At 70.6% G+C, this 57,671-nt stretch carries 38 protein-coding genes and 3 pseudogenes (1 of these 41 running past the window's edge); 8 read left to right on the plus strand and 33 right to left on the minus strand.

What is annotated here, in order from left to right:
• The first annotated feature begins 197 nt into the window (after positions 1-197).
• From ACTWP8_RS08140 to ACTWP8_RS08165, 6 genes and pseudogenes are all read left to right on the plus strand, one after another.
• Positions 198-1,277: an RNA polymerase sigma factor gene (locus tag ACTWP8_RS08140; RefSeq protein WP_443321471.1), complete on the plus strand. Its 1,080-nt coding sequence runs from the start codon at positions 198-200 to the stop codon at positions 1,275-1,277.
• A 137-nt stretch (positions 1,278-1,414) separates the two neighbouring features.
• Complete coding sequence (locus ACTWP8_RS08145; RefSeq protein ID WP_443321472.1) at positions 1,415-2,899, plus strand: PepSY domain-containing protein; 1,485 nt, start codon at positions 1,415-1,417, stop codon at positions 2,897-2,899.
• A gap of 64 nt (positions 2,900-2,963) precedes the next feature.
• Positions 2,964-3,467, plus strand: a complete 504-nt coding sequence (locus ACTWP8_RS08150; protein WP_443321474.1) for a hypothetical protein — start codon at positions 2,964-2,966, stop codon at positions 3,465-3,467.
• 44 nt (positions 3,468-3,511) lie between these two features.
• Complete coding sequence (locus tag ACTWP8_RS08155) at positions 3,512-4,525, plus strand: hypothetical protein (protein ID WP_443321475.1); 1,014 nt, start codon at positions 3,512-3,514, stop codon at positions 4,523-4,525.
• A gap of 504 nt (positions 4,526-5,029) precedes the next feature.
• Positions 5,030-6,313, plus strand: a complete 1,284-nt coding sequence (locus tag ACTWP8_RS08160) for a phytase (RefSeq protein WP_443321476.1) — start codon at positions 5,030-5,032, stop codon at positions 6,311-6,313.
• A gap of 12 nt (positions 6,314-6,325) precedes the next feature.
• A pseudogene (locus ACTWP8_RS08165) lies at positions 6,326-6,710 on the plus strand (alkaline phosphatase PhoX); the annotation flags it as partial.
• A 165-nt stretch (positions 6,711-6,875) separates the two neighbouring features.
• On the opposite strand, the gene ACTWP8_RS08170 reads toward ACTWP8_RS08165, so the two are convergent.
• Together ACTWP8_RS08170 and ACTWP8_RS08175 are read right to left on the minus strand one after the other, a co-directional pair.
• Positions 6,876-7,532 (minus strand): DUF305 domain-containing protein, encoded by a 657-nt coding sequence (locus ACTWP8_RS08170; protein WP_443321477.1) that lies wholly within the window; start codon positions 7,530-7,532, stop codon positions 6,876-6,878.
• Positions 7,529-8,224, minus strand: a complete 696-nt coding sequence (locus ACTWP8_RS08175; RefSeq protein WP_443321478.1) for a DUF3105 domain-containing protein — start codon at positions 8,222-8,224, stop codon at positions 7,529-7,531. Before ACTWP8_RS08175 ends, ACTWP8_RS08170 begins: the two co-directional genes overlap by 4 nt.
• Positions 8,225-8,448: 224 nt before the next feature.
• Here ACTWP8_RS08175 and ACTWP8_RS08180 point away from each other — a divergent pair, with 224 nt between their 5' ends.
• Positions 8,449-9,237: an AfsR/SARP family transcriptional regulator gene (locus tag ACTWP8_RS08180; protein ID WP_443321479.1), complete on the plus strand. Its 789-nt coding sequence runs from the start codon at positions 8,449-8,451 to the stop codon at positions 9,235-9,237.
• Here ACTWP8_RS08180 and ACTWP8_RS08185 read toward each other — a convergent pair.
• The 31 genes and pseudogenes from ACTWP8_RS08185 to ACTWP8_RS08335 form a co-directional block, all read right to left on the minus strand.
• Positions 9,164-10,514: pseudogene (locus ACTWP8_RS08185) on the minus strand (nucleotide pyrophosphatase/phosphodiesterase family protein). The gene ACTWP8_RS08180 and the pseudogene ACTWP8_RS08185 sit on opposite strands and share 74 nt — an antisense overlap.
• Before the next feature lie 62 nt (positions 10,515-10,576).
• Positions 10,577-11,758 (minus strand): metabolite traffic protein EboE, encoded by a 1,182-nt coding sequence (eboE, locus tag ACTWP8_RS08190; RefSeq protein WP_443321480.1) that lies wholly within the window; start codon positions 11,756-11,758, stop codon positions 10,577-10,579.
• A gap of 14 nt (positions 11,759-11,772) precedes the next feature.
• Positions 11,773-12,648 carry a TatD family hydrolase gene (locus tag ACTWP8_RS08195; RefSeq protein WP_443321481.1) on the minus strand — a complete coding sequence of 292 codons (876 nt, stop codon included), beginning with the start codon at positions 12,646-12,648 and terminating at the stop codon, positions 11,773-11,775.
• Positions 12,618-14,153 (minus strand): EboA domain-containing protein, encoded by a 1,536-nt coding sequence (locus tag ACTWP8_RS08200; RefSeq protein WP_443321482.1) that lies wholly within the window; start codon positions 14,151-14,153, stop codon positions 12,618-12,620. Before ACTWP8_RS08200 ends, ACTWP8_RS08195 begins: the two co-directional genes overlap by 31 nt.
• The gene (locus ACTWP8_RS08205; protein WP_443321483.1) at positions 14,150-15,061 is read right to left on the minus strand and encodes an SCO3242 family prenyltransferase; all 912 of its coding nucleotides are present in this window, start codon (positions 15,059-15,061) and stop codon (positions 14,150-14,152) included. The genes ACTWP8_RS08200 and ACTWP8_RS08205 overlap by 4 nt, the downstream gene beginning before the upstream one ends.
• Entirely contained in the window at positions 15,058-16,227 is a 1,170-nt protein-coding gene (locus ACTWP8_RS08210) for an inositol-3-phosphate synthase (protein ID WP_443321484.1), read from the minus strand. The genes ACTWP8_RS08205 and ACTWP8_RS08210 overlap by 4 nt, the downstream gene beginning before the upstream one ends.
• A 51-nt stretch (positions 16,228-16,278) precedes the next feature.
• Entirely contained in the window at positions 16,279-17,040 is a 762-nt protein-coding gene (locus ACTWP8_RS08215; RefSeq protein WP_443321485.1) for a hypothetical protein, read from the minus strand.
• Complete coding sequence (locus ACTWP8_RS08220) at positions 17,040-17,828, minus strand: hypothetical protein (RefSeq protein ID WP_443321486.1); 789 nt, start codon at positions 17,826-17,828, stop codon at positions 17,040-17,042. Before ACTWP8_RS08220 ends, ACTWP8_RS08215 begins: the two co-directional genes overlap by 1 nt.
• An 80-nt stretch (positions 17,829-17,908) precedes the next feature.
• Positions 17,909-19,081 (minus strand): FAD-dependent monooxygenase, encoded by a 1,173-nt coding sequence (locus ACTWP8_RS08225; protein ID WP_443321487.1) that lies wholly within the window; start codon positions 19,079-19,081, stop codon positions 17,909-17,911.
• 34 nt (positions 19,082-19,115) lie between these two features.
• Positions 19,116-19,799 (minus strand): response regulator, encoded by a 684-nt coding sequence (locus tag ACTWP8_RS08230; protein ID WP_443321488.1) that lies wholly within the window; start codon positions 19,797-19,799, stop codon positions 19,116-19,118.
• Positions 19,796-21,016 carry a sensor histidine kinase gene (locus tag ACTWP8_RS08235; protein ID WP_443321489.1) on the minus strand — a complete coding sequence of 407 codons (1,221 nt, stop codon included), beginning with the start codon at positions 21,014-21,016 and terminating at the stop codon, positions 19,796-19,798. Before ACTWP8_RS08235 ends, ACTWP8_RS08230 begins: the two co-directional genes overlap by 4 nt.
• Positions 21,017-21,108: 92 nt before the next feature.
• Positions 21,109-22,005 (minus strand): ABC transporter permease, encoded by an 897-nt coding sequence (locus ACTWP8_RS08240; protein WP_443321490.1) that lies wholly within the window; start codon positions 22,003-22,005, stop codon positions 21,109-21,111.
• A 2-nt stretch (positions 22,006-22,007) separates the two neighbouring features.
• Positions 22,008-22,979: an ABC transporter ATP-binding protein gene (locus ACTWP8_RS08245; RefSeq protein ID WP_443321491.1), complete on the minus strand. Its 972-nt coding sequence runs from the start codon at positions 22,977-22,979 to the stop codon at positions 22,008-22,010.
• A complete protein-coding gene (locus ACTWP8_RS08250; RefSeq protein ID WP_443321492.1) occupies positions 22,976-23,407 on the minus strand; it encodes a lasso peptide biosynthesis B2 protein in 432 nt (143 codons plus the stop codon). The genes ACTWP8_RS08245 and ACTWP8_RS08250 overlap by 4 nt, the downstream gene beginning before the upstream one ends.
• Positions 23,404-23,664 (minus strand): lasso peptide biosynthesis PqqD family chaperone, encoded by a 261-nt coding sequence (locus ACTWP8_RS08255; RefSeq protein WP_443321493.1) that lies wholly within the window; start codon positions 23,662-23,664, stop codon positions 23,404-23,406. The genes ACTWP8_RS08250 and ACTWP8_RS08255 overlap by 4 nt, the downstream gene beginning before the upstream one ends.
• Positions 23,661-25,496 (minus strand): asparagine synthase-related protein, encoded by a 1,836-nt coding sequence (locus ACTWP8_RS08260; protein ID WP_443321494.1) that lies wholly within the window; start codon positions 25,494-25,496, stop codon positions 23,661-23,663. Before ACTWP8_RS08260 ends, ACTWP8_RS08255 begins: the two co-directional genes overlap by 4 nt.
• Positions 25,497-25,603: 107 nt before the next feature.
• Positions 25,604-25,732, minus strand: coding sequence for a lasso RiPP family leader peptide-containing protein (locus tag ACTWP8_RS08265; RefSeq protein WP_443321495.1), 129 nt, complete (start codon positions 25,730-25,732; stop codon positions 25,604-25,606).
• A 156-nt stretch (positions 25,733-25,888) separates the two neighbouring features.
• The gene (locus ACTWP8_RS08270) at positions 25,889-26,659 is read right to left on the minus strand and encodes an ABC transporter permease subunit (RefSeq protein ID WP_443321496.1); all 771 of its coding nucleotides are present in this window, start codon (positions 26,657-26,659) and stop codon (positions 25,889-25,891) included.
• Positions 26,660-26,661: 2 nt separating this feature from the next.
• Positions 26,662-27,576 (minus strand): ATP-binding cassette domain-containing protein, encoded by a 915-nt coding sequence (locus ACTWP8_RS08275; RefSeq protein WP_443321497.1) that lies wholly within the window; start codon positions 27,574-27,576, stop codon positions 26,662-26,664.
• A gap of 168 nt (positions 27,577-27,744) precedes the next feature.
• Positions 27,745-27,867, minus strand: a complete 123-nt coding sequence (locus ACTWP8_RS08280) for a lasso RiPP family leader peptide-containing protein (RefSeq protein ID WP_443321498.1) — start codon at positions 27,865-27,867, stop codon at positions 27,745-27,747.
• A 146-nt stretch (positions 27,868-28,013) separates the two neighbouring features.
• Positions 28,014-28,676 carry a response regulator gene (locus ACTWP8_RS08285; protein WP_443321499.1) on the minus strand — a complete coding sequence of 221 codons (663 nt, stop codon included), beginning with the start codon at positions 28,674-28,676 and terminating at the stop codon, positions 28,014-28,016.
• A complete protein-coding gene (locus ACTWP8_RS08290) occupies positions 28,673-29,461 on the minus strand; it encodes a sensor histidine kinase (RefSeq protein ID WP_443321500.1) in 789 nt (262 codons plus the stop codon). Before ACTWP8_RS08290 ends, ACTWP8_RS08285 begins: the two co-directional genes overlap by 4 nt.
• A gap of 405 nt (positions 29,462-29,866) precedes the next feature.
• Entirely contained in the window at positions 29,867-30,196 is a 330-nt protein-coding gene (locus tag ACTWP8_RS08295; RefSeq protein ID WP_443321501.1) for a hypothetical protein, read from the minus strand.
• 60 nt (positions 30,197-30,256) lie between these two features.
• Positions 30,257-30,916: a hypothetical protein gene (locus ACTWP8_RS08300; protein WP_443321502.1), complete on the minus strand. Its 660-nt coding sequence runs from the start codon at positions 30,914-30,916 to the stop codon at positions 30,257-30,259.
• A complete protein-coding gene (locus ACTWP8_RS08305) occupies positions 30,913-31,800 on the minus strand; it encodes an ATP-binding cassette domain-containing protein (protein ID WP_443321503.1) in 888 nt (295 codons plus the stop codon). Before ACTWP8_RS08305 ends, ACTWP8_RS08300 begins: the two co-directional genes overlap by 4 nt.
• 43 nt (positions 31,801-31,843) lie before the next feature.
• The gene (locus ACTWP8_RS08310; protein ID WP_443321504.1) at positions 31,844-33,187 is read right to left on the minus strand and encodes an aminotransferase-like domain-containing protein; all 1,344 of its coding nucleotides are present in this window, start codon (positions 33,185-33,187) and stop codon (positions 31,844-31,846) included.
• Entirely contained in the window at positions 33,180-34,295 is a 1,116-nt protein-coding gene (locus ACTWP8_RS08315; protein ID WP_443321505.1) for an alpha-hydroxy acid oxidase, read from the minus strand. The genes ACTWP8_RS08310 and ACTWP8_RS08315 overlap by 8 nt, the downstream gene beginning before the upstream one ends.
• Complete coding sequence (hppD, locus tag ACTWP8_RS08320) at positions 34,292-35,356, minus strand: 4-hydroxyphenylpyruvate dioxygenase (RefSeq protein WP_443321506.1); 1,065 nt, start codon at positions 35,354-35,356, stop codon at positions 34,292-34,294. The genes ACTWP8_RS08315 and hppD overlap by 4 nt, the downstream gene beginning before the upstream one ends.
• A gap of 43 nt (positions 35,357-35,399) precedes the next feature.
• Complete coding sequence (locus ACTWP8_RS08325) at positions 35,400-35,621, minus strand: MbtH family protein (RefSeq protein ID WP_443321507.1); 222 nt, start codon at positions 35,619-35,621, stop codon at positions 35,400-35,402.
• 23 nt (positions 35,622-35,644) lie between these two features.
• Positions 35,645-48,481, minus strand: a pseudogene (locus tag ACTWP8_RS08330) (amino acid adenylation domain-containing protein); the annotation flags it as partial.
• Between the two features lie 58 nt (positions 48,482-48,539).
• A complete protein-coding gene (locus ACTWP8_RS08335; RefSeq protein ID WP_443321508.1) occupies positions 48,540-49,844 on the minus strand; it encodes a cytochrome P450 in 1,305 nt (434 codons plus the stop codon).
• 456 nt (positions 49,845-50,300) lie between these two features.
• On the opposite strand from ACTWP8_RS08335, the gene ACTWP8_RS08340 reads away from it, so the two are divergent.
• A protein-coding gene (locus ACTWP8_RS08340; protein ID WP_443321509.1) for an amino acid adenylation domain-containing protein crosses the window boundary here: on the plus strand, positions 50,301-57,671 show its 5' portion. 3,096 nt of this gene lie beyond the right edge of the window; the window shows 7,371 of its 10,467 coding nt (coding positions 1-7,371); its start codon is at positions 50,301-50,303; the stop codon falls past the right edge of the window.

Consider the following 57,671-nt stretch of genomic DNA (forward strand, 5'->3'; position numbering starts at 1 on the left):
CTGAACGAACCGCTTGGCCGCCTCCAACCGCAACCGCTCACGAAACGCCCGGCGTTCGGCGGTCAGCCCGCCGCCCTGCGCATACCTCATGGAGACGGCATACCGCAGGGATCACCAGCCGTCAGCCCCGAACGACACCACGCATTCAAGGTCAGTAGTCGGCATCGATTCCTAACTCTGGTGGGGAGTCTGTGGTCGTGGATGATGAGCCTCCGAACTTCGCCGGATCAGGTGGGTGCCCGGCTGATCGGTGGCAGCGGGTGTGGAGCCATCGCGAACATTTGCTGAGGGTGGCTCGGCGGCGGTCCATGAGCATGGAAGACGCCGAGGATGCGGTGCATGAAGCCATGGTGCGGGCGGCGGAACGCCCTCATGTGGACGGAGATCGGCTGGGCGCATGGCTGACGACGGTGACGGTGCGCCTGTGCGTCGATCGGTTCCGGCAGCTCGCTCGCGAGGGGGAGGTACATGCCCGTTCGGTGCTGGCCGCCCCAGGCCAGGTGACCGTAGAGGAAGCGGTGTGCGATCGGGCGGAGGCACGGTGGCTTGCCGATCGGAGGAGGGATCTTCCCGCACGTCAGGCGGAGGCTCTGGGCCTGAGGGCCCAGGGCTTTGATCTGCCGCAGATCGCGCAGCGGATGGGGCTCAGCTACCGGGCGGTCCAATCACTGCTGGCCAGGGCGCGAAAGGCACTGCACGCCACACTGGCGGGGACGCTTGGCATCGCCGTGTGGTTGTGGCGCGGGCGACCGCGGGCGATCTGGGGCGCCCAGACAGTCACCCTGGTGTCCGCAGCGGTGACGCTGACGATCGCGGGGCTGAACCTCCCCGCCCTCTCCGGGACACAGCAGGCACCGGCCACACGGCTCGATCCGTACGAGGCACCGTTCCCGACCGTGTCGGACCGCCTTTCAAAGCGCCCTGCAACGGCGTACGAGCCGACCGCTTCCAGCACGGCCGCCGAGCCCGGCGCCGGCGGACTCGCCCTCTCCGCCGAACAGAACGCCAGTGGTCAGCCCCCGGGTGCCGGTCCCGAGCTCGCGGATCCGGGATCCGGGGGCCCACCCGGCCTGCCGGAAGCCTCCCTCCCGAGTGCCCCGGCGCTTCCGGACATCCCACCGCCCGGCCTTCCCGCGCCGCCGGATGTGCCCGCCCCTGCCTTGCCCACTCCCTCGGGCGACATGCCCACCCTCATTGAGCCAGTCGAGCTCGACGGCGCTCCGGCCGACACGCTGGGCACCCTTCCGCCGCAGGACGCTCCACTGCTACAGCACTGAAACCCGATCACCCGCACCTCCCCCGGAAAAAATCCTCCTTCCCGCGCGACGCAAACACCTCTCGCCGCCGTAGAGCAGGTGTCAGAGCTACGCCGCAGGCGCTACGCAGCGGCGCGACAGGGGAGGGGAGTCACCGAGTGACTCGATACAGGAGCGGAACGAGCGGACCGGTCCGCCGCACAGCGGCACGCGGGGCCCGGTCACTGATCGCCGTGTCGCTGGCGGCCGTGGTATCGGCAACGCTGGCCGCGACCCCGGCGAACGCCGCCAGTGATGTGAACGTCGGGCGCCGGTTCAATGACGGTCTTGACACCCGGTACAGCGTGAACAGTTTCACCAGCGCCGCGCGGTCGATGGGGTACAGCGCCACTGGCTACACCAATGGGCGCCATGTCGACGACGTGTTCAACGATGGCGCTGGTGCGGCGGTACTCGGCCTGTTCGGCCATGCCAACGCCGGGATCTTCCAGACCAACGAGGGCGCCACCGACGCACAGGATTCGATCCTGGCCGCCGGTACCACGACCGACGTGGTCAGTCCTTACGCCAACGTGCGGTTCATGACCGAGTATCTGCCCTTCGTCGAGGTCGACGACATGCGGCTGCTGATCCTGGCGGGCTGCGACACCGCCCTGTCCAGTCCCTGGGGTGATTTCAACAAGGCGGCGGTCTCCCGGGGCGTCGACTCGGTGATCAGTTTCAGTGACCTCGTGTACTACCCCGGGACCGCCTCGGGAACAGCGGTCAGCACCACCAACTACTCCGGCAACTACTTCTGGGACCGGTTCTCTTATCACGCCAAGACCGGAGTGAGCGTCAGCACCGCGCTGGCCCGCGCCCGGACCGATCTGGTGGCCAAGGAAGGCACGGCCGGCGGCTGGGACAAGTACGTGATCCGTGGTGCGGTGAGCAACCCCGGCGGGGTCAAGCTCAAGCCGGCCGGACCGGGCCAGCCCCTGGACAGTCAGCCTGTGGCCACCGCGGCATTTCCCGGCTTCGCCCAGCTCACCCCGGAGACCACAACGACCAGCCAAGGGCCGGATGGCACCGAGGTCACGAACGTGACGACCGCCGAGGGGGTGCTCTACCGCGTACGGCCCGACGGCTCGATCCTCGACGCCGTCGGCACGCCGACGACCAGTGGCGACACCGCGCTCTCCGCCGGCGAGGCGCGCGCAGAGGCGCAGCGGTTCATCCAGGCCAACGTCCCCGGCTTCTCCAGCGACTGGCGACTCGTCACCGACGAGGCTGTCAGTCACCTCGACGGTGATGCGCTGCAACTGCTGCAGTGGCGGACCGTCGAAGCCGGCAGGGCCGGCGCCCGCGAAGTCACGACCGAGATCGACCGCCGGACAGGCGCCGTCACCTACCTCTCGGCCAACCACGGCTCCGCTACGGCAGACTTCCGGCTGACGGCCGAAGACGCGGTTGCCGCGGCCCGGACCGCCATCGGTGAAACCACGGGCACCGTGAGCGCGGAGCCCGACACCTGGAACGCCAGCCGCTGGCTCGTCACCGTCGACCGCGGTCTGACCGGACGCAGCGATGCTCAGGTGCCGGACGTCGAGCGTGTCGAGATCGACTCCCGCGACGGGGCAGTGCTGTCACGCAGCAAGACCTGACCTGCCCATGCCATCCCTCCCGGGCTCACCCCGAAACCATCACGATCGCAAGGATGAGACAGCTATGCGGAAACTGCGGAATCTCCTGATCACGCTCCTGGCGTGCATCGCCCTGACGGTCCCCGTCGCACCGGTCGCGTACGCGCAGACCACCTATCCCCGCTGCTACGTCGTCACGAACTACGGAAGCGGCACCCTCACCCCAGGCAAGGTCGGGTCCACCTACGGGACAGGAACCCTGACCCTGCAGGCGGACTACACAGACCCCTACAACCGATACCCCGACTTCTTCGAGTACACGTACCTCGACAAGCCCGCATACAAGCAGGGCGCCAACTTCGCCAACTACGAGACCTACATGTCCGTCAACGGAGTGTCGGTGAATGTCAGCCCGCACCCCAACCACAGCCCGGGCTACTGGCTGCACGGTGAGTGGGAGGGAGGCTGGCGGGACAGCCTCGGCATGTGGCACCCCTGGCAGAAGGGCGACCGGATCACGGTCAGGGTCACTGTCCACTTCGTCCCGACCGCGCACAACGGCTGGACCGAGGGGAGCTGCATCCTGTGACGCCGGGGCCGGGACAGGAGGAGCCGGGCACGTACGCTGTCGGCATGGGCGTGCCTCCTGACCCGGCCCTCCGACCCACCGTGTACCGCCTGCGCCTACGACACGGCGTGGACTTCGCGCGCCGCCCAGAGGCGATGGGACATGAGCCATACCTTCCCTCCGGACACCGTCACGCCGGCCTGGTCACCGTGGAGTACGAACTCCACGCGCAGCCGCCCGCCCGCTGGCGGCTGCGCCGTGTCCGCGACATCGGCGGCGAGCCGCCGGGGCGTGACGAACGCATCGTCGACGGGAACCGTTGGTACTGGTTCCATCCCAACGACGCCGTCGAGTACGACGAGTACCGGCCTGAGGACGCCGTCGAATACGAGGAGTACCAACAGACCGTCCCAGAGAATTTCCGACACCTGTTCGAGCCCGATTCCCTGCTGTCGCTGTGCCGGGTGGAACAGGCGCAACCGGCAATCCTGGACGAACGGAGCGTGCGAGTGGTGATGGCTCACCCGCTCCCCGAGCACCCGGCTCGGGCATTCGGCTACTGGGGAGCCGGAGCCGACGGCTATCGGCTGCACATCGACCAGTCGACCGGCATCGTGCTGCGCGCCGAGGCGTCCTTTGCCGCGCACCCGTTTCAGGTGGACCAGGTCATCCAACTGGAACTCGATCCAGACGTGCCGCCCACACTGTTCCAGCCCGACCACGACCCCAAGGACGTCCTCTACCGCAAAGGCGACATCGGACCCGGGCGAAGAGTGCCATCCACGCGCGCCGCCCGGTACGCCGCAGCGGAAGGATTCGACCTCCTCGTGCCGCAGCCCCTGCCTTCCGGAGCGTCACTACGGATCTGGGACCGCAGGGTCGAGCAGCCCATCAGCCGACGCGAGATACGCGTTCAAGTGGACCTGGCCTCCGGCCGCCACGTCGTAATGATTCAGTACGCGGTTCGCGACGCGTGCGGCTCCACCACCCGCCGGGGCAGGACCTGTCTCGACGTGAGCGGCACGGCCAACGCCCAAGAGACCCGGACACTCCTGACGCACCTTGTCTCCGCATTCTGAAACCCAGTCAGGCAGCATCCCGCCGGGGTCACCAACTCTGTCCCTCTCCTGTCGGATCCAGGGACAGGCCCGGCCCCACCGACGCCAGGGGCGCAAACTCTGGCCACAGCGGCGGAAGGCCGCCCTGAGGCCTCGAGATCACCTTCGACGGCCGACTCTCCGCCGCCCGCCACTGAACCCTAACAACCCAGAAACGCCGTTTGCCGGACAGACCCTGATTCGGCGATCTGCCGAAATCTGTCTTCACTAGCTCAAGGGCGCGCCTGCGGCGCGCCGGGGCGGCCAGGCCGCCCGGCCGGGCATGCGGCGTGCCCGAGCCATGACAGCAACACCCTGTTCGGCGGATCATGTCCGGAGCGATAGCCGGGGGGAACTTCACCGCGCTGAATTAACCGCACATAGCTGCGAATTGCGGGCGCCGAGCCAACTTCCCGTCGATGTGTGGGTCCAGGCGTACCACCGGGCCTCGTCCATACGCTCTCTCCCACCTTCTTGGAGACGCTTATGCGCACATTGCGCGGGACATGGATGGCCGCGATCGTCGCGACCCTGGCTGCCGTGGCAGTCCTGCCCACGTCAGCCCAGGCCGACGACGACGGGGGGCTCCCGGGGGTGGCGGCCTCCACGGAGACCCCGGCCCTGTACGGCGACGACGCCGGCGGCAACGCCGATGCCGACGACCCGGCGATCTGGCGCAACGCTGCCAACCCGGGCGCCAGCTTGGTGATCGGCACCGCCAAGGAAGGCGGCCTGCGGGTGTACGACCTGGCCGGGAAGGAGGTGCAGTCGATACCGGCGCCGCCCGCCCCTACCCCCGATGACAAGCCGGGCCGCTTCAACAACGTGGACCTGGTCTCCGGATTTCCCCTGTCGACCGGCCGCGCCGACGTCGCCGTCGTCACCGACCGGGGCCGGGACCACCTGCGTATCTACCGCATCGACCCCAGCGCTGCCCAGCCGCCGAAGGACATCACCGCCTCCGATGCCCCGCTGGTCTTCTCCAAGACCCAGGAGGAGGTCAACCAGCAGACCACCCCCTACGGCCTGGCCACCTGGACGGACAAGGCCACCGGCCGCTCCTACGCCGTGGCCAGCCAGCGCAGCCGCACCCGCCTGGCCCTGCTGGAACTGAAAGCCACCTCCACCGGCACGGTCACCTACCAGCAGGTGCGCACCTACGACCTGCCGTCCTCCTTCACCCTTCCCAACGGCCGGTCCTGGACCCCCTGCGGCGACCCCGGTGACCTCCCGCAGGTCGAGGGCATGGTCGTGGACCCGGCGAACAACGTCCTCTACGCCGGCCAGGAGGACGTCGGCATCTGGCGGATGCCCGCCACCCTCGGCAGCAGGCCGAAGCTGATCGACAAGGTGCGGGAGTACGGCGTCCCCGCGACGTACGACGAAGCGAGCGAGGAGTGCACCCCGGGCACGGACCCCGGCTATGGGGGTAAGCACCTGTCCGCCGACGTCGAGGGCCTGACCATCCTTGACCAGGGCTCCGGCTCCGGCTACCTGCTCGCCTCCAGCCAGGGGGACAACACCTTCGCGGCGTACGACCGCGAGGTGGGCGAGGGCAACGCCTACGAGAGCGGCTTCCGGATCACCGCCGGCACAGTCGACGGCTCCGAGGAATGCGACGGCGCGGCCGTGCTGAACGCCCCGCTGGGCTCCCGCTACCCGAACGGTCTGCTGGTGGTCCAGGACGGGCACAACACCCCCGACGAGATAGGCGCGGACGGGGAACCCCGGGACAACACGAACTTCAAGTTCGTCGATCTGGGCTGCTAGCGGGTTTCACCTAGCCGGAAGATCGCCACGTCCGGGCAGCCCGTCCCCGGCACCACCTACACCTGCACGCCTCGCCCGACGGCGGCGCCTGCTTCGCCGACGGCACCGGCTGGATCTACGTATCCAATGCGGAACTCAACGGCAACGGAGGGGTCAGCGCCATCAAGTTCGACAGCAACGCCAACATCACCTCCGCGTACTCCATCCTGTCCGGCACCAACCGCAACTGCGCCGGTGGCGCCACGCCGTGGAACACCTGGCTCTCCTGCGAAGAGGTCGACACCGGCTATGTCTGGGAGACCAACCCATGGGGGGTCAACCCGCCGTCCGGCGAGACGCGATGGGCAAGTTCGAACACGAGGCCGCCGCCTGCAACCCGGTCCGCCGGGTCGCCCATTCCTGCGGATCCCCGGCCAGTCCTGCTCCGAGATCACCGGGGTGGTGTTCACCTCCCGCCCGCCCGTTGACGAAAGAAGTAGGGGCACCCCCCGTTGCGTTCGTGCTGTCGGGCGGGGAGTACTCCTTCCAGCGGAACGGGAACCGGGCCGAAAGGGAAACAGGTTCAACCGAGTTTCCTGCGCAGGGAATCCATCAGGCGGATCTCCGACTGCTGGCCTTCGACCATCGTCCGCGCTAGTCGCAGCACCGCTTCAGGGCCCTTGCTAGCGGTGACAGGCTCGGCCATGTGCACACCACCACGGTGGTGTTCGATCATCAGGCGCAGGAACAGGGTGTCCGTCCGGTTGCCTCGCGCCGTGGCGAGCGCTGCCATGTCCCTCCGGGAAGCCATCCCGGGCATCAGCACACCGCGCCGCCGCTCTTCGGCGCTCGGCGGTGGCATCCGCATCCACTCCATAGGCGGACGGCTGGAGGTGGCGGACCTGCCCCAGAGGGAGAGCCAGCCGAGCATCATCCCGCGCTGGCTGGCCTGGGTGTTGACGATGTCGTACGCCAGGGTCCGTACCTCGGGCGAGGCTCCATTGCGCAGGACAAGAAGGGACATCTCGACGGCCTGCTGATGGTGGACCGACATGTCCCGGGAGAAGCCGACCGCCGTCGAGTCCTCGGCCGGGGCGGCGGGCACGGCGGAACCCGCGGCGGAGCGGCCAGTCATCAGCAGCGCACCGGCCAGCACAGCGACGGCCAGTGCCACGGCCGTTAGGGCGGTGAGCACTCCGCGGCCGGGGACGGGTGATGCGGCGGACGGCCGGGCGGTCACGGGGTGGCCCTGCCTCCGGTGACGGGTGCGCCCGGTTCGGGTGCCTGGGGTCCCTGAACGTAGGCGTTGAAGAAGGCATCGACGCGCGGGTCGGTGGCGGAGTCCACGGACAGTTGATGGCCCCAGGCCGTCAGCCGTACGGGGCTGTCCTGGTCCGGCAGCGGGCTCATCATCCGGTACGGGACGCCCTCCACCTTCGTGCGCAGCGCCTCTATCAGTGCCGACGGGGCGGACTTCGAGTACGTCGCCCAGACCGCACCGTGCTCCAGAGAGTGCACGGCGTGTTCGTTGCGCAGCGGCTGCGTGTAGACATCGCCGTTAGCGTTCTGCCACTTGGGGTTGTGCTGTCCGCCGACCGGTGGATTCGGCCCGTCCGGGTAGTCGATGCCACCAGTGACATGCCCGCGATCAAGGTCTCGGTACACCTTCTCGCCCTGGACGTTGGCCTTGTCCGGGTCGACATCCGAGTCGCCCGCCCGGTCGTCGGCGGGTCTGCCGTGGAGTGCGGTAACCACCATGAGGACGACGGCGACAACGGCAAGGACGCCCCCCAGCATGGCACCGGTCCTCAGCCGCTTGCCGCGCCGGGCCCGGCGGGCGTCCACGCTGCGCAGCGCGGCGAGCCTGGCGCGCCGGGCCTCATTGTCACGGCCAGCTGTCGGAGCCGTGTGCTGCCGATGGTCCTGAGACATGGGGGCACCCCTCGGTTCCTGCTCCCGTTGCGGGATCGACGGGCTCAGGGTAGGTCCGCCCTGGTCCCGGGTTCCCGGGGCCGTGGTCCCGGACTGCTCCCGGGACGTGATCAGGGCCGGTGTCACACGAACCTGGGACATGGGGCGGCTTAGGCTGAGCGACCGCCCATGCCCGGCCGACCGGCGACAGCGGAACCGGCGGGGGAATCGACGGGGGAGAACGAATGGAATTCGGCATACTGGGCCCGCTGCGCGTGTGTGCGGGCCGCCGGGAGATCCCGATCCCGGGCCGCAAGCAGCGAACCTTGCTCGCCGCACTGCTGCTGGCGCGGGGTGAAGTCCTGCCGGACGACCGGCTCACCGCATTGCTGTGGGGCCAGCGGCCCCCTGCCACGGTGAGCGCGCAGATCTACACGTATGTCTCACGGCTCCGGCAGCGGCTCGGCACCGCTGTCGAGGTGATCCGCGAGTCGGCCGGGTACCGCATCGACATCGGTGACGGGCGGTTCGACGCTGACGAGTTCGACCGGCTGTCGCGGGCCGGCCGCTGCGAGCTGCGTGCAGACCGACCCGACCGAGCGGCCCGCCTGCTCCGAGCGGCTCTGGAGCTGTGGCGCGGCCCCTCGCTCGGCGGTGTCACCGACTATCTGCGAGACGCCGAGACCCCGCAGCTCGACGAGGCGCGGATGGCCGCGCTGGAGAGCCGGCTCGAGGCCGAACTGGCCCTCGGTGAACACCTCCAGCTGGTCGCGGAGCTCACAGGTCTGGTGGCGCGCTTTCCGCTGCGTGAGCGCCTGCGGGCCCAGTGGATGACAGCCCTGTACCGATGCGAGCGGCAGGCGGAGGCTCTCGCCGTGTACCAGGAGGGCCGCCGTCTGCTCGCCGACGAACTGGGTGTCGACCCAGGTCCGGTGCTGACCGCCACGCATCGGGCCGTCCTCAGTGGGGGGCTCGCGCTCGGCGGGCCGACGGGGCGTCACGCAGCCCTGCCAGGTCCAGTAGCAGCTCCTTGACCTCGGTCGCGGCGAACGACGGCCGGGCCGCACCCGGTTCGTCGCACAGCAGGACCGGCCCGTCGGCCGGGTCGGCGGGCAGTCTGCCGTGGCTGCCCCGCACCCGGCCCGGGTGAAGGGCGACCACGTTCATCAGATAGCGCAACCCCAGCCGCTTGCGCGCCAGGGCCCCGGCCGCCCGCAGCTTCACCAAGGGGTCGGTGTGGTCGAAGAGCAGCTCGGCCGGGTCGTATCCGGGTTTGCGGTGGATGTCGACCAGCCGTGCGAAGTCGGGCGCCCGCTCGTCGTCGAGCCAGTAGTAGTACGTGAACCAGGACTCCGGCTCGGCCACGGCGACCAGTTCTCCCGAGCGCGGATGGTCGAGCCCGTACTCCTTGCGGCCGGCCTCATCCAGGAGCTCGTCGACGCCGGAGAGTTCGGCCAGCACCTCCCGCACCGCGGCGACGTCGGCCGGGTCGGGGGACGTACACATGGGCTATCTGGTGGTCGGCGACGGCGAACGCCCGGGACCGCCAGGGGTCCAGATACTCCATGCCGTCCTGAGTGTGAACCTCCAGCAATCCGGCGCGGCGCAGGGCACGGTTGATGTCCACGGGCCGCGACACCTCGGTGATCCCGTACTCGCTGAGGGCGACGACCGTCACCCCGGCGCGCCGGGCGTCGTCGAGCAGCGGTGCCAGGGTGCGGTCCAGTTCGCGGGCCGCCCGGATCGCCTTCCGTCCGTACGGGCCGTGGCGCTGCAGGTCGTAGTCGAGGTGGGGCAGGTAGACGAGGGTGAGGTCGGGGTGGTGGGTGCGCAGGATGTACCGGGCGGCGTCGGTGATCCAGCGGGAAGAGACGATGTCCGCGGTCGGACCCCAGAACCGGAACAGCGGGAAGTCGCCGAGCCTGTCAGTGAGTTCATCGTGCAGGGACGGCGGGCTGGTGTAGCAGTCGGGTTCCTTGCGCCCATCGGCGTAGTAGACCGGGCGCGGGGTAACGGTCCAGTCGACGTCCGCGCCCATCGCGTACCACCAGCAGACATTCGCCACGGTGTAGTCGGGGCATAGTCTGCGAGCGCTCTCCCAGATCTTCTCGCCCCCGACGAGACGATTGTGCTGCCGCCACAGCAGGACCTCGCCGAGGTCGCGGAAGTACCAGCCGTTGGCGACCGCGCCGTGCACGGACGGCATCTCCCCGGTGAGCAGCGTGGACTGTACGGAGCAGGTGACCGCGGGCAGTACCGTGTCGAGCCGGGCTTCGAAGCCGCGGTCGCGCAGCGCGGCTAGGCGGGGCATGTGCTTGAGGAGGCGCGGAGTGAGGCCCACGACGTCGAGTACCAGCACCCGGTTCACCGACGTCACCTCGCGCTCTCGTGCTTGAGTCCGATCCCGGTCAACGCATCACGCGCCCAGGCCAGTTCGGCGGCGATTCCCTCGATCAGGGCAGCGTCGCCTGCGGGCCGCCCGGGCTCCGGGCCGCCGGGCAGCACGGACCAGGTGTATGTCTCCACCTCGAGATGGTCGGTGAGCGCGGCAGGGCCGCCGACGAGTGTCTCCAGCGCGGTCGAAAGCTCGGTGCGGGTGGAGCGCAGCGGTGGCCGCGGATCCGCGTGCAGGGGCACATGGAAGTGGACCCGCCATTCCGCGGCGCCCGGGAGCGCCCGGCCGAGCGCGTCGGGCAGGTCGTCCACCGCGAGGAGCCGACCGCTCAGGGACTCGCGGGTCTGATGCAGGAAGCGCGGTTCGGCGAACTCCCAGAGCGCAGCGCGGGCTGCCGGATGGACGGGGTCGTCGATCCGCAGCGCGCAGGAGATCTGCGCCTTGACGACGGGGAGTCCGGCCGAGTCCAGCCGGGCGCAAGCGGCCACGGGGTCCTCGAAGCCGACGGCGAGATGGCAGGTGTCCAGGCAGACGCCGATCCACTCCGGATCCACCGCGGAGAGCAGCTGGGCGGCCTGCTCGGTGTTCTCGATCAGACAGCCGGGCTCCGGCTCGAGGCCGACGCGTATCGTACGGCCGGTGTCGGCGGCGACCGCGGCGAGTCCCCGGCCCAGTCGGTCGAGGTGCCAGGCCGCGCGTTCCGCCCGGATGGCGGTCCACGGCTCCCGCCAGGCCAGGGGGAGGGTGGAAATGGAGCCGCGTACGGCGTCCCGCGGCAGCAGCTCGGCCAGCAACCGGGCGCAGTCCAGGGTGTGGTCGAGTCGTGCCGGGTCGGACCAGTCCGGCCGGTAGACGGCCTTCTTGGCCGTACGGGCATGGAAGCCCTGGTACGGAAAGGCGTTGAGGGTCACTACCTCCAGCCCGCGCAGGTCCAGTTCACGCCTCAGCCGCGCGACGGCGGCGGGGTCGGCGATCAGTTCGGTCACAGCGGGGCGCGAGAGCCACAGTCCGAGACCGATCAGATCGGTGCCGATCCGCTGCCGTACCGGTTCGGCGTACCGCGTCAGCTGGGCCAGTACGCCGTCCAGGTCCTCCGCGGCGTGCACATTGGTGCAGTACGCGAGATGGACGGTGGTGCCGTCGGGGTGTCTCAGTCGCATGGGTCTGCCTCTTCTCACTCGCCGCCGCGGGCGAGGGAGTTGCCCGCGAACACGGGGAGGGCGGTGCCGTGCGCGCTGTCCGGGCTCTCGGCGGCGGTCTCCGGAACCAGTCGGCCGCTCTGGCTGTAGAAGGCGACCGGGTTCTGCCACATCACCTTGTCCACATCCGCGTTGTCGAAGCCGCTGGCCAGCATGGCGTCCGCCGTGGCGCGGGTCTTCAGAGGGTCGCTGTGGCCCCAGTCGGCGGCCGAGTTGACCAGCATCCGCCCAGTTCCGTACCGGTCGAGGATGCGAACCATCCGTTCCTCGCTCATCTTGGTCTCCGGGTAGACGGAGAACCCCATCCAGCAGCCGCTTTCGGCGACCGTCCTGACGGTGGCCTCGGTGAGGTGGTCGATGGCCACGCGTGCCGGGTCGATGCCCGACTCGCGGATCACATCGAGGGTGCGGCGGGTGCCGACGGCCTTGTCCCGGTGCGGCGTATGGACCAGCACCGGCAGGTCGTGGCGCAGTGCCAGTTCGAGCTGGCGGGCGAACGCCTGGTCCTCCGCGGGTGTCATGGAGTCGTAGCCGATCTCGCCGACGGCGACCACACCGTCCTTGGCGAGATAGCGGGGCAGCAGGTCCAGGACTCCGGTGAGCCGGGAGTCGTTGGCCTCCTTGGGGTTGAGCGCGAGGGCACAGTGGTGACGGATGCCGAACTGTGCCGCGCGGTAGGGCTCCCATCCGAGCAGCGCGTCGAAGTAGTCGGTGAAACTGCCGACGCTGGTGCGCGGCTGGCCGAGCCAGAACGCCGGTTCCACGAGCGCGCGAACCCCGGCGGCTGCCATCGCGGTGTAGTCGTCCGTGGTCCGCGAGGTCATGTGGATATGGGGATCGAAGATGCGCACAGCGGCGCTCCCTCCCTGTCTTCAGGGTCGTGGATCGTGAGGAAGTCTTTGACGTCGTAGGGCACTTCGCGTCCTGCCTCAGTGCGCTCATCGGCGTACGAGCGCATCATGCGTACGAGTTCGGGGTCGGTGCGGGCGGCCAGTCCCGCCACCCGGTCCAGGGGGATACCGGTGAACACGCACTTGAGCACGGCCTGGCGGAATGCGTGGGCGTCGAGATGGCGGGCCGCGTAGCCGGGCGCGGGCGGGAAGTCGCCCAGCGCGGCGGCAATCAGCCGCAGATCGTTGGTGCGCAGGGCGTCATGGACGAGAGGCAGCGCCGACCCGGCGAGCCGGCCCGCCCGGTCGAGCACCGGCAGCGCGCGGAGTACACCACGGCGCTCTGCCGCGTCACCGTGTTCGTAGAGCTCGGTCAGCCGAGCGCCGAGGCCGGGATCACGCAGCGCCGGGGCGTCGAGGAGCAGGGTCCGTACCGCGTCGTCGACCGTCCAGGCGTAGGGCCCCGTGGCACCGCCAGGCAGCGGTTCGCGGCCGCAGCGCCGCCCCACCACGGGAAACAGGGCCGCCACCGCGTCCGGGTCCACGGCGAGAGTGTGCTGGGCCTGCCTGGTCCAGTCGGCGGCGACGTCCGGCAGACGGTCCCACAATGCGTCCGCCGCGCCCGCGGTCTGCTGGGCCGAGCGCAGGAAGTCCAAAGAGCGCTGGGCCGTTTGCGGCGCCGCATGGCTGTGGCGCGGCAGCTCCACTGAGACCAGGCCGCGGTAGCCGCACTCCATCAGGGCGCCGAGCACCGGCGGGAAGTCGATCTCGCCGTGGCCGAACTCCAGGTGCTCGTGCACCCCACGGCACATGTCCTCGATCTGCACGTGCACCGTGCGCGGCGCGGCCCGCCGTACGCACTCCGCCACCAGCTGCTCCTCCAGGCAGCGGCAGTGCCCGATATCGAGAGTGAGTCCCAGGGCCTCGGGCTCGCCGAGCCGTCGGCGCAGCTCGTCGAACCGGTCCAGTGTGTCGACGAACATGCCTGGTTCGGGCTCGAAGCCAAGCTTCACCCCGTGCGCCGCGGCCTCTCCGGCGAGGGTGTCGCAGGCGTTCAGCAGCCGGTCCCAGGCGGCGTTCTCGTCCAGCCCGGGCGGTGTCACGCCGCTCCACAGGGAGACGACGGGGACCCCAAGGTCCGCGGCGATCCCGATCGCGCGGCGCAGCAGATCGATACGGCGCTCCCGCCCTTCGTCGAAGAAGGTCGGACGGTGCTTGTTCCACCGGTCGAGCAGATAGCGGCCCCCGGTCTCGATGACGGCTTCGAGCCCGAGGGAGTCGAGACGTTCGCGCAGCCGGGCCAGCCGATCCTTGAGGTCGTTCGCGTACGGGTCGAGATGGCGGCGGTCCAGGGTGAGGGAGATCCCGCCGTAGCCGAGGCCCGCCACGACATCGAGCGCCTCGTCGAGGGTGTGGTCGCCGAAGCCGTTGGTGCCGTAGGCGAAGGTGAGAGCGCGCTTGCTCATGTCGGGGACACCCTTCTGCTCAAACCACGGGCCAGCGGATATGCGGCCAGGAGTACCAGTCCGGGTGCGCTCCGCCCGGCGGCCGCCACCAGGGCGGACTGGAGGGGCACCATGCCGTGGATGCCGGCCGCCACCGCGCGCCGCACGCGGTACGGGGACGGTGTCCGGACGGCGGTCAGCTGGGCCCGACCGCCCATGGCGACGAATCCGGCCGCGAGCACCCCGGCCACGATCCGGTCGAGCGGCTTGGCGCGCCGCGCACCGAGGACGACGAAGGTCCCGGTGGTGGCGTCGGCCGCCAGTGCGCCCAGGGCGGCGGCCCGGATCTCCCGGGCGGCCGGCCGCGGCGTAGCCGTACGGGGTGCGGGCGTGGCCTCGTGGCGGCTGAGGCCGGTGACCGAGGCGGTGTGCACGGCCACGGTAAGGGCCGCCGGAAGTGCGGCACTCAGCCTGCCCGGGTCGGCGCCGCGCAGCACGTCGATTGCGCGGGCCGCGCCCATTGCCGCCGGGCCCGCCGCGGTGTCCTTGGCGACGGTGTCGTACGCCCAGACCGCCGCGGTCAGCGGTACAGCGGTGAGGAGTCCGCGGCGTCCTTCGCAGAGGACGGCGAGGCCGAGGCCCGAGGCCGTCAGGGCGACGGCGGTGGCGAGTGCCGCGGCGGGGGTGACCTCGCCGGCCGGAATCGGGCGTTCGGGGCGCTCCTCGGCGTCCACGGCCCGGTCCGCGTAGTCGTTGAGGGCCATGCCCGCCCAGTACAGGCACATGGACGACGCGACGGTGCCCAGCAGCCGGGGACGGAAGGTCACCCCGCCTGCGGCCGCGCCGGCGAATACGTCGCCGGGGACGGTCAGCGCGGCGGGGGCGCGCACCAGCCGGGCGAGGGCGCCGAGACAGGTTCGCACGGTCACAGCGCCACCCCGCGCAGGCCGTCCGCCCAGGCGACGAGCTGTTCGAACTGCCGCTCCAGGGCGTGTTCTTCGGAGTCCACCGGGTCTTTGAAGAAGAAGCCCAGCTCGGACACGGCGCCACTGACGCCCGCGCGGTGGGCCAGCGCCATGAAGCGGGCGAGGTCGAGCACAAGAGGCGCTGCCAGCGCGGAGTCGCAGCCCTGCCACACGAACTGCAGGGTCATCCGCGCGCCGAGGAACCCCTCGAAGGTGATGTGGTCCCAGGCGGTCTTCCACTCCCCCAGGTCGGGGACATCGTGAATGTGCACCCCGCCCTGGACCGGGTGCCCCAGATGCTCCTGGAGTATCCGGTCCTTGGAGTGAATCTTCGCCGCAGCCCGCTCGGGGTCGGCGAGGGTGGCGCCGTCGCCGCCGCCCAGCAGGTTCGTCCCGGACCAACTGCGCACATTCAGCGCGCGCCGCGCGAACATCGGCGCCAGGACAGACTTGACCAGCGTCTCGCCCGTCTTGCCATCGCTCCCCGCGTATGGCAGCCCACGAGCGCGGGCCAGTTCGTCGAGGGCGGGCAGACGCGCTCCCGTCGAGGGGGTGAAGTCCACGAACGGGCAGCCCGCGCGCAGCGCGGCGCAGGCGTAGAGCGAACTGTTCGGGAGGACGGCCGCACCGTCGGGCGAGCGCAGTGCGCGGCTGAGCAGGTCCCAGGACTCATGCGCCGCGTGGGGCCGTAGCGGCGGTTCGGTGGACGAGACATTGACGACGACCACGGTCTCCACGGCCGTCCGTCGGCGGAAGGCGGCGATGTCGGCGGCGAGGGCGTCGACCGCGGCGTCCATCGTTCCGCAGGAGTGCCCGCCCTCGGTGTCGAGGCCGGGCCGGATTTCGGCGTCGGCGGCGAGAAGGTCGTCCCGGACCAGCTCCGGAAGCCCGCGCGGCACGACTCCGTCCGCGGCGAGGCGTTCGGCCCGCTTCACCAGCCCGACCGTCGCCGGGTCATGTCCGCCGAAGACCAGTTCGTCGAAGGCGGGCAGGTGCAGTCCCTGGAAGGGGGCGCTTTCGCTGACGACGCCCAGTGGGGTCACTGCGCCTGCGCGGATGCCCGCCGCGCCCACCACGGTGCTCGCGGCGACCGAACCGCGGCCGCCCACCAGCCAGATTCCTGTGCGCATGGTTCCTTCCTTCCTCGTGCCGGGTTGTGGCCGGGTCGTGCGCGTGGTGACTCAGGGCTGTTGCGGATAGGGGAAGGACTGGAAGGCGACGTCGAGCTGTCGGGCGCTGCGCGGCAGCCAGTGGGCCGCGAGCCGCCGTACCGTCTTGTCGGGCAAGGGGGGATTGAGGTGCTCGAGATCGGGATCGGCCCGCAACTGCACCGCACAGCCGAAGGCGTTGAGCGGAGCGAGGCCGGCCCAGCGGCGCCTGTCGATGGCCAGGAACATCATCGCCCGCATGACGACGTGCCAGACCGGATATCCGCCGGGCGGACGGCCCGTCATGATGTGCAGCGCCTGGGTGCGCGGGTCGTACAGCATGCCCTGCCCGAACTCGGCGAATGCCTGCACCAGCCGGGGGTCGTGCCGGTCGTAGACGGCGTCGAACACCTCCAGCTGGACTCGCGACATCACTTCGAAGGGTCCGCGTGCGGGTGTGACGAACTCGGCGAAGTTCTCGGGATATTCAGGGGCTGCCACCATCCGGCGCCAGGTGTTCAGCAGGACGTTGTCCCATCCCTTGCCGTAGATGTCGACGAGCGCGAAGTACGCGTCCTTGAACTCCTGGGAGGGCTGGTACAGCGTCGCCTGATCGAGCAGGTACCACATTTCGTTGGCGCGGCGGTCCCCGTGCATGCCTGGAATCTCGGGTAGTTCGGGGTCGGGCCGCCCGACCGCGGCAGCCGGCAGCGCGCCCCCACCCACCAGCATGGCGCCGGCCGCCAGCCCGACCGAGGCCCGCAGCACGTCCCGTCGCTCCGGACACGCAGCCATCAGCTCATCCCCTCAGGAAGCGGGAACGACTGGAAGTCCTGGTCGAGCCGGGCGATGTCCTTGAACAGCCACGTGGCGGCGAGCCGGTGCGTGGTGTGCGCCGGCAACGGGGGGTTGATCTTGTCTTGGGCCGGCTTGGCCGCGGTCTGCATGGCCCAGGCGAAGCCCAGCGCCGGGGCGAGCCGCTCCCAGCGCCGGGCGTCGATGCCCAGCAGCATCATGGCGCGCATGTAGACGTACCAGGTGTGGTACCCGGGCGGCGGACTGTCCGGGAGGCTGTTCATCGTGTGCACCAGGAAGGGGGCGTGCCCGCGCGGGTCGTACAGCACACCTTCGCCGAACCAGCCGAAGGCCCGGGTGAGCCGGTGATGCCGTCGCCCGTAGTACCTGTCCATCACACCCAGCTGAGTGCGCGAGAGCACCTCGAGCGGCTGTCTGATGGACGTGACGAACTTGGCGAAGTTGTCCGGGTAGTCGGGCAGCTTGACCATCGCGAACCACTTCTCGCGCAGTCCGCGCTCAACGTTGCCGACGTGGGCCTGGATGGCCTTGTAGGCGTCCTTCACCTCCTGGCTGGAGTTGTAAAGGGTCGCCTCGTCCAGCTGGAACCAGAACTCGTTCGCCCTGCGGTCCCCGCTCATCCCCGGGACAGGGGGAAACTCGTCGTGGAGTTCGACGGCTGCCGCGGGTTGCGCACCAACAGTGACGCCTACCGTGGCTGCCGTCGCGGCGGTCGCCACCCCCAGCGAGACCTTCAGGATCTGTCGTCGGTTGACGTGTTTCGACACGTGGGCCGCCCTTCCGCCTGGCTCCGCTTCCATCGCTCAGGAGGCTAGGACGGGCAGCTATACGTGTTCCCATCCGTTGCCTATACGTCCGCGGCCGCCCGTTCGAGGGCCGCTTCGACGTCGTAGCGGTGGATCCAGGACACGTCCTCTACGAGCTGGTCGAGGCCGCCGTCGGCGGTGCCGTCGGTCGGCTTCACCCGCAGCGATCCGCCGTCGCGGGAGCCCAGTTGGACCCGGGTGACATGCGGTCGGCGGAAGTCCTCGTAGCGGCGGAGTCCCTCGGGAGTGCCGTCGAGGAAGTGGGCCAGGGCGACGGCGTCCTCGACAGCCTGGCCGGCGCCCTGCCCGTGGTGCGGCAACATCGGGTGCGCCGCGTCTCCCAGAAGGGTGGACCGGCCGTGGCCCCACCGCGTCAGGGGTTCACGGTCGTACAGCGCCCATCGCCCGGGCGTGTCCGCCGCCCGTACGATCGCCTGGACGTCGTCGTGCCAGTCGGCGAACGCCAGGGTCAGCGCCTGCCGTTCGCCGGTTTCGCTCCACGACTCCTCGCTCGGGCACCTGTCAGGCAGGACCGCGACATAGGTGAACCGCCGCCCCGCTTCGACCGGAACGCACAGCAGTCGCGCGTCAGGGCCGACCCACATGTACATGCTGTCCGGGGCGAGCCCCGGTACCTGCTCGGCGTCGATCACTCCGCGCAGTGCGCTCGCCCCCGAGAAGACGGGGTTCTCCTCCCCCGCCACGGCCCGGCGAACGACCGAGTGGACGCCATCGGCGCCAACCAGTAGATCGGCGCCCGCCGCGCGCCCGTCGGCGAACCTCAGCTGGACACTGTCGCCCCCGGCGTCGAAGGAGACCAATCGCGCTCCCAGGTGCAGCCGGTCCCGCGGCACCTGTGCCCCCAGTACGGCGTGCAGTTCGCTGCGGAGCACGGTGAGATGCGGGGCTCCGTACTCCTGCTCCCAGACGTCTCCCATCAGGCGGTGGACGAAGAGCTGGCCGTCCTGGCCGCGCACCTCCAGGGTCTCGGGGCGGACCGCGGCCGGGCGGAGCAGCGGCTCCAGGCCCCAACGTCGCAGCACCCGGGTGCCGTTGGGGCCGAGGTGCATACCGACGCCCATTTCAGTGAGCTCGGGCGCCTGCTCGTACACATCGAAAGCCACCCCCTTGCGCAGCAGGGTGATGGCGACGGCGAGTCCGCCTATTCCGGCGCCGACGACGGCGACGTGCGGGGTCCGTGAGGTGTTCGGCATGATTCCCCCATGATGGTGGATTGCGAGTGACGGATCACCGCTCCCCAGCCGACACCAGTCCCGTCTCGTAGGCGACGATGACCAGTTGGGCCCGGTCGCGGCTGTCCAGCTTGGTCAGCAGATGGCTCACATGCGTCTTGACGGTGGGTACGCTCAGGTGGAGGCGGTCGGCGATCTCGGAGTTGGTCAGCCCGCGGGCGACCAGGGTGAGCACCTGCCGCTCGCGGTCCGTGACACCGGCTCGTTCGAGTCCGCGGCCGATCGGGCGCGGTTCGGTCTCGGGTCTCCGTGCGAACTCCTCGATGAGGCGTCGGGTTACGGAGGGGGCCAGCAGCCCTTCGCCCGAGGCGACCACCCGGACGGCGGTGAGCAGCTCGCCGGGCGGGGTGTCCTTGAGCAGGAAGCCGCTTGCGCCGGCGCGCAGTGCCGCGTACACATAAGCGTCCAGGTCGAACATGGTCAGCATCAGGACGCGGACACCGGACATCGCCGATGAGCCGCAGATCTGCCGGGTCGCCTCGATGCCGTCCATGTCCGGCATCCGGATGTCCATCAGGGCGACGTCGGGGCGCTCCCGGACGGCCGCCTCGACGGCCTCCCGTCCGGTGGCGGCCTCACCGACCACCATGAGTCCGGGCTCATTCTCGATCAGCAGCCGGAAGCTGCCCCGCAGCAGTGCCTGGTCGTCAGCGACGAGCACGCGTACTTCGTCGCTCACGAGGCGGCTTCCCCGCTGTGAGCCGGTCCCAAGGGCAGTCGGGCGCTCACGGCGAACCCGCCGTCGGAGCGCGGTCCGGCGGTGAACTCCCCGTCGTACATCGCGATCCGCTCCCGCATGCCGATGAGACCGTGCCCGCCGCCTCTGCGCGGCGACGGCGGGGCGTGGTCACCGCCGCGGCGGCCGTCGTCGACCACGTCGATCCTCACTTCGTGCGCTTCTCTGGTGACCACGACACGGCAGACTGCCGGTGCCGCGTGCTTGACGGCGTTGGTCAGGGCTTCCTGGACGATGCGGAAAATGGTCAGGCCGAGCGCCTCGGGCACACCGTCCAGGTTCTGGACATGCATCTCGACCCGGAGTCCGGCATCGGTCGCGTTGCGGGCCAGACCGGTGAGCCCGGCGGGTCCCGGGACCGGGCTGAGGTCGGCGGGCGGCAGGCCGTCCGTTTCCTCGGAGCGCAGTACGCCGAGCAGGTGCCGCATTTCCTGCAGCGCGCCGCGGCTGGTGTTCTCGATCACCCGCAGCGCGTCGCTCGCCTCCTCCGGTCGGGTGGTGACGACATGGTTGGCGACCGCCGCCTTGACGGCGATCACGCCGATGCTGTGCGCGACGACATCGTGCAACTCCCGGGCGATCCGGAGCTGTTCCTCGGCCACGGCCCGTTCGGCGAGTTCCGCGGCGGCGCGCGCGGCATAGCGCCGGCGCTCCCGCACGGCGGTGCCGAGCGCCCAGGAGCCGGCGATCAGCGCCCAGCCGAACAGGATGAGCCCCGGTCCCTCCAGCCACCAGTACGCGTAAGGCGTTCTGGGCTCGGTCCCGATCATCCCGCCGACCCCGAGCAGTCCGGCTGCGGCGGTGGGCACCCAGCTCTGTCCCGGCCGGGACAGAGCGATCGGATAGAGCGCGAAGGCCACAGCCAGGAACGGGTCCTTCACCACACCGAGGGCCACGGACGCCAGCGACATCGCCAGGGTGACAGCGAGCGCCGGGCGCGGCCACAGCCGCCGCACGGCCGGGGGCAGCCCGGTCGCGACCACCAGGGCGTCGGCGGTCCAGCCGGGGAGGTCTCGGCGCGGGTCCTCGGGCACGGTCTGGGTGTGTCGCAGCACCAGCAACAGCACCACGTAGGCGAGCGCGGCCAGGCAGTCCAGCGCCGTCAACTGCCATGCGGTCAGCTGTCGTCCGAAGAGTGGCCTCGCTTCGGGGCGATCCATTTGTCCGACCCTAACCACGCGGCCTGTCCCTGGCTTCGTTCTCCGGAATGACAGACCTCGGTACGAGACCGGCCCGGGCACACTCCGCGTGCTCACTCCACGCGCGCGAACCTCCGAGTCGCCAAGGCCAGTGCCAGCACGGCGAGTACCGCGATAAGCCCGGTCTCCAGGAGGACCGGCGGGGTCCAGCCCCACCACTCGGGGCTCGCCGACCTGCTTCCCACGGCGGATCCTTCACCGGGCATTGTGCGGCGCAGTGCGTCCACGGCGTAGGTCAGCGGGTTCAGCCGCACCGCCATTCCAAGCCAGCCCGGCAGCCCGGTGGCCGGGAACATGGCGCCGGAGAGAAAGAAGAGCGGCATCATGCACAGGCTGACCGCGACCTGGAAGGTCTCCGGCCTGCGGATACACACGGCGGCGGCCACCCCGAGCGCTGTGAACGCGAAGGAGATCAGGGCCAGCTGAAGCAGCACTACCAGCAGCTGCGGGTGGTACGGGACCTCGGCGACGGGCGCCAGCACCAGGACGAGCACTCCGTACGCGGCGCCGGACGTTGCGCCGCCAAGACACGTGCCGATCAGGATCGCGCTGCGCCGCACCGGGGCGACCAGCATCTGGCGCAGAAAGCCCGACCGCCTGTCCCAGACGATGGACGCGCCGACGGCGATGGCCGGCGCCTGTACAGACATCAGGACGACGCCGGGGAACAGGAAGGCACGGAAGTTGCGCAGACTGTCGTCCGACATCGTGGAGTTCAGCCCGGTACCCAGGACGAGCAGGAACATCAGCGGAGTCACCATGCCCATGGCGATGCGCAGCTTGTTGCGGCCGAATCTGATCGTCTCGCGGCGCCATAGCACGGCCACCGTGCGCAGGTCGCGGGCGATCCGGCCGCCGGTGCCGGTTGCCTCGGGCAGCCGTGCGGTGAGGATCAGGTCCGGCGCGGCGGCAGGTCCGGCCTGTGCGTCGCGCACATCGGTGTGCGCCATTGCTACCTCCTCGGTCCGAAGGCGGGCATGCCCCTGGGATCGCCGTCGGCTTCCCGGATGGTGCGGCCGGTGTAGTGCAGGAACACGTCGTCGAGGGTGGGCGGGGTGACGGTCACCGAGTGGACGGGAACGGTGAGTTCGGCGCAGAGCCGGGGTACGAAGGCGGCGGCGCCCTGGGCCCGGAGCCGTACCCCGCCGGGGCCTGCCTCCGCTTCCAGCCCGAACCGGTCCCGTACGGCCTGTGCCGCCCGTTCGTCGTCGCCGGTGCGCACGGCGATCTGGTCGGCGCCGACCACGGCCTTGAGCTCGTCGGGGGTTCCCTCCACGACCAGCTCGCCATCGTCCATGATCGCCATGTGGTCGCAGTGCTCGGCCTCCTCCAGGTGGTGCGTGGTGAGGAAGATGGTGATCTCCTGCTCGGAGCGCAGCCGGTGCAGGTGCTCCCAGATGGCCACCCTGGTCTGCGGGTCGAGGCCGGTGGTGGGCTCGTCCAGGAACAGGACACGGGGCATGTGCAGCAGCCCGCGGGCGATCTCCAGCCGGCGCCGCATTCCGCCGGAGAAGGTGCGTACGGGCGAGTCCTTGCGGTGGGCCAGCTCCACCAGCTCCAGCAGCTCGGCGATCACCTTGCGGGTCCGGGGCCGGGGCAGTCCGAACAGCTCCGCCTGGAAGCGGAGGTTCTCCTCGGCGGTCAGCTCCCCGTCCAGCGAGGACTCCTGGAAGACCAGGCCGATGCCGCGTCGGACCTCGTCGGGCTTGCGCAGGATGTCGTGCCCGGCCACCTCGGCGCGGCCTGCGGAGGGCCGCAGCAGGGTGCAGAGCATGCCGATGGTCGTGCTCTTGCCCGCACCGTTGGGCCCCAAGAAGCCGTAGGTTTCGCCGGAGGGGACTGCGAGGTCCAGATCCACGACGGCTTCGTGGGTGCCGTAGGTCTTGCGCAGGCCATCCGCGAGTACCGCGTATCCGGCGCTCATCGGGCAACCTCGCGGGCGGGGTGACGGACGCTCATCAACGGACGGAACAAGGCGATGTCGCCGGGTTCGCCGACTGGCTTGCCCTCCGCCTCGACCCAGGCATGGGCGCGGAACGGCTGGGTCCGTACTCCGGTGCACCAGTCGGGCCACACGCCGTGCAGGCGTGACAGCAGCACCGTCGCGATCGAGCGCTCCAGACATCCCTGGCCCGCGCACCAGGCGCTCACCGATACCACGGATGAGCGGGCATCGAGGGTCTGGGCCGCCGTGGCGGGCCTGGAGCCGCGCGAGGCGGTCCGCAGTACACGCCGCAGCCGCCGCGGCGGCAGCTTCGCCAGCAGACGGGCGGCCCCTACCGCGCAGCGCGCCGTGATCTGCCGGTGCCAAGTGATCCTGACGGACTGCTCCGAGACGACGGGCATCGTCATGAGCGCACCACCAGCCGGGCCTCGACCAGGGAGGCCAGCAGGGTCCGGACATCGGTGCGGGCGCGCTCGACGACCTCGGGACGGCCCTGGGTCAGGGTGGCCGCGGCCTCGTCGGGCGAGCTTCCGTCAAGCAGCAGTCGCAGGGTGGCGGCGCCGGTACGGTTGAGCTGCCAGTAGCGGCCGTTGCGCTGATCGAGCAGCACCACACCGTCCTCGACTTCGGTGGCGATCACATCTGGTTCCAGGGCGAGGGTCATTGCGGTCCTCCCACGGGGGATACGGCGTGCGGAGCGACGGCACTGGGTGACCGCAGCCATGTCTCGCAGGCCAGGGTGTTCTCGAACGGGGCGAGTCGGCGGGTGTCGGGCATGGGCCGGTACAGCGCGGTGCGCAGCTCGGTCGCGTCCACCAGTCCGAGGTCGGCCAGCCGCAGATCGGTGCAGAGCTCGGCGAGCCGCTCGCGGTTGCGGTACAGCCCTTCGTACGCCTCCTGGCCGAAGGCCCCCTTGTCGTGGCGGTCGAGCACCATGTCCGGCACGGTGCCGCGCAGCGCGGCGGTGAGCATCGGCTTGTAGCGACCGAGCACGACACGGTCGACGACCCGCACCGAGAGGGCCGCCTCGATCACCCGGTCGTCCAGGAACGGCGTCTCGAACTCGACTCTCAGCGGCCTCAGTGCGCGATTGAGCTGACGCGCGGCGTGCCCGCTCAGAACGGTGACTTCGAGGGTCTGGTGCTGGAGCCGGTCGGGGTGGAGCGGGCGAGGTCCCTGCTCCGCGGTGCGGCGCAGCAGCCGGCGTACGGTCGCGACGGCTTCGGGTGTGGCCCAGTCGGGCATCCGTGGGTCGCCGCGGCCCCATCCGAGCGGCGGGGTGAAGCGGCGTGCGGGCGGAGCGTCGATCAGCCGCGCGGCCCGCGCCAGGGTGTCGGCGAAGGAGGTACGGTCCGCGACAGTCCGTACCGTGGCGCCGACGGGCCAGCGGTTGACGGACCGGAAACGGCGCAGTGTCCGGATCCCCTGCAGCGGGTTGCGGCGCATCATGGACCAGGCGAACTGCGGTGAGATGCCGAAGAGTTCGTCCCCGCCGACCCCGATGAGATGGCGGGAAGAGCCTTCGGCCGCCACGGTCCGGGCAAGGTTCTCGGTGTGCGCCCGGTTACGGGTCCAGACGAGAGGGCCCTCGGCGTCGTCGCGGGCACCGTCCTGGTGGGGGGTTGCCTCGTACCAGACGGGGCCCTCTTCGACGTCGACGAAGCGATGCCGGGCAGACGGCATGAGGGCGGCGGCCTTCGTCGCCCAGGCGGTGTCCGGGTTGGCCCGGTCCATCGGCTGCCAGTGATGGGTGATCAGCCCGGCATCCGTCGCGTCGGCCAGGAAACTCAGGCTCGTGGAATCCAGGCCGCCGGACAGGTCGGCGCTGATGACGTCCTGGTTCGCGGCTCGTACAGCCACCGAGTCGCGCAGTGCGTCCCGTATCGTCTCGGCGGCCCGCGACAGCGGGGTGACGGGCTCGGGCGGGGTCCACCAGGACACCGGCCGAGCCTGGCCGTCGGGCCTTACGTCCAGCCAGCAGCCGACCTCCAGCGAGGATATGCCGGTCCACACCGAACGCCCGGCCAGCGGCCAGGGGATGGGGAGCAGCAGTTGCAGGGCGAGCACGTCCTCGTCCAGCCGCGTCTCCATCAGCGGGGTCAGCGCACCGGGGCTGTCAGCGGCCACCGTGACGCCCCCGATCCGCGCGTGGAAGACCTGGCGGGCGGTGGACAGCGAGCCCTGTGTGCGGGTCCGGCCGTCGATCGAGGCGGTGAGGTGGAAGCTGCCGGGGAGAGAGCGCGCGAGGGCGTCGAGGTCGTGCGGCGAACGGGCGTTCAACAGGGCCCGGGTGAGCGTGCCTTCTTCGGCGCGGGTGCGTCCGAGCAGCGCGAGCCGGCGCGGCCCGCAGGTGACGAGCAAGCACTCATTCTTGTCCCAGCGCCCGAGTAGCCAGGGCCGGCCCGAGGCATGGGCAACGGTCTGTACCCCGGGCCGGGCCGCGGCACGTGCGACCGGTTCTGCCGAGGCGCAGTCGGGAAGGATCAGAAACTCCATGGCCCCTTCTCACGGAACGTGGCGGCGGAGGGACTCCGACGGGGTCGCCGGTGTCCCTCCGCCGTGGAAGGAACGCGCCGGCTGTCACCTGCGCGTCTCAAAGTGGCTCAGCAGAACCAGGCGTCCCCGCCGTACCAGTCGACGCAGTCCTCCGGACCGGCGCCGAGCGTCAGCTCGGCGAACTCGCCGACCTCTACGAGCACGGGGGACTCGTAGGCGTCCTCGTGCGTGGCCATGTTCCACCTTCCTTTCTCAGGCGCTCAGGGGCCGGTCCACCTACGGCGCCCGCGGCGCTTCTGGAAGCCGTACCCCCTTGTCACGCTCAACGTAGGCGGCCTGACGTCCTGGGCTCCTGGGCGCGCTGTCCCGTCCGTGTCCCGCGTACCGGCGGGTCAGGCGTCCCTCCGCCTCAGCGCCGCGTAGCCGCCGAGGAGAGCGATCACCACCCAGCCCGCCAGCACGGCCATACCGCTCCAGGCGGTGAGGATCATGTGCTCCTGGGGCTCGCTGCGGATGATGATCCCGCCGGCCGCGTCGGGGAGGAACTGCGCCACCTTCTGAACACCGGGGAGGTTGTTGAGGATCTCCGACACCATGAAGAACAGCGGCACCAGGATGCCCAGGGAGAGCGCGGGGCTGCGCAGCACGGTGGCGAGCCCCATGGAGAACGCACAGATGAGTGTCATGTAGAGGATCGATCCGACGATCGCGCGGGCCACCCCGTGATCGGTGATCGAGGCGTTGTGCGCGTCCCCGATCGCCGTCTGGGCGGTGAAGAAGGTGACGAAGACGACCACGACCGAGACGACGAAGGCGATGGCCGTGCCGGTGAGCACCTTGGCCGCGTAGAAGACGCCGCGCCGCGGCACGGCCGCGAGCGAGCTGCGGATCGTACCGGTGGAGTACTCGCTGGTCACGGTCAGCACCCCGAAGACGACCAGGGAGATCATGCCGAGTCGCAGGCCGTTGAATCCCGAGCCGACAGGGTCGAAGTCCGCCTTGCTCTCGGGGCTCATGTCGTCGTACGCGCCGCGCAGCACCCACCCGAAGAGCAGGGCGATGAGAACACTGACGAGGAAGCACAGGACCAGGCTCCACAGGGTGGAGCGCAGCGTACGAACCTTGGTCCACTCGAACGCGAGAGCCGCGCTGGTGTCCGCCATGGTCAGCGCACCTCCTTGCCGGCCCGGTACTCGGCCGCATCGGCCGTCAGCTGCATGAACGCCTCTTCCAGTGAGGCCGTACGAGGGCTGATCTCGTGGACCGTCACCCTGTTCCGCGCGGCCAGCTCCCCGACGGCCTCCACGGATGCCCCCACGGCCTCCAGCACCCCATCGGGCCCGTCGTCGGCCCGGATGCCCGCGGCGGTCAGTGCGTCGCGCATCCGCTCCGGGTCGGGGGTGCGGATCAGGATGTACGAACGGGAGTTGTGGGCGATGAACTGCTCCACGGAGGTGTCCGCCAGCAGCTTCCCCTGCCCGATCACGATCAGATGGTCAGCGGTCAGTGCCATCTCACTCATCAAGTGGCTGGAGACGAAGACCGTGCGCCCCTCGGCCGCCAGCTTCTTCATCAGCCCGCGGATCCACAGGATGCCTTCCGGGTCGAGGCCGTTGACGGGCTCGTCGAGCAGCAGCACGGGCGGGTCGCCGAGCAGCGCCGCGGCCACTCCCAGGCGCTGTGCCATACCGAGCGAGTAGCCCTCGGTGTGCTTGCCGGCCGCGCTGCCCAGGCCTACGGTTTCCAGGACCTCGTCCACCCGCTGAGCGGGAATGCGGTTGCTGCGTGCCAGGCCCAGGAGATGCGCGTGGGCCGTGCGGCCGCCGTGCAGGGCCTTGGCCTCCAGCAATGCGCCGACCTTCCGCAGCGGGTGCGAAAGCTGCCCGTAGGTCCGGCCGTCGATGAGGACCCGGCCGGAGGTCGGGTGGTCGAGCCCGAGCATGGCCCGCATCGTGGTGGACTTCCCTGATCCGTTGGGCCCCAGGAAGCCGGTCACTCGCCCTGGTGCGACCGCGAACGACAGCCGGTCGACCGCCAGGGTCGTCCCGTAGCGTTTGGTGAGTTCCTGTACCTCAATCATGCTCCTCACCCTGGCGTGGACCAGCGGTCCGCACATCGGGCCGGAGGATGTCATCCCCGGGGCCGAAGCGCTGTCCTACCGACATGCCGACGGCGGTGGAGGGGGGATCCCTCCACCGCCGCCGGGTGGGAACGGGCCTCACCGGCCCGCGGTGTGCGGTCGGGCGTATCAGCAGGCCCAGGCGCCGCCGCCGTACCAGTCCGTGCACTGGTTGTCCCAGCCGAGGGTCAGGGCGGAGAACTCTCCGATATCGACCAGCTCCGGGGTCTCGTAATCCTCGTACGCAGCCATGTGATCACCATCCTTCGATGTGTCGTGGGGCCGGCCGAGCCGCCGGGCCGATCCCGGCGGCCCGGCCGGCGTCTTCCTCGTCAACGTAGGGCTCCCGTCGTCCCAGGCTCCTGGGGCCACGGGCCCGACCGGGTCCCGGGATGCCGTCAGCCACCCAGTCCCGCGTCCCGAGCGCGCACCACGGCGGAGGCGCGATCGGTGATCTGGAGCTTGGAGAAGACATGCGAGACGTGGTTGCGCACGGTCTTCTCGGCCAGCACCAGTTCGCGGGCTATCTGCCGGTTGGTATAGCCGCGGGCGATCAGGACCAGGATCTGCCGCTCGCGTTCGGTGAGCTGGGGGAAGGCGGCCCGACCCGGCATCTCGTGGATAGCGGAGAAGTAACTGCTGAGACGTGCGGCCACGGTCGGGCTGAACGCCGCACCGCCCCCGGCGACCATGCGTACCGCCCTGATGAGTTCATTGCGGGGTGCCCCTTTGAGCAGATAGCCGTGGGCACCGGCCCTCAGGGCCGCTATCACCATGTCGTCGTCCTCGCTCACGGACATCATCAGGACACGTGGTGCCACGATGCCGGGCAGGGCGCCCGCGGTGATGGCTGATGCAGCCCCGACGCCCGAAGAGCCGGGCATCTGAATGTCCATCAGCACTACGTCGGCACTGAGGCGTTCGTCCACCAGAGTGCGGACGGCGTCCTCCGCGTTCTCCGCTTCGCCGACGATCTGTATATCCTCCGCGTCCTCCATGACCAGCCGTACCCCCGCCCGGAAGAGCGGATGGTCGTCCACCAGGAACAGCCGTATGGTCATGTGCCGCACCGGGGCAGCGTCGCGCGGACCAGGGTCCCGGTCCGGCCGTCGGGGCGCGGCAGCACCTCGCAGTGCCCGCCGACCTCCTCGGCCCGCCGGGTCATGGAGGAGAGCCCCACGCCCCGGCTCATGGCGCCGGCGGTCGGCAGACCGACTCCGTCGTCGATCACTTCCAGGACCAGCCACCCGTCCCGGTCCGTCAGCCGTACGGTCGCGGACCGCGCCTTGGCATGCCGCAGCACGTTCGTCAGGCCCTCGGAGGCGATGCGGTAGGCGGCCAGCTCGGTGGCGAAGGACACCGCCGGTACATGGTCGGACTCGGGCAGGTCGGCGAACAGGATGAGCGAGGTGCCGGCATCGGCCCGGTGCACCAGGTGGCGCAGTGCGCCCCGTAGTCCCACGCCTTCCAGGTCCGGGGGACGCAGATCGTCGATGATGTGTCGGATGTCGTCGACCGTACGGGCCATCTCGGCGGCCGCGTCGAGAATCAGCCTGCGGGTGCCCGGTTGAACGACCCGCTCGGCGGCGACGTCGAGCCGCAGTCTGATTCCGGCCAGTGCGGGACCGAGGCTGTCGTGCAGGTCGACCCTGAGCCGGGTGCGCTCTTCCTCCCGTGCGGCGACCAGCCGCTCATACGAGTGGAAGGAGGGGCTATCGGCGCTATCGGCGTGGCGCAGGGTGAGCCGCCGCAGCAGCACACGGCCCGGGAACTGCCCCAGGACTCCCAGGACGCACAGGGCCGTGGCGGCAGTGAAGGCCAAGCCGAACTCGGCGGGTCTCGGCATGATGACGAATGAGGCAAGCGTGACAAGGCATGCGATGACGATCCGGAGCGCCCTCATGCACACTCGCAACAGGGGCGGAGGAACGAATGGTTCCCCTTTTGCGCTTGTCTTTCCAGAGCTATTTCACGTTCGACCCGTTCTCCCCGTTCGTAACTCATACCACCAAAGCTAACCCCAGCCCCGATAGAGGGGGGAGAGCATAATCGGTCGGATTCGAACGGTATTTGCGGGGCTTGAGGTCAACCGCAGACTGTCGCCATCCGACCGCCGGGGCAGCAGTCCGAGGGATTCCAAACTCATCTGGAAGAGCCGATTCACCGGCAGCATACCCTTGACGAACAGCAGGGTCATGACGACCGCCAGGTCGGCGACAAGCGCGTAACCCTGCCGCCGGAAAACCGGATGCTACTGTTCCTGTCCTCCACAGCTAAGAATGCAGAGTTGCTGATCTTGTAGCTGGACCGGAGCTTGATCTGGAGCCAGTGGCATCTGCTGTACGCGCTGCGGGAGTTCGAGCAGTTCTACAACTCCCACCGACCCCATCAGGGCATCGCCAATGACCGACCCCTGCGTCCCCCACCGACGCCGATCATCGATCCGGAGCGGATCGCCCGCCTCGATATACGAAAACGCGAGCGCCTCGGCGGCATCCTCCACGAGACCAACACGCGGCCTGAACTGCACGGACGAGGTTTTCGGCAAGGGCAGCGTCACGGTTGCGTGCAGGGTGGGCATTACGTGCCACGTGGATTAAGCCGCCCGGCGTTCCCCCGAACCGTGGAACGCGGGGGCAGTTCATTCCCTCCGGGCAGCGACGAATTGCGTGACGGCCGTGAACACGGCCAAGACCACGGCGGCGATCGCAAGCATGCCACCCGTGGGGGCCAGCAGCTTCGCCGAGTCGGACGTCGTCGCCATCAGGTTGAACAGTCGGTTGACCGGCGGCATGCCCTTGGGAAAGAGGGCGCCCATCACCAGCGCGAGGGCGGCCACCAGCGCGTACCCCTGCCGCTTGAAGACCAGCCGCGAGCACAGCACGCCGATGGCGATGCCCACAAGCGCACACGTGAGCTGGGCTTCCAGCCCTAGCAGAAGATCGACCGCGGTGACGTCGTAACTTCCCATCCACAGAGGGAAGACCAGGCCGAAGACCATCAGGACCATACAGCTCAGCAGAGCCGTGCCGATCGCCGCGAGCAGGATCTTGAGCGACCGGCCGCCAGAGCTGACGACGACGATGGCCCGCTGCGTCGGGTCGTCCAGGCTCATCAGCGCGATGGTCAGCCACGTCGAGCAGACGAACAGCGCACCGGCGGACGAGGCGTAGGCCGGAGGCAGCGGGCCGCCGCCGTTGACGGTCAGCACGCCCAGCAAGCCCATGAACAAGAGCACCGGGGCGAGGTAGCGCTGCGTGTGCAACACGGTGGCGAAGGTGTAGCGGATGAGCGCGATCACCGGAATTGTCCCTTCAGGGTGGCGTCCGGCGTGCGATCATCCAGCGCCGTCGCTGTCACCTGGACGACGGACCAGCCGTGCTGCAGCGCGGTGAACAGCAGGGCGTCGGTGGTTTCGCGCGCTACTCTCACCGTGACCCGCGTGACCTCACGGCTCACTGCCAGCACGCCGTCCAGCTCCTCCCAAGCGAGGTCCATGGGCGCGGGGCCCCATTCGGTCCCGGTCAGGACGACATCGCAGGAGGGCCGGTACTCGGTCGCCGATGGCTCCAGCCCGCGCAACGAGACCCGTCCCTTGCTGACGGTGTACGTCCGCGAGGCACGGGCCCGGGTTACCGACTCCCGGTGGTCGGTGAAGATCACCGTGCCTCCGGCGCCGGCCACCTCGCTCATGATCTCGGCCAGGACACCATGGGCATCGGCGTCCAGCCCCGACCACGGCTCGTCGAGGACGAGCAACCCGGGCTCCACCAGCAGGGCTTGTGCGAGCGCGACCTTCTGCGCGTTGCCTTTGGACAGGCTCCGCAGCGGAGCCTCCTTGCCACCCACGAGCGCCAGCCGGTCCAGCAGCCGGTGGGCCTGTGACGAGGCGACGGACGTGGTCAGCCCGCGCACGCGGCCCATGTGCGTCAGATACGCCACCGCCGACATGCGTTCATTGGGAGAGAAGCGGTCGGGGACATAACCTACGACCGGTGGCCTTCCTGCCACCGTGCCACGCGTCGGTCGAGACAAGCCGACCGCTATCCTCAACAGAGTTGATTTCCCCGAACCGTTCCCGCCGGCCAATGCCACGACCTCGCCCGCGGGAGCCTCCACGTCGACGTCTCTGAGAATCCAGTCGCCGCTGCCGTAGCGCTTGCTCACCGCTTGAAGACGTAACAAGTGGACTCCTCGTCGTGCCCGGCGATCTCCAGATACGTGCAGACTACGGCGCCCGCCCTCCGGCCTGCATCGGCTTCATGGCCGGAATACAGCCAAGTTCCGCGAAAAGGGCGGCGAGCCGGTCCAGCCCTTCCTCGATCTGTTCGCCGGTGAGCGAGCTGACCGACAGCCGTAGCTCATTGGTCCCGCCCGATCCGCTGTAGAAGTGGCACATCGGCGTCCACAGCACGCCGTGCCTTCGGGCGGAGAGTTCCAGCAGATCGTCGTCGACCGTGAACGGCACGGTGACGCACACGAAGAACCCTCCGGCAGGGGAGTTCCAGGCGACGCCCAGGCAGTCGCCGAATCTGGCCTCGAGCCCGTCCACGACCTGGCGGAGATTGCGCCGATAGGTCTCCTGCTCACGGGTGTTCGCCAGGTCCAGGCTGTAATCGTTCTCCAACAGTGCCCCGCCGACCACTGCTTGGGCGATGGGTGAGGTGTTCACCGTCACCATGCTTTTGATTTTGGAGAGCTGGTCGGCGAACAGGCCCAGTTCGCCTTGCGCGTCGGTCACCCGCTGATCGGCCACGGCGTAGCCGACCCTGGCACCGGGCAGCACGGTCTTGGCGAACGATCCGAGGTAAACCACTCGGCGGCTGATGTCCAGCGCCTTGAGCGTGGGGAGCGTTCCCTCGCCGCCGTGGAACAGGCCGTACGGATTGTCCTCCAGGAGGAGGATGTCCTCCCGCTCGGCCACCTCGAGGAGCGCGCGCCGCGTGGCCACGTCCATGCTGGCGCCCGACGGGTTGGCGAAGTCGGGCATGACGTAGCACGCCCGCGGGCGCTCACCCCGCTGTCTGGCGCCGCGGATCTGCGCCGCCAGGTCGTCCAGGTCGATCCCCGCCGCACCGCTGGAAACGGGCAGCACCGGCATGTCGACCAGGCGCGCCGCGCCAGTGAGCCCGACGTACACGGGCGACACCGACAGCAGGACGTCGCGCTCATCCGCCCGTAGCGCGCGCAGCACCAGGAATATCGCCTCCTGGCAGCCGACGGTGACCACGACGGACTCCGGGTCCACCTCGATGCCCTCGTCGCGCGAGACGTGGCGGGCGACGAGGCGGTGCACGATGCCCTTGGTGCGGCCGTACTGGCACAGTGTCCGGCGTACCTCCTCCTCGGAATACCCCAGTTCGTCGGAGAGATGGTTACTGAACGTCCGCAGATGGCGGTGGACCGACTCCACGTCGAAGAACTGCTCCACGGGGCGGCCCGGCGCGAAGGACAGCGCGTCCGGATACCGCCCGGTGACCTCGTTGAGGAAGTTCATCGAGGTGAGTGCCGGGTCCTCCAGCGAACCGTGCAGATCGGCAGTGGCCAGGTCTGCGGCCTGCGCGTCACGCATGGGCCCACATCCTCTCCGTACGCAATCCGGCCACTGCACCGACGTCGGCACAGCCGGCCAGCGTCATGCTCTGGGCCAACTCGGTGCGCACCAGGGCCAGTACCTGATCCACACCCTGCTCCCCGCCCGCTGCCAGTCCCCACAGCACCGGCCGCCCGAGCAGCACGCCGCGTGCGCCGAGCGCCAGCGCCCTGAGCACGTCCGTGCCGCTCCGCACACCGCTGTCCAGCAGGACTTCGCAGTCGCCGGAGACGGCCTCGGCCACAGCGGGCAGCGCTCGGACGCTGGGCACGGCGCCGTCCAGCTGGCGCCCTCCGTGGTTGGACACCACGACGGCGTCGGCGCCTGCGTCCACCGCCGCACGGGCGTCCCGCTGGTCCAGGATGCCCTTGACCACCAGGGGCAGCGACGTCCTGCCGCGCAGGTCCGCCAGGTCCCGCCAGGACAGCCCCGGCGCGAACGCCGCGCTGGTGTGCACGGCGAGCGCCGAAGCGCCGCCGAACCTGCGGTGCGCCTCGGTCCCCGGTCCCGTGTCCAGGTTGGCGGCCCGCACATGGTCCGGGAGCGCGAAGCCGTTGCGAACGTCCCGGAGCCTACGGCCCATCAGCGGCACATCCACAGTGACCATCAGCGCCTCGCAGCCGGCCGCCTCGGCGCGGGCGACGAGTTCGTGGTTCTTGCCGCGGTCGCGCAGGCAGTAGAGCTGGAACCAGGTGGTCGCACCGGTCGCGGCGATGTCCTCCACCCGGTGGCTGCTCAGGGTGCTCACGACGAAGGGAACGCCCGCCGAGCGCGCCGCCCGGGCGGTGGCGAGTTCGCCGTCCTCGTGCACCAGACGTTGGTACGCCATAGGGGCGACCGCAACAGGCATGGCGGCATCGCTGCGGATCATCCGGGCGCCGGTGTCGGCTTCGGCGACGCCGGTGAGTACCCGGGGCACGAGGGCGACGTCGGCGAAGGCGGCGCGGTTTGCGGCGAGCACCGCCTCCGTGCCGCTGCCGCCCTCGACGAAGTCCCAGTCGCCGGTCCCCAGCGCGGCCTCGGCCGCCGCCCGGACATCGTCCAGGCACACCGTCCTCGCGGCCTTCACCCCCTCGGGGGCGGTCATCCCAGCTGCTCCGCTTCGACGGCCTCGTACAGCGCCTTGATGTTCCCGCTGCCGAAGGTCGTGGCCCCGGCCCGGTCGATGACCTCGAAGAACAACGTTCTGCGGGGGTGCACCGACCTGGTGAAGATCTGGAAGAGCTGCCCGGCGTGGTCCTCGTCGGCCAGGATGTTCAAGGCGGCGAGCTCGTCGGTGGAGTGCCGGACCAGCCGCAGCCGGTCGCCCAGCATCCGGTAGTAGGCGGCGGGAGTGGTCAGGAACTCCACTCCCTGGGAGCTCATCGTGCCTACCGAGTCAACGATGTCCTCGGTCCGGAAGGCGATGTGCTGGACGCCCGCGCCGCCGTGGTTCTTGATGAAGAAGTCGATCTGCCCGGGCTTCCGGGAGGTGTCGGGCTCGATGAGGGTGAGCGTCACCGTGCCGGACGGGTTCTGCACCACCTCCGAGTCCATCGCCTGTGAACCAACGACGATCTTCTCCGTGAAGGTGTTGCGGAAGCCCAGGACCTGTTCGTAGAACTCGACGACCGGCTGGAGTCGGCCGGGCTCCAGGCACACCGCGAAGTGGTCGATCTCCAGCAGCCCCGTCTGTGCGGCGGGCTCCTGGCCGCGCGCCGGCACGAAGCCCGGAAGCCGGTGCTCCGCGACACCCTCCCGGCGCTGCACGAAGGTGTGCCGGACGTCGCCGAAGGCCATCACCGATGCGGTGATCACGCCCTCGTGCTCGACCGGTTCCGCGACGGGCCGGGCGCCGCGGCGGACTGCCTCGGCGAAGGCGGCCGCGGCATCCGACACCGTCAGGGCGATGTCCGCGACACCCTCGCCGTGCTGCCGGGTGTACACGGCGGCAGGGTGGTCGTCGACCGTTGCCTCGGTGAGCACCAGCCGTATCCGCTCGCGGCCGACCGCGGCGGAACGCGCCCCCTTCTGCGCTGCGGCCGTGGCGTACACCTCGAAGCCGTAGGTGCGGGCGAGCTCGGCCACTTTCGCGTCGAGGGCCTCGACGTACACCGTCACATGGTCGATGGACAGTTCTTGGAAGTCGGTCTTCCGTGGTGCGTTCACAGCCGTGGTCTCCTGAGTGCCGTTCGTTCCCCGTTGGTGCGCGTCAATCCGCGCTGCCGCCCATAGCCGTGATCAGGCTGTTGGGGCGCATGTCCGTCCAGTGCTCGTCGACGTAGTCCAGGCACGCCTGGCGGCTGTCCTCGCCGAACACCGCCGTCCAGCCGGCAGGCATTTCGGCGAAGGCCGGCCAGAGGGAGTGCTGCCCCTCGTCGTTACGCAGCACGAAGTAGGTGCCGTTCTCGTCCTCGAAGGGGTTGGTCGCCATGAGTTCTCTGTGTCCTTTCGTGATCAGGAGCCGTCGGCCCGGTGTGCTTCGTGGTCTGCGGGGAGACCGCGGGCCAGCTTCTCGGTCAGTACGGGGCCGATGACCGCCAACGGTCCGGGCCGGGTCATTTCCTCGTGACCGCACGCCACGCTGTGCTGCTCCACCCGCCCGCCGACGTGCGGCAGCCACAGCCGCGCCGTCAGCGCCCCGGTCGCGCCCCGCTCGGCGGCGAAGTGCACGAGGTCGCCCTCGAAGACGCCCGGGGTGAACGCGCGCGCCGCTCGGGTGTTGCCGACGTAGACCGATACGAGCCGGTCCATGGCCGCGTCGTCGAGGCGGTGCCCGCCCGCCTGGCCGCGCACCGCCTCGGCGACCTCCGCCCGGTCCGGCGGCAGGACCGGGGTTTCCGCCAGCGGATAGGCGTCAAGGACGGCCAGCAGCGCGACCTCGGCGCCCGCGTCCCGCAGCTGCACGGCCATCTCATGGGCGATCAGTCCGCCGACCGACCAGCCGACGAGGTGGTACGGGCCGTGCGGGTCCACCTCGCGAATCCGGTCCACGTACCGGGCGGCCGCTTCCTCGACCGTGGCGGGGAGGTCCCCCGCGGCCGACAGACCGGGCGACTGGAGCGCGTAGAGCGGATGCCGGTCGGGGACGTGCCGGGAGAGTCCAGCGAACGACCAGCCCAGCCCGCCGGCGGCGGGTACGCAGAACAGCGCCGGCGCCCCGGCTCCGCCGCGCAGCGGCAGCAGGACGTCGAACTCGCCCCCGCCCGGGCCGCCGTCGGCCTCCAGCCGCTCAGCGAGCTCAGCGACGGTCGGCGCCTCGAACAGGCTCCGCAGCCCGATGTCGACGCCCAGCGCCTCGTGCAGGCGGCCGATGAGCCCGGCGGCCAGCAGGGAGTGGCCGCCCAGCGCGAAGAAGCTGTCGTCGATCCCGACCTCGGGTACGCCGAGGGCCTCCGCGAACAGCCTGCACAGCAGTTCCTCCCGCGGCGTGCGCGGGGCCCGGCCGGATGCCCCGGCCTGGAACTCGGGGGCAGGCAGCGCCTTGCGGTCGAGCTTGCCGTTGGGGGTGAGCGGGAACCGCTCCAGCGGCACGACGGCCACCGGCACCATGTGGCTGGGCAGTGCCTGGGCGACGTGCCGCCGCAGCGCGCCGGCGTCCGCGGCGCACCGGGGGGCGGGCACGATATAGCCGGTCAGCGTCCGCCCGCCGCGCCCGTCGTCGTACAAGGCAACGGCAGCCTGGGCCACGTGCGAGTGCGCGAGGAGCACCGCCTCGACCTCGCCCGGCTCGACGCGGAACCCGCGCACCGACAGCTGGTGGTCCGCGCGACCGACGAAGTGCAGCCGACCGTCCCGGTCCCAGTGCACGAGGTCGCCGGTGCGGTACATACGGGCCCCCGGCGGGCCGTAGGGGTCGGCCACGAACCGCCCCGCGGTCAGCCCCGGCTTTCCCGCGTACCCGCGGGCAAGGCCCGGCCCGCCCACGTACAACTCACCGTTCACGCCCGGCGGCAAGGGGCGCAGCCGGTCGTCCAGGACGTAGACGCGGGCCCCGCCCAGGGGCCGCCCGATCGACGGGGCGTCGTCCCGGGACAGCGGCTCGCTCATCGTGGCGCAGACGGTGGCCTCGGTCGGTCCGTACGCGTTGATGAGCCGGCGGCCCGTCCCCCATCGGTGCACCGCGTTCCGCGACAGCGCGTCTCCCGCGGTGACCAGCGTGGTCACGGACGCGAGCGCTTCCGACGGCAGCAGTGGTAGTGCGACGGGCGGCAACGTCACGTGTGTGATCCGGTGCCGGGTGAGCACATCGGCCAGGGGGCGGCCCGGGGTCAGCTCGTCCTTGGGGGCCAGCACCAGTTCCGCGCTGGAGAGAAGCGCCATGCACACTTCGGAGAAGGCCGCGTCGAAGCTCGGGGACGCGAATTGGAGCACCCGGTCCCCCGCCCGAACCCGGAACCGCTCGATCTGCCGGGCTGCCAGGTTGGCCGTGCCGGCGTGGGTCACGACCACGCCGTTGGGCCGCCCGGTGGATCCCGAGGTGTAGATGAGATAGGCCGGGTGATCGTGCAACAGGGGCGCGGTCCGGTCGGCGTCTACCGGGTCGGCGCACGGCGCGGCGGCGATCCGGGCGGCAGTCTCCGGTTCGTCCAGCATCAGGACGGCGCTGTCGCCAGGGATCTCTCCCGCGAGCCTGCCGTGGATCTCCCGGTGGGTGAGTACCAGTGCCGGGCGGGCGTCACCGAGCATCGTCCGGATCCGCTCGGCGGGGTAGTCGGGATCGACCGGGAGGTACGCCGCGCCCGACTTGAGCACCCCGAGCAGGGCCACGATCTGGTCGGCCGAGCGGGGCAGCGCGAGCGCCACGAAGCTCTCCGGCCCGATGCCGAGCCCGATCAGCGTGTGCGCGAGCCGGTTGGCGCGCCGGTTCAGCTCCGCGTACTGCACGGTCGTCTCGCCGGACCGCAGTGCCACGCTGTCCGGAGTGCTCGCTGCCTGGACCTGGAACAGCTCGGCGACCGTGTCCTCGGGCACGTGCGGGTGTGTTCTGCCCCAGCCGTCGATGGCCCGGCGCTCGTCCGGAAGCAGCACCTCCGCTGCACTGATCGGCTTCTGCGGGGCAGCGATGAGGTCGTCCAGCAGCCGCGCCAGCCGGGCGACGAGGCCTTGCGCGGTGGCCTCGTCGAAGAGGTCCTCGCTGTAGCGCAGTTCGATCCCGACCCCGGTGGGCCCGGCCGCGTCGTCGAAGGTCTCGTCGAAGGTGAACTCCAGGTCGAACTTGGCGACACCCGGGTCCACGACCGCCTCGGCCGCGGTCAGGCCGGTCAGCTCGGCTCGCGGCGGCTGGTAGTTCCGCACCGTGGCCAGCACCTGGAACAGCGGGTGCCGGGACATGCTGCGCTCCGGGTTGAGCGCCTCCACCAGCCGCTCGAACGGCACGTCCTGGTGGGCGAAGGCCGCCAGCGCGGTCTGCCGCACCCGCTGGACGAGGTCGCCGAATGCGGGATCGCCCGACGTGTCGGTGCGCAGCACCAGGGTGTTGACAAAAAACCCGACGAGGCCGTCGAGCGCTGCGTCCTCGCGCCCGGCAACGGGGGTGCCGACGGGGATGTCGGTGCCCGCGCCGAGCCGGGTGAGCAGGGCGGCGAGCCCCGCTTGGAGCACCATGAAGGGGGTGGCGCCGTTCTCCCTGGCCAGCTCCCGCAACCGGCGGTGCATGCGCGCGTCCAGTTCCGCTGTCACCGTGCCGCCGCGGTGGCCGGCTACCGCGGGCCGCGGCCGGTCCCTCGGCAGCGCCAGCTCCTCCGGCATCCCGGCCAGCGCCGTGCGCCAGTAGGCAAGTTGACGGGCGCCGAGGCTCTCCGGGTCGTCCTCGGAGCCCAGTACCTCGCGCTGCCACAGGGCATAGTCAGCGTACTGGACCGGCAGCGGCTGCCAGTCGGGGGCTCCGCCGGACAGCCGCGCCCGGTAGGCCGTCCCGAGTTCCCCGGCCAGCGGGGCGAGCGAGGCGCCGTCGCACGCGATGTGGTGCAGCACCAGCAGGAGCACGTGCTCTGCCGGGCCGAGGCGGAACAGTGTGGCTCGCAGCGGGAGGTCGACGGTCAGGTCGAAGCCGCGCCCCGCCGCCTCGGCGAGAGCGCCGGACAGCTGTTCCGCAGAGGTGTCGACCACGGCCGGCCCCGGGGCGGCCGCGGCGGTGTCCCGCACCAGCTGGCAGGGGACCCCGTGGACATCCGGGTAGACCGTGCGCAGCGGCTCGTGCCGGTCCACCAGGTCGGTCAGGGCGGCCTGGAGCGCGTCCAGGTCGAGGTCCCCGATCAGCCGCAGCGCCATCGGCACGTTGTAGGTGTCGCCCGTGCTGTCCAGCCGGTTCAGCAGCCACAGCCGCTGCTGGGCGTACGAGAGGGGGATCCGCGCCGGCCGCTCGGCCGGGGCCAGGGGCATGCGGGCCGACCCGGCCCCGGCGAGCCGCTCGGCGAGCCCCGCGGAGGTCGGCGTCTCGAAGACGGCCCGCAGGGGGAGCTCGGCGCCGAAGGCCGTACGGACGGCGTTGACCAGCCGCGTGGCCAGCAGGCTGTGCCCACCGTGGTCGAAGAAACTGTCGTCGGGCCCCACGGAGGGCACGCCGAGGACGTCCGCGAAGAGCGCGCACATGAGTCCTTCCGCGGGGGTGCGCGGGGCGCGGCTGGACGCCTGGGCCTGGAAGTAGGGGGCGGGCAGGGCCTTTCTGTCGAGCTTGCCGTTGGCGTTGACCGGCAGAGCGTCCAGGACCACGGTCGTGGCGGGCGCCATGTAGTCGGGCAGTGTGGCCGTGATGTGGCGGGTCAGCTCCTCATGCGCGGGCCCGGGGTCTGATGCCGTCGTGACATAGGCGACGAGTTTGTTTTCGCCGGTGGGGTCGGTGTGGGTGGTGACAACCGCGTTGGTGACGGCCGGGTGGCGGGAGAGAACGGTCTCGATCTCCCCGAGTTCGATACGGAATCCGCGGATCTTTACCTGCTGGTCCGCGCGTCCCAGGTAGTGGAGCACGCCGTCGGTGTCCCAGCGGGCAAGGTCACCAGTGCGGTACATGCGCGAGCCTGCTGGCCCGTTGGGGTCGGGCACGAAGTGGCAGGCGGTCAGGCCGGGCCTGCCGAGGTAGCCGACGGCGACCTTGGGACCGGCCAGATAGAGCTCGCCGGTGCCCCCGGTCGGCACAGGGCACATCCGGGAGTCGAGGACATAGGCGCGAGTGCCGGGCAGCGGCTGCCCGATGGGCGGCGCGCACACCTGGCCGGGTTCGGTCTCATACCAGCCGGTGGCGTAGACGGTGGATTCGGTTGGCCCGTACAGATTGGCTATCCGGACCCCGGGGGCCTGTTTCCGCAGCCTGCGGACCAGTTGCTCGGGCAGCGCCTCGCCCGCCAGGACGATCTGGTGGCAGTCCAGGGGCGCGTCGGCGTCCAGCAGGGCCGACACGACCGACGGCACGCCGCTGATCAGCGTCCCCGACCAGGGCCGCTCGGCCAGTGCCAGCAGGTCCGTCACCACCTCGATGCAGCCGCCCGCCAGCAATGGCGCGAAGATCTCGAACACCGACACGTCGAACGACAACGACGTCGACGCCAGAACCCTCGCCAGGCCCTGGGCACCGAAGCGTTGCACTGCCCACGACAAGAACACCGACATGGCCTGGCGGGAGACCACCACGCCCTTCGGCATGCCCGTCGACCCCGATGTGTAGATCACGTACGCCGGCGACGCATCCACGACGGCCCCATGGGCGCCGAGCGGCACGTCCGACAGCCCGGCAAGCTCACCCGCGGTCTGCGTGCCGTCCAGTATGAGGACCGGTGTTCCGGCGTCGGGCAGGCGGTCCGCGACCGCCTGCTGCGCCACCACCAGGCCCGGTGCGGCATCCGCCAGCATGAACGTGATCCGTTCCGCCGGATATCCCGGGTCCACCGGCACGTATCCCGCTCCAGCCTTCAGCACCGCCCATACGGCCACGACCATCTCGGCGGACCGCGGCAGCGCCACCGCCACAAGATCGCCCGGGCGCACACCGCGCGCACGCAAGAGCCGCGCCATCCGGTTGGCCCGGCCGTCCAACTCCGCGAAGGACCACGCGACGTCACCACAGACCACCGCCGTGGCCCGCGGCGAGACAGCAGCCCGCGCCTCGAACGCCTCCACCACATCCACAGCGGACCCCGGGACCGCTGTGCCACCCCACACCTCCACAATCCGGCCACGCTCATCCTCCAAGAGGATGTCGACGGTGCCGAGGGGCAGTTGCGGGTCAGCGGCGACGGCTTCCAACAGGCGGACCAGCCTTCGTGCCATCAGGGCGACCGTGTGCCGGTCGAAAAGGTCGGCGCTGTAGGCGACCTGTCCGGCGATGCCGGCCGGGGCGCCGCTCTCGTGGAAGTGTTCGCTGAGCTGGAAGTCGAGGTCGAACTTGACCGAGGTCAGCTCGATGTCGGGGACGCTCACCCGCAACCCAGGCAGGCCGAGTTCCGGCTCCGTGTTGTTCTGCAGCGCGAGCATGACCTGGAAGAGCGGGTGCCGCCCCAGCGAACGGGTCGGGTTAAGTACCTCGACCAGCCGCTCGAAGGGCACGTCGGGGTTGCCGTAGGCCGCCAGGTCCGCTTCGGCCACGCGGCCGACGAGCTCGGCGAAGGCCGGATCGCCCGAGGTGTCGGTGCGCAGCACCAGGGTGTTGACGAAGAAGCCGACGAGGTCGTCGAGCGCGTGGTCGTCCCGGCCGGCGATCGGGGTGCCGATGGGGATGTCCGTCCCGGCGCCGAGCTTGGTCAGCAGAGCTGCGAGGCCAGCCTGCAGCACCATGAACAGGCTCGCGTTGTGCTGCCGCGCCAGGCGCGTGAGCCGGTCGTGCAGGACCGGGGCGATCTCGAAGGGCACTGCCCCGCCCCGGTAGCTGAACTCCGCCGGCCGGGGCCAGTCCGTGAGCAGATCCAGCTCGGCGGGCAGTCCGGCGAGGGCCTCCTGCCAATAGGCCAGCTGTCCGGAGATCCGGCTGTCCGGGTCCTGCTCGCCGCCGAGCACCTCGCGCTGCCACAGGGCGTAGTCGGCGTACTGGACCGGCAGCGGCGTGAAGTCGGGCGCTCGGTTCTCGGCGCGCGCGGTGTAGGCCGCTGCGACATCGCGTGCAAGCGGCGCCATGGACCAGCCGTCGCCCGCGATGTGGTGCAGCACCACCAGCAGGATGTGCTCGTCCGGGGACAGGACGAACAGCGTGGCGCGGAGGGGGAGTTCGCGGGTGAGGTCGAAGTCGTGCCCACAGGCCTCGGCCACGGCCTGCCACGATGCCACCCCGTCGACGTGCACCACGTCGAGCTCGAACGCGATGTCGGAGGGGTCGTGCACGAGCTGGCTGGGCTCGCCCCCGACCTCGGGGAACGTGGTGCGCAGGCTCTCGTGCCGGTCCACCACGTCCCGCAGCGCCTCGGCGAGGGCCTGCCGGTTCAGTTCGCCGGAGAGCCGCAGGGCCACGGGGATGTGGTAGGCGCCGCTCGCTTCGCCGAGGCGGTTGAGGAACCACAGCCGCCGCTGGGCGTACGAGAGCGGCACCACGTCCGGGCGGCGCACCGGGACCAGCGCGGGCCGTCGGCGGTCGGCGGAGCCGAGGCGCTGGGCCAGCTCCGCCACGGTCGGCGCCTCGAAGACCGCTCGGACGGTCAGCTCGACGCCCAGGGCGGCGCGCACGGCGTTGACCAGGCGGATCACCAGCAGCGAATGGCCGCCCAGTGCGAAGAAGCCGTCGTCGATCCCGACGCCGGGCACACCGAGCACCTCGGCGAACAGGTGGCAGAGGGTCTCCTCCTGCGGTGTCCGGGGGGCGCCTCCCCGTACGTCGGCGACCAGGTCCGGCACGGGCAGAAGGGCGCGGTCGAGCTTGCCGTTTTCGGTGACCGGCAGGGAGTCGAGCACCACGAAAGCCGCGGGGATCATGTAGTCGGGCAGCCATTCGCGCAGGAAGTCCCGCAGAGCGGCGGTCAACCGCCCGGACTCGCGGAAGGCTACCGGGTCGTTCGTGAGACCGCCGCCGTAGGCCTTCTCCTCCCCTAGGCCGTGCGTGGCCAGGTGCTCCGACGGGGACGTGGCCGCGGCGGCCACGAACAGCGCGTCCAGCCCCCCGTCGGTGTCGCCGTCGGTCCAGGTGAGCACGGTCCGATAGCCGAGCTCCTCCCCCAGCCCGACGAGGTCCTCGGGGTCGACGCCGCGGGCGCCGGAGTACGCCTCGCGTACGCGCGCGAGGTTCTCGCCCGCCACCAGTGCACGGGCAGCCGCCGCCTCGCCCGCCGTACGGGCGTTCGGCACGCCGGTCACCCGGAGCCTCTCCGGCCGGTCGCGGTCCAGCCTGGCCCGCAGCACGGGCAGACTTGCGACGTCGTCCCCCCAGCTCAGCACCGGCGCGGCGGTGAACGTGACCAGGTCCTCGGGATGCTTGCGGTGAAGGACGACGTCGTAGCGGTACCGGCTGAGCTCGTTGTGGTACCTGCCGCTCTTCACCCTGACGTCCACGCCTCCCACGTGGGCGTTGCCGGAGCCGAAGCGGTGGAAGAACGCGGGCGCGACGAGGAGTTCCTTCTCCCTCAGCACACGCCGGTCGACATCGCGCCGCAGCCCGAACGCGCTCTCCGGGTCCGGCGTGCGCGCCAGTGCGACCGCCGTGTGGAAGCTGCGCAGGAGCGCGAGGTTGCGTACGTCGCCGACGAACACCGCGCCGCCCGGGACGACCAGGTCGACCGCCTTGGCCAGCACGGACTCCAGGTATCCGGCGTGCGGGAAGTACTGGGTGACCGAGTTGATCACCACGGTGTCGAAGAAGCCCTCGGGGAGCCCGTCGACGTCGTCGGCCGCCTGGACGCGCAGTTCGACCCGGGCGTCGAGTTCGGGGCGGCGGCCGAGTCCGTCCCGGAGCGCGGCGATCGCCTCGGCGGAGAAGTCGGTCGCCCAGTAGGAGTCGCACTTCCCGGCGAGTCGGCTCAGGATGAGCCCGCTGCCGACGCCGATCTCCAGCACGCGCCGCGGACGCAGTGCACGGATGCGGTCCACGATGGACTCGCGCCACTCGTGCATCTGCTCCAAGGGGAGCGGTTCGCCGTCGTAGCTGCTGTCCCAGCCGGAGAAGTCCTCGCCGAACTCGGCCTCGGTGGCGCGGCCGTACATGCCGTCGTAGATCTGCTGCCACTCGGTGACCTGCTCGCGGGTGCCGGCCTCGATACGGTCCGTCACCCGCTGCCAGTCGGCCACCACATATCCGACGAGCTGCTGTTCGCCCCGGTGGTCGAGGCGGGCCAGCACCTCCGCCTCGCGCACGTCCGGGTGCTTGGCGACGGCCGCGGCGACCTCGCCCGGCTCGATACGGAAGCCCCGGATCTTCACCTGGTGATCGGCGCGCCCGGCGAACTCGAGGCGCCAGTCGGCGTTCCACCGCGCCAGGTCCCCGGTGCGGTACATCCGGGCCCCCGGCGGGCCGAAAGGCTCGGCGACGAATTGCTCTGCGGTGCGGCCGGGGAGGTTGAGGTAGCCGCGGGCGAGGCCGGCACCGGCCAGGTAGACCTCCCCGGTCACGCCCTGGGGTACGGGCCTCAGCTGCGCGTCCAGGAGGTACACCCGGGTGTCGGCGAGCGGGCGCCCGATCGGCACGGTCGCGCTGGCCGCGTAAGGGGCGCGCACCTCGTGCTGGGTTGCGCAGAGGGTTGCCTCGGTGGGCCCGTACAGCTGTCGGACGACCGCACCCGGGGCGTGCTCCAGGACGCGCTGCACCGCGACCGGCGAGACGACGTCGCCGCCGGCGAGGACTTCCCGCACGTCCGCGAGGCAGCCGGGCGCGTCCTCGGCGAGCACCCGGAAGAGACCCGCGGTGAAGTGCACCGCGGTGATCCTCTCCTGCTCGATGAGGCGGGCGAGCGCGCTGGTGTCCAGGCGGCCGGGCGGCGCGAGCACGACCAGGCCGCCGGCCAGGAGGGTCACCCACAGCTCGTAGTCGGAGATGTCGAAGGCGTACGGCGCGTGCAGCAGGACGCGCTCGTGGTGCCCGGTGTCCCAGCACGGGTCACCGGCCAGCGCGAGGACCTCACGGTGCGCGATGGCCACGCCCTTGGGCGTGCCCGTGGATCCGGAGGTGTACATGATGTAGGCGAGCTGGTCCGGGTGGACCGGCACCGCCGGGCCGCTGGAGGGCTCCTCGGCCAGCGTGGGGTCGTCGTCGAGTACGACCACGGCCGCGTCGTGGTCGAACCGGCGGGCGAGCACGGCACGGTCGGTGAGCAGCACGCTCGACCGGGTGTCGGCCATGACCCACTCGAGGCGCTCGGCGGGGAAGGCCTCATGCAGGGGCACGTAGGTGCCGCCTGCCTTGAGCACGGCGAGGATGGCCACCGCCAGCTCCGGTGAGCGCTCCAGAAACACGGCGACCCGGGTCTCCGGGCCGACGCCGAGCCTGATGAGCCGGTGGGCCAGCCGGTTGGCGCGCTCGTCCAGCTCGCTGCGGGTCAGCTCACGGTCGCCCGCGCGGACCGCGGGGGCGTCGGGTCCTGCGGCGGTGACCTCGGCGAAGCGCTGGTGCAGGGCGGTGGCGGGACGGCCGCGCTCGCTCCAGGCGCCCAGCAGGCGGTCGCGCTCCTCAGCGGCGAGGATGTCGATGGCGCCGAGGCGCTGGCGGGGGTCGCGGGCGACGGATGCCAGGAGCCGGATGAATCGTTCCGCCAGCACTGCGGCGGTGTCCCGGTCGAAGAGGTCGGTGCTGAACTCCAGGACGCCGGTGACACCGGCCGGCGTATGCCCGGCGCCGAAGGTCTCCGCGATGTTGAACGCCAGGTCGAACTTGGCGGGCCGCAGCGCCTCCGGCTCCACGGCCACGGTCAGGTCCGGGAGCGTCAGCTCGGCCTTGGCGTTGTTCTGGAGCGCGAGGAAGACCTGGAACAGGGGGTGCTGGGACAGCGACCGCACCGGGTTCAGCAGCTCGACCAGCCGCTCGAAGGGCACGTCCTGGTGGCTGTAGGCGGCGAGCGCGGTCTCGCGAACCCGGCGCAGTAGGTCGCTGAAGCGCGGATCTCCAGAGGTGTCGGTGCGCAGCACGAGGGTGTTGACGAAGAAGCCGACCAGCTCGTCGAGCGCGGCGTCCGTGCGGCCCGAGATGGGGCTGCCGACGGGAATGTCGGTGCCCGCGCCCAGCCGGGTGCACAGGGTGGCGACGGCGGCCTGGAGCACCATGAACAGGCTGACATTGTGGCGCTGGGCGAGGTCGAGGAGGCGTGCGTGCAGGTCAGCGTCGAGCTCAATGTGCACGGTGTCGCCGCGGAAACTGAGCTTGCGCGGCCGCGGCCGGTCGGTGGGCAGGGCCAACTGCTCGGGCAGGCCGTGCAGCGTGCGCCGCCAGAAGTCGGTCTGGGCCGCGAGGGCACTGTCCGGGTCGTCTTCGTCGCCCAGCACTTGGCGCTGCCACAGGGTGTAGTCCACGTACTGGACGGGCAGCGGCGCCCAGTCGGGGCCCTGGCCACGCAGCCGAGCCGCGTAGGCCGTCCCCAGGTCGCGGGCGAGCGGCGCCATGGACCAGCCGTCGCCGGCGATGTGGTGCAGGACCAGCAGCAGGACGTGTTCGTCCGGCGCGAGTGGGAAGAGGTGGGCTCGCAGCGGGAGTTCGGCGCCGAGGTCGAAGCCGACCGCCGACGCGGCCGCAAGGGCCTCGGGCAGCTCCTCCTCGGTCGTGGAGGTGACGGTCAGCGTGGGCCGGGCGGTGGCGGCGTCGAGGATCAGCTGGCGGGGTTCGCCGTCGGCCTCCGGGTAGACGGTGCGCAGCGATTCGTGCCGGGCCGCCAGGTCGGCCAGGGCCGCGCCGAGCGCGGCACAGTCCAGTCCGCCGGTGATCCGCAGCGTCGCCAGGATGTTGTAGGCGGCGCCGCCGTCCTCCAGACGGTTGAGGAACCACAGCCGTCGCTGGCCGTGGGAGAGGGGGAGTTCCGCGGGCCGGTCGGCGGGGGCGAGTGCCGGGCGGGCCCGGTCGCCGCCGACGAGGCGGGCCGCGAGCTCCTGCACCGTGGGCTCCTCGAACACGACGCGTACGGGCAGTTCGACCCCCAGCCGGGTGCGGATGCCGTTGGTCAGGCGAGTGGCAAGCAGCGAATGACCACCCATGTCGAAGAAGTTGTCGTCGACGCCGACGGAAGGCGCCCCAAGCACCTCCGCGAACAGGCCGCACAGGATCTCTTCCTGCGGTGTGCGCGGCCCGCGGCCGGTGGCCGTGGCGGCGAAGTCAGGCGCGGGCAGGGCCTTGCGGTCGAGCTTGCCGTTGGGGGTCAGGGGCAGCGCGTCGAGCCCGACGATCACGGACGGCACCATGTACGCCGGGAGCTGCTCGGCGAGGTGGGCGCGCAGCAGGGCTGGGTCGGCCGCGTCGCCGCCGGAGACCGGCACCGTGTACGCGACCAGCCGCTTCTCGCCGGCCTGGTCCTCGTGCACCACGACCGCCGCCTGGCGGACCGAGGAGTGTCGGCTCAGAGCGCCCTCGATCTCGCCGAGTTCGATGCGGAAGCCGCGGATCTTGACCTGATGGTCGACCCGGTCGAGGAACTCCAGGTTGCCGTCGGCGCGTCGGCGGACGAGATCGCCGGTGCGGTACATCCGGGCCCCCGCCGGGCCGAAGGGGTCGGCCACGAAGCGCTGGGCTGTGAGGTCGGGCCGATTCAGATAGCCGCGGGCCACGCCGGAACCTGCGAGGTAGAGCTCGCCCGCCACGCCGACCGGCACCGGCCGCAGAGCACTGTCGAGCACGTACGTGCGGGTGTTGGCGAGCGGCCGGCCAATGGGCGGGCGGGCGGCGCTGTCTTCGTCCAGGGACGCCGCGGTGGACCAGATCGTCGTCTCGGTCGGCCCATAGACGTTGGTGACCTCGCGCGCGGACTCGCGCAGCGCGCGCGCCAGCGGCTCGGGCAGCGCCTCGCCGCCCACGAGGACCCTCAGCTGTTGGGAGTCCTCGGGGTGCCCGGCGGCCAGCAGGCTCTGCCACAGCGCAGGGGTCGCCTGCATCACGGTGGCGCCCGAGGCGGAGATGAGCTTGCCCAAGGCGTACGGATCCTGGCTCGTCTCCTTCGGCGCGAGGACGACCCGCCCGCCGCTGATGAGCGGCAGCAGCAGTTCGAGGTTGGCGATGTCGAAGCCGAACGTCGTCACCGCCAGCAGGCGGTCCCCGGGCCCGAAGGAGAGCCGGTCCCGGAAGTCCCAGAGCAGGTTGACGAGGTTCTCGCCGGTGACGACGGTCCCCTTGGGCGCCCCGGTGGATCCGGACGTGTAGATGACGTAGGCGGGATTGCCGGGATGGGCGCTATTGCTCTGGTCGAGCGGCATTCTTCAAGTCCTCGTCGCGATGCGATGCGCTGCTTGGTCTGCCGGACGGCGCGCTGGTTCAGCGGCGGGTGAAAAGGGTGGCCGGGAGCCGCACGGGTCCCAGCACGCCTATCGATTCGTGGAACTCCACGGAGCCGTCGCGGGAAATCTCCGCGCGCTCGAAACGGCGCAGCAGGGTTTCCATGGCGATACGGGCCTCCAGCCGGGCCAGTGGCGCACCCAGGCAGTAGTGGATTCCCTTCCCGAATGCCAGGTGGCGTCCGGGATTACGGTGGATGTCGAACTCATCGGGATCCTCGAAACGCAGCGGATCGCGGTGCGCCGAGGCCAACCACACACAGACCATGGAACCGGCGGGAATTGTGCGTCCGCCCAGTTCCGCGTTACGTGTGGTAAGACGCTGGTCGCGGACGAGAGGCGACCGCCAGCGCAGCACTTCCTCGATGGCCCGGGGGAGGAGTTCCGGCCGGCTGCGAACTTCCGCCAGCGCGGCCGGGTACTCATCGAGCGCCATCACGGTATTCGCGGTCAGTATGGACGCGGGCAGATATCCGGCGATCAGGAACATGCCGATGACGCCGACGATCTCCTCGTCGTCCAGGGACTGGCCGTCGACCTCCGTCGTCGCGAGCCTGCTCGTGAGGTCGTCCTGAGGCCGGGCGCGCCGCTCGCGGATGTGGTGCACCAGGTACTCGCTGGCCCGCCGCACGAGGTCGGCGACGTTCTGCATGGCGACTTCATCCGCGACGCTCAGCTCGCCCGCGGGGCGCGAACCCAGCAGGGCCTTGGCCCAGTCCGAGATCATCGGGTGGTCGCTCTCGGGGATGCCGAATAGTTCCGCGATGACGATCGCGCTCAGTGGTCCGGCGAACTCGCCGACCAGGTCGAGAGGGGGCGCCTGGCCACGCTCCGCGACGACGCCGTCCAGGAGCCGCTCGGCGATCTGCGCGATGCGGGGCTCCAGCGCCGCGGTGACCCGCGGCGAGAAGGCCTGGCTGACGAGGCCGCGCAGCTGGGTGTGGTCCGGCGGGTCGATCCCGACGAAGTTGCCCCGGGCCGCGCGCGCGAGCTGGCGCTGGTCTTCGGGAATGAAGTGGTTCATGTCGCTGGAGAAGGTCTGGTGGTCGCCCAGAACCTGCACCGCTTGGTCGTAGCGGAAGACTTCCCAGACTCCCGGTTCCTGGCTCTCGCCGACCGCCTCCGCCTCGCGCCGGCTGCCCAGATACGCGAAGAATTCTTCGATACGCCGGTCGAAGGGCAGGCGCGTCAGCGCCGTTAAGTCAGCCAACGAAAATCCCCCAGGAATGCGCGCAGGATTGGCGCCGTTAATGGCGGCACGAAAAGGGATCTCCCAGCTGAACATCCCCCGGTGGCCCCGCCCGATAATTTCCAGCCTTCAGCATTGACGGAACGTATGCGACGCTACCTTGATCATTTTGCCGCTGTCAAGCGAGGTTTTGCGCCGCCTAACGGCGACCGATGCGGTAAGCATCGCCGACCAGCGGTCCCGGCGCAAACCGGGCCATGGGTGACCGTCGTCACAGGCGAAGAAGGCGGCAAAATTCCCTCTGACGTGGACAGTTGGGTCGTGTATTGTCGCCGAGGCGCTTGACACGCTCGGGCGTCCACCGGGGGATGTGGGGGTTGTAATCGCTCTGCAGCATTCAGGCGAATCTGCTGCGAGCTTCCTCTTGCTCTTCCGCGGTCACTGGCGTGGGCGCCGCATCCCTTACGCATTCATTCTGAATAGTCGGCTCCGCTTTCGGTTCCGCTTACGTGACGGAACCGGCGCGCCGACAGCGACCGCGAAGGAACGATCATGTCCGCTTCTCCGGACCGGCAGCTCGCCCTGACTTCGGCCCAGACCGGGATGTGGCTTGCGCAGCGCTTTGCTGTCGGGCTCGACTACAGCATCGCCCAGTACGTCGAGATCCGGGGTACGTTGGACAGTCACCTCTTCCTCCAGGCGGCACGGCGCGCCTTCGACGAGGCCGACGCCGCCCACGTGCGGTTCGTCGAGACACACGGCGACCCCGTGCAGCTCCTCAGCGCCGAGCGGGCGTGCACCGTGCTTTGTCTGGACTTCACCGACCGGCCCCGGCCGGCGGAGGCGGCGCAGGAGTGGATGGCCGACGAGCTCGACCAGCCGCTCTCCCTGGAGGACGGCCGCATACTCTCGCTCGCCCTGCTCAAGGTCTCCGAGGAGACCCACTACTGGTATCTGCACGCCCATCACGCTGTGTTCGACGGCTTCAGCGGCGCGGTCATCGTACGGCGGGCCGCTGACCTCTACACCGCCCTCGTCGAAGGCCGCCCGGTCGCGGAATCCCCCTACGGGAGTCTCCAGGACCTGCTGGAGTACGACCGCGACTACCGCGACTCCGCCACGTTCGCCGCCGACCGCGCCTACTGGACCGAGAGGTTGACGGACCGTCCGGCCCCCGTCGCCCTCGGGCAGGCCGGTCGCGGCCGGACGTCCAGCCGGTTACGGGTGTCGGCCCCGTTGGAACAGGGCCGGATCGAGGCGCTGCAGAGCTTGGCGGCGAGCTGCGGCGTGCCCCTATCGGCCCTGTTCATCGCAGTCGAGCTGCTCCACGTCGCCCGCCTGACCGGGGAGCGGGACATCATCCTCGGCCTGCCGGTGACGGCCCGGACCAAGGCCATACGCAGCACCCCCGGCATGGTGTCCAACGTCGTGCCGCTGCGCCTGACGGTGGACCCGGACGAGAGCTTGTCCGGCCTCCTGGCGCGCGCCTTCACCGAGATGCGGCTCGCCCTCGACCACCAGCGCTACCGCTACGAGGACATACGCCGCGACCTGAAGCTGAGCGAGGCCAGCGAGCCGCTGGTCGGGCCGCATGTAAACCTCCAGATCTTCGACTACGAACTGGACTTCGCCGGCTCCCGGGCGAAAGTGCACAACCTCACCAACGGGCCCGTCGAAGACCTGGCGTTCGTCGTCTACAGCGGCACCGCCGACATGCCCTGGCGCGTGGACCTCGACGCCAACGCCGAGCTGTACACCACGGAGGACCTGGCCGTTCATCAGGAGGCCGTTCTGCGACTCATCGACGGCCTCGCCGTCGCGCACGCCGGTCAGCAGGTCGGCACCCTTGAGGTCTTCGCCCCCGAGGAGGGGCGGCGCCTGCTCACGGAGTGGAACGACACGGCACGCAAGTACCCCGCCGCGACCCTGCCCGAGCTGTTCGAAGCACAGGCGTCGCGCACTCCCGGTAGCACAGCGGTCATTTACCAGGGCGAAACCCTCACGTACGAGGAACTCGATGCCCGCGCCAACGCGCTGGCGCATGTGCTGCACGAGCTGGGCGCCGGCCCCGAGCGGCTGGTGGCACTCGCCGTACCCCGCTCCGTCGAGATGATCGTCTCCCTGCTCGCGGTGCTCAAGAGCGGTGCGGCCTATCTGCCCATCGACCCCGACTACCCGGCCGACCGCATCGCCGCCATGCTCACCGACGCGCGCCCGGCGGTGCTGATCAGCACCGCCGACACCGTCGGCCACCTGCCGAGCGCCGACGGCATGCCGCGGCTGCTGCTCGACGACCCCGCGACGCAGGCCGCCCTGCGCGAGGCGCCCGCCCACCGCCCGGTCGCCGACGGCGCCGCGTCCGCACTCCCGCGAAACCCGGCCAACGTCATCTACACCTCGGGCTCGACGGGCACCCCCAAGGGAGTCGTCAACACGCACGAGGGACTGGTGAACCGCCTGCTGTGGATGCAGGACCGGTACGGGCTCGACGCCACGGACCGCGTCCTGCAGAAGACCTCGTGCGGCTTCGACGTCTCCGGCTGGGAGTTCTTCTGGCCGCTCCTCACCGGCGCCGCCATGGTGGTCGCCGAGCCGGAGAAGCACAAGGACCCGGCCTACATCGCCGCGCTCATCGCCGAACAGGGCGTCACCACCGTGCACTTCGTGCCGTCGATGCTCAAGGGCTTCCTGGCGGAGCCCCCAGCCGCCCTGTGCGTCTCCCTGCGCCGGGTGATGTGCAGCGGCGAGGCGCTCTCGGCCGATCTGGCGGCCCGTTTCCACTCCGTCCTCGGCTGCGCATTGCACAATCTCTACGGTCCGACGGAAGCGGCCATCGACGTCACCGCGTTCGAGTGCGAACCGGCCCGCGCGGCGGACTCCGCTCCGCCGATCGGTGCCCCCATCGCCAACACCCAGGTGTACGTCCTCAACCGTGCTCTGCAACCGGTGCCCGTGGGCGTCATGGGCGAGCTCTACCTCGCCGGCACCGGCCTGGCGCGCGGATACCTCAACCGAGCCCCGCTCACCGCCGAGCGCTTCGTGCCCTGCCCGTACGGCCCGGCCGGCTCCCGCATGTACCGAACCGGCGACCTCGCCCGCTGGAACGCCGACGGCCAGCTCGTCTACATGGGCCGCAGCGACGACCAGGTGAAGATCCGCGGCGTCCGCATCGAGCCCGCCGAGGTCGCCTCCGTACTCAGTCGGCACCCGGACGTGGGCGAGGCCGAGGTGATCACCCGTGATGACGGCCCCGGCGGCAAGCACCTCGTGGGGTACGTGGTGCCGGACTGGCAGTCGCTGACCGACCGCCTCGACCAGGGTCGGCGGGAACAGGTCGAGCAGTGGGAACAGCTCTACCAGACCATGTACGACACCACGCCGGTGACCGACTTCGGCGAGGACTTCACCGGCTGGGACAGCAGCTACGACGGCGAGCCGATCGCCCTCGACGCCATGGCGCAGTGGCGTGCGGACACGGTGGAGCGCATCCGCGCCCTCGGCCCGCGCCGGGTCCTGGAGATCGGCGTGGGAAGCGGCCTGCTGCTGTCCCAGCTCGCTGGTGCCACCGAGACCTACTGGGCGACCGACTTCTCCGCCGCCGTCATCGAGAGGCTGCGCCTGCAGACGGCGGCCCGGCAGGAGCTCGCGGACCGGGTAGAGCTGCACGCCCGGCCCGCTCACGACCTCGACGGGCTGCCCCGCGGGTTCTTCGACACCGTCGTCATCAACTCCGTGGTGCAGTACTTCCCGAACGCCGACTACCTCACCTCCGTGCTCCGGGGCGCCCTCGAACTGCTCGCACCGGGCGGCGCCCTGTTCGTCGGCGACGTGCGCAACCTGCGCCTGAAGCGGGCCCTGGACACCGCTGTGCAGCTCGCCCGCAGCGGCCCGGACGCCGATGCCGCGGCCGTCCGCCGGGCAGTGGAGCAGCGGGCGACGCAGGAAAACGAGCTGCTGGTCGACCCGGAGTTCTTCCATGCCCTGGCCGGAGCGGACGACAGCCAGTGCGGCGGCGTCGACATCCGGGTCAAGACCGGCCCCTACGACAACGAGCTGAGCAGGTACCGCTACGACGTCGTCATCCGCAAGCTCTCCGAGCAGGCGGCCGTCTCCGTGGCCGAAACGCTGCGCTGGCAGTGGGGCGAGGACATCGCCACGGCCCAGGAGCTCGCCGACCGGCTCGCCGCCGAGCGGCCGGCACGGCTGCGGGTGACCGGCGTGCCCAACGGCCGTATGGCGCACGAGGCCGCGGCCGCTCACACCCTGTTCGCCGGCGGCTCCCTCGCCGAGGTACGGGCCGAACTGCGCCGCGCCGGCGCCCTGGGCATGACCCCGGACGCGCTCCAGGGCCTCGGCGAATCGCTCGGGTACCAGGCCGCCGTCACCTGGTCGTCCCAGGAGACGGACGGAGAGCTGGACGCCCTCTTCCTCCCGGCCGGCACCGGCGCCCTGACCGACGTGTTCCTGCCCAGGGACGCACAGGCCGCCGACCGGCGGCCGCTCACCAACAACCCCGCGCTCGGCCATGTGGCAGGCGAGTTGGGCGCATCTCTGCGCAGCCATCTGCGCGACGTCCTGCCGGATTACATGGTGCCGTCGGCCGTCGTCGTCCTGGACTCCCTGCCCGTGAACGCGAACGGCAAGCTGGACCGGCGGGCCCTGCCCGCACCCGACTTCCAGGCCGAGGTGACAGGCCGCGGCCCCCGCAACGCGCCAGAAGAGGTGCTGTGCACCCTGTTTGCCGAGGTCCTGGGACTGCCTGCGGTCGGCATCGACGACAGCTTCTTCGACCTCGGCGGCGACAGCATCAGCTCCATCCAACTCGTCAGCCGGGCTCGCCGAGCCGGCCTGGTCATCTCGCCCCGCGACGTCTTCCGCCACAAGACCGTCACCGCCCTCGCCGAGGTCGCCGACCCCGTCACCGCTCCCGCGGCCGAGCGCCTCGAAGCCGGCGTGGGCGAGGTGCGGCTGACGCCGATCGTGCACCACCTGCACGGCCTGAACGGGCCGGTCCGGCGCTTCCACCAGTCCATGGTCCTCCGCTCACCGGCCGGCCTGCACGAAGGAGCACTCACCGACGCCCTGCAAAGCGTCATCGACCACCACGGCGCACTCCGCCTGCGCATGCCGCGGGGCGGCCGGGAATGGACCCTCGAAGTCACCGAACCGGGAACCGTCACCGCCCGGGACCTCGTGCGCAGCGTTGACGTGACCGGACTGAGCGACGCCGAGCGCAGGGCCGTCCTCGAAGAGCAGACCGCCCAGGTCGTGAACCGGCTCGACCCCGAAGCAGGGGTCATGCTCCAGGCCGTATGGTGCGACGCCGGACCCCGCACGAGCGGACACCTGCTCCTGGTCGTCCATCACCTCGCCGTCGACGGCGTCTCCTGGCGCATCATCGTCCCCGACCTCGCCCAGGCGTACGCAGCACACGCCGCCGGCCGGCAGCCCGGACTCCAGCCCGTGGGCACCTCAGTGCTCCGCTGGGCCGAGGCGCTGCACGAGCTGGCCGGGGCCCCGGAGCGCGAGGCCGAACTGGCGCTGTGGTCGCGCATGTTCGAGGGCCCCGATCCGCTGCTGGGGCGGCGGGCCCTGGACCCGGAGCGCGACGTGTTCGCGCAGCGCCGCACCCTGTCTCTGACCCTGCCCGGCGCCTGCACGGCCGACGTGCTGACCGGCGTCGCCAGGGCATTCCACGCCCAGGTCAACGACGTGCTGCTGACCGCGATGGCGCTCGCCGTGCAGGACTGGCGACGCCGCCGTGGACTCCAGGGCTCCGCCGTCGTCCTCGACGTGGAGGGCCACGGCCGCGAGGACGTCGTGGACGGGGCGGACCTGTCCCGCACGGTCGGCTGGTTCACCAGCCTCTTCCCGGTGCGCCTCGAGCCGGGCGTGAGCGACTGGGACGAGATCTGGGCGGCCGGGCCGGCGGTCGGGGCGTCGCTGAAGCGTGTGAAAGAGCAGGTCCAGGCCATCCCCGACCGCGGCCTCGGCTACGGCCTGCTGCGCTACCTCAACTCGGCCACGGCCGCGGCACTCGCCCAGGCCGGCCGCCCGCAGATCGGCTTCAACTACCTCGGCCGCTTCACCACCGCGGCCGGCTCCGCCGACTGGGAACCCGACCACGACTTCGGCGGGTTCTCCGGCGGAGCCGACCCCGGCCTCCCCCTCGCCCACCCCCTGGAGCTCAACGCACTCACCGAAGACGGACCCTACGGCCCCCGGCTGGTCGCACACTGGTCCTGGGCTGAGGAGATCTTCGCCGAGGAGGACGTCCAGGACCTGGCCAAGACGTGGTTCAAGGCTCTTGAGGCCATGGCCACCCACACCCAGAACCCCGACACCGGCGGATACAGCCCCTCCGACCTGCCCTTCGTCGCCCTCACGCAAGAGGAAATCGACCAGCTGGAGGGCGAGACGCCCGGCCTAGTCGATGTGCTGCCGCTGACGGCGCTCCAGCAGGGGCTCGTCTTCCACGCGGCCTACGACGACCAGGCGCCGGACGTGTACAGCGTGCAGTTGGGCATCGACCTCGAAGGCGCGCTGGACGCCGAAGCACTGCGCAAGGCCGCACAGACCCTGCTGAGCCGCCATGCCAATCTCCGGATCAGCGTCCGGCAGCCCGGCCAGGGGAGCGGCGTCCAGGTCGTACAGTCCCGGGTGGCCCTGCCGTGGGCGGTGATCGAGGCCGCTGACGAGACGGAGGCCGACCGGATAGCCCACGAGGATCGGTCCCGTCGCTTCGACCTGGAGCACGCGCCGCTGCTGCGCTTCACGCTGGTGCGGCTGGGCACCGAGCGGCATCGCTTCCTGTTCACGACCCACCATCTGCTGCTGGACGGCTGGTCCATGCCCCTGGTGATGCAGGAGCTGTTCACGCTCTACGGCAGCCGGAGCGATGCGCGGGCCCTGCCGCCGGCCGTCCCGTACGAGAACTACTTCCGCTGGCTGGCCACGCAGGACGACGACGCAGCGAAGCAGGCGTGGCGGACAGCGCTGTCGGGCCTGGACGAGCCGACACGGCTGGCCCCCCAGGCCGACAGCCACGCGTCGGTCACCCCCCACCACCGCATCGAGCGGGTGCCGCGCGAGCTGACCGACGCCATCGCACGTCAGGCACGCCGTCACGGCATCACGCTGAACACCGTCGTGCAGACGACGTGGGGCCTGCTGCTGGCACGGTTGACGGGCCGCGAGGACGTGGTCTTCGGAACCACGGTGTCGGGCCGCTCCCCGGAGGTGCCGGGCGTCGAGAACATGGTCGGGCTGTTCATCAACACGCTGCCGGTACGGGTGCGACTGGAGCCGTCCGAGACGCTGCTGGGCCTGGCGGCCCGGCTCCAGCAGGAGCAGGCCGAGCTCTCCGCCCACCAGCACCTGGGCATGGCCGACATCCAGCGGCTGACCGCTGTCGACGGCGAACTCTTCGACACGCTGACCGTGTTCGAGAACTACCCCCTCGATCCTGACGCCCTCACCGGAGCGCACGGCCTGCGCGTCGCCGGTCTGCGGACCCACAACGACGTCCACTACCCGCTGGCCCTGATCGCCCTGCCCGATGACGAGCTCACGCTGGACTTCAGCTACCGCCCGGACCTGTTCACCCAGGACGACATCGAGCGCCTCATCGCGCGCTACACCCGGCTCCTGCGGGCCTTCGCCGACGCCACCCCGCAACTCCTGGCCCACGACGTCAGCGTCCTTTCGAATGGTGAGCGGCGTCGTGTGCTGGAGGTGTGGAATGACGTTTCGCTCTCAGGACCGGTGCGGGATGTGGTCGAGGGGTTCGAGACCGCGGTGGCGGTTTCGCCGAATGCCGAGGCGGTGGTGTGCGGGCCGATGCGGCTGACGTTCGCGGAGTTGGATGCGCGGGCGAATCGGCTGGCGCGTGTGGTGCGGGCGCGGGGTGTGGGCCGGGGCGAT

Source organism: Streptomyces sp. 7N604 (assembly GCF_052245475.1).
Lineage (GTDB): Bacteria > Actinomycetota > Actinomycetes > Streptomycetales > Streptomycetaceae > Streptomyces.

Bases quoted from the DNA above. Each gene is read 5' to 3' on its own strand.
- ACTWP8_RS08225 (WP_443321487.1), bottom strand. From the start codon at position 19,081: ATGCCGAACACCTCACGGACCCCGCACGTCGCCGTCGTCGGCGCCGGA.
- ACTWP8_RS08280 (WP_443321498.1), bottom strand. From the start codon at position 27,867: ATGGCTGCGTACGAGGATTACGAGACCCCGGAGCTGGTCGATATCGGA.
- ACTWP8_RS08245 (WP_443321491.1), bottom strand. From the start codon at position 22,979: ATGAGCGCCGGATACGCGGTACTCGCGGATGGCCTGCGCAAGACCTAC.
- ACTWP8_RS08265 (WP_443321495.1), bottom strand. From the start codon at position 25,732: ATGGCCACGCACGAGGACGCCTACGAGTCCCCCGTGCTCGTAGAGGTC.
- eboE (WP_443321480.1), bottom strand. From the start codon at position 11,758: ATGCGACTGAGACACCCCGACGGCACCACCGTCCATCTCGCGTACTGC.
- ACTWP8_RS08200 (WP_443321482.1), bottom strand. From the start codon at position 14,153: ATGAGCAAGCGCGCTCTCACCTTCGCCTACGGCACCAACGGCTTCGGC.
- ACTWP8_RS08150 (WP_443321474.1), top strand. From the start codon at position 2,964: ATGCGGAAACTGCGGAATCTCCTGATCACGCTCCTGGCGTGCATCGCC.
- ACTWP8_RS08160 (WP_443321476.1), top strand. From the start codon at position 5,030: ATGCGCACATTGCGCGGGACATGGATGGCCGCGATCGTCGCGACCCTG.
- ACTWP8_RS08250 (WP_443321492.1), bottom strand. From the start codon at position 23,407: ATGACGATGCCCGTCGTCTCGGAGCAGTCCGTCAGGATCACTTGGCAC.
- ACTWP8_RS08325 (WP_443321507.1), bottom strand. From the start codon at position 35,621: ATGGCGACCAACCCCTTCGAGGACGAGAACGGCACCTACTTCGTGCTG.
- ACTWP8_RS08235 (WP_443321489.1), bottom strand. From the start codon at position 21,016: ATGGATCGCCCCGAAGCGAGGCCACTCTTCGGACGACAGCTGACCGCA.
- ACTWP8_RS08290 (WP_443321500.1), bottom strand. From the start codon at position 29,461: ATGCCGAGACCCGCCGAGTTCGGCTTGGCCTTCACTGCCGCCACGGCC.
- ACTWP8_RS08255 (WP_443321493.1), bottom strand. From the start codon at position 23,664: ATGACCCTCGCCCTGGAACCAGATGTGATCGCCACCGAAGTCGAGGAC.
- ACTWP8_RS08275 (WP_443321497.1), bottom strand. From the start codon at position 27,576: ATGATTGAGGTACAGGAACTCACCAAACGCTACGGGACGACCCTGGCG.
- ACTWP8_RS08180 (WP_443321479.1), top strand. From the start codon at position 8,449: ATGGAATTCGGCATACTGGGCCCGCTGCGCGTGTGTGCGGGCCGCCGG.
- ACTWP8_RS08270 (WP_443321496.1), bottom strand. From the start codon at position 26,659: ATGGCGGACACCAGCGCGGCTCTCGCGTTCGAGTGGACCAAGGTTCGT.
- ACTWP8_RS08285 (WP_443321499.1), bottom strand. From the start codon at position 28,676: ATGACCATACGGCTGTTCCTGGTGGACGACCATCCGCTCTTCCGGGCG.
- ACTWP8_RS08175 (WP_443321478.1), bottom strand. From the start codon at position 8,224: ATGTCTCAGGACCATCGGCAGCACACGGCTCCGACAGCTGGCCGTGAC.
- ACTWP8_RS08215 (WP_443321485.1), bottom strand. From the start codon at position 17,040: ATGGCTGCGTGTCCGGAGCGACGGGACGTGCTGCGGGCCTCGGTCGGG.
- ACTWP8_RS08260 (WP_443321494.1), bottom strand. From the start codon at position 25,496: ATGGAGTTTCTGATCCTTCCCGACTGCGCCTCGGCAGAACCGGTCGCA.
- ACTWP8_RS08155 (WP_443321475.1), top strand. From the start codon at position 3,512: ATGGGCGTGCCTCCTGACCCGGCCCTCCGACCCACCGTGTACCGCCTG.
- ACTWP8_RS08315 (WP_443321505.1), bottom strand. From the start codon at position 34,295: ATGACCGCCCCCGAGGGGGTGAAGGCCGCGAGGACGGTGTGCCTGGAC.
- ACTWP8_RS08335 (WP_443321508.1), bottom strand. From the start codon at position 49,844: ATGTTCAGCTGGGAGATCCCTTTTCGTGCCGCCATTAACGGCGCCAAT.
- ACTWP8_RS08210 (WP_443321484.1), bottom strand. From the start codon at position 16,227: ATGCGCACAGGAATCTGGCTGGTGGGCGGCCGCGGTTCGGTCGCCGCG.
- ACTWP8_RS08240 (WP_443321490.1), bottom strand. From the start codon at position 22,005: ATGGCGCACACCGATGTGCGCGACGCACAGGCCGGACCTGCCGCCGCG.
- ACTWP8_RS08295 (WP_443321501.1), bottom strand. From the start codon at position 30,196: ATGCCCACCCTGCACGCAACCGTGACGCTGCCCTTGCCGAAAACCTCG.
- ACTWP8_RS08310 (WP_443321504.1), bottom strand. From the start codon at position 33,187: ATGCGTGACGCGCAGGCCGCAGACCTGGCCACTGCCGATCTGCACGGT.